51 protein-coding genes and 1 pseudogene (1 of these 52 only partly in view) are annotated in these 56831 nt (G+C 73.4%); 29 read left to right on the top strand and 23 right to left on the bottom strand.

Annotated elements, in window-relative coordinates; genetic code table 11:
- Positions 1-34: 34 nt before the first annotated feature.
- Entirely contained in the window at positions 35-1294 is a 1260-nt protein-coding gene (locus IG64_RS22110) for a histidine kinase (protein WP_037858828.1), read from the bottom strand.
- 170 nt (positions 1295-1464) lie between these two features.
- On the opposite strand from IG64_RS22110, the gene IG64_RS22105 reads away from it, so the two are divergent.
- Positions 1465-1662: a hypothetical protein gene (locus tag IG64_RS22105; protein ID WP_037858826.1), complete on the top strand. Its 198-nt coding sequence runs from the start codon at positions 1465-1467 to the stop codon at positions 1660-1662.
- A 71-nt stretch (positions 1663-1733) separates the two neighbouring features.
- Here IG64_RS22105 and IG64_RS22100 read toward each other — a convergent pair whose 3' ends face one another.
- Entirely contained in the window at positions 1734-2129 is a 396-nt protein-coding gene (locus tag IG64_RS22100) for a ribonuclease domain-containing protein (RefSeq protein WP_037858824.1), read from the bottom strand.
- Positions 2130-2551: 422 nt separating this feature from the next.
- Between IG64_RS22100 and IG64_RS22095 the strand changes: the two genes are divergently transcribed.
- Entirely contained in the window at positions 2552-2908 is a 357-nt protein-coding gene (locus IG64_RS22095; RefSeq protein ID WP_037858821.1) for a hypothetical protein, read from the top strand.
- A gap of 127 nt (positions 2909-3035) precedes the next feature.
- Positions 3036-3785 carry an SDR family NAD(P)-dependent oxidoreductase gene (locus tag IG64_RS22090; protein ID WP_037858818.1) on the top strand — a complete coding sequence of 250 codons (750 nt, stop codon included), beginning with the start codon at positions 3036-3038 and terminating at the stop codon, positions 3783-3785.
- 245 nt (positions 3786-4030) lie between these two features.
- On the opposite strand, the gene alc is transcribed toward IG64_RS22090, so the two are convergent.
- Positions 4031-5146, bottom strand: coding sequence for an allantoicase (gene alc, locus IG64_RS22085; protein WP_037858816.1), 1116 nt, complete (start codon positions 5144-5146; stop codon positions 4031-4033).
- A 115-nt stretch (positions 5147-5261) separates the two neighbouring features.
- On the bottom strand, positions 5262-6599 hold the full coding sequence (gene allB, locus IG64_RS22080; RefSeq protein WP_037858813.1) for an allantoinase AllB: 1338 nt from the start codon (positions 6597-6599) through the stop codon (positions 5262-5264).
- 293 nt (positions 6600-6892) lie between these two features.
- On the opposite strand from allB, the gene IG64_RS22075 reads away from it, so the two are divergent.
- Positions 6893-7693 carry an IclR family transcriptional regulator gene (locus IG64_RS22075; protein WP_037858810.1) on the top strand — a complete coding sequence of 267 codons (801 nt, stop codon included), beginning with the start codon at positions 6893-6895 and terminating at the stop codon, positions 7691-7693.
- A 40-nt stretch (positions 7694-7733) separates the two neighbouring features.
- Here the strand turns inward: IG64_RS22075 and IG64_RS22070 are convergent, their stop codons facing one another.
- Both IG64_RS22070 and IG64_RS22065 read right to left on the bottom strand, forming a co-directional pair.
- Positions 7734-8459, bottom strand: a complete 726-nt coding sequence (locus tag IG64_RS22070) for an ABC transporter ATP-binding protein (RefSeq protein WP_051813174.1) — start codon at positions 8457-8459, stop codon at positions 7734-7736.
- Positions 8456-9493, bottom strand: coding sequence for an ABC transporter permease (locus tag IG64_RS22065; protein WP_037858908.1), 1038 nt, complete (start codon positions 9491-9493; stop codon positions 8456-8458). Before IG64_RS22065 ends, IG64_RS22070 begins: the two co-directional genes overlap by 4 nt.
- Before the next feature lie 134 nt (positions 9494-9627).
- Between IG64_RS22065 and IG64_RS22060 the strand changes: the two genes are divergently transcribed.
- Together IG64_RS22060 and IG64_RS22055 are read left to right on the top strand one after the other, a co-directional pair.
- Positions 9628-11085 (top strand): histidine kinase, encoded by a 1458-nt coding sequence (locus IG64_RS22060; protein WP_037858807.1) that lies wholly within the window; start codon positions 9628-9630, stop codon positions 11083-11085.
- Positions 11082-11720 (top strand): response regulator, encoded by a 639-nt coding sequence (locus IG64_RS22055; protein WP_037858806.1) that lies wholly within the window; start codon positions 11082-11084, stop codon positions 11718-11720. Before IG64_RS22060 ends, IG64_RS22055 begins: the two co-directional genes overlap by 4 nt.
- Positions 11721-11865: 145 nt before the next feature.
- Here the strand turns inward: IG64_RS22055 and IG64_RS22050 are convergent, their stop codons facing one another.
- Positions 11866-12195, bottom strand: coding sequence for a DUF5955 family protein (locus IG64_RS22050; RefSeq protein ID WP_037858803.1), 330 nt, complete (start codon positions 12193-12195; stop codon positions 11866-11868).
- A gap of 144 nt (positions 12196-12339) precedes the next feature.
- On the opposite strand from IG64_RS22050, the gene IG64_RS22045 reads away from it, so the two are divergent.
- Together IG64_RS22045 and aceB are read left to right on the top strand one after the other, a co-directional pair.
- Positions 12340-12948: a nucleotidyltransferase family protein gene (locus IG64_RS22045; RefSeq protein WP_037858802.1), complete on the top strand. Its 609-nt coding sequence runs from the start codon at positions 12340-12342 to the stop codon at positions 12946-12948.
- A gap of 184 nt (positions 12949-13132) precedes the next feature.
- The gene (gene aceB, locus IG64_RS22040; protein ID WP_037858801.1) at positions 13133-14758 is read left to right on the top strand and encodes a malate synthase A; all 1626 of its coding nucleotides are present in this window, start codon (positions 13133-13135) and stop codon (positions 14756-14758) included.
- Positions 14759-14956: 198 nt separating this feature from the next.
- Here aceB and IG64_RS22035 read toward each other — a convergent pair whose 3' ends face one another.
- From IG64_RS22035 to IG64_RS22025, 3 genes are all read right to left on the bottom strand, one after another.
- Positions 14957-15880 carry a HipA family kinase gene (locus tag IG64_RS22035; RefSeq protein WP_037858799.1) on the bottom strand — a complete coding sequence of 308 codons (924 nt, stop codon included), beginning with the start codon at positions 15878-15880 and terminating at the stop codon, positions 14957-14959.
- A 233-nt stretch (positions 15881-16113) separates the two neighbouring features.
- Positions 16114-17274 (bottom strand): pentapeptide repeat-containing protein, encoded by a 1161-nt coding sequence (locus IG64_RS22030; protein ID WP_234438585.1) that lies wholly within the window; start codon positions 17272-17274, stop codon positions 16114-16116.
- Positions 17275-17396: 122 nt separating this feature from the next.
- Complete coding sequence (locus IG64_RS22025; RefSeq protein ID WP_078884132.1) at positions 17397-18989, bottom strand: IucA/IucC family protein; 1593 nt, start codon at positions 18987-18989, stop codon at positions 17397-17399.
- A 100-nt stretch (positions 18990-19089) separates the two neighbouring features.
- Here IG64_RS22025 and IG64_RS22020 point away from each other — a divergent pair, with 100 nt between their 5' ends.
- Genes IG64_RS22020 through IG64_RS22010 form a run of 3 tightly spaced genes read left to right on the top strand, consistent with a single transcriptional unit; the run spans position 19090 to position 22745 of the window.
- Positions 19090-20643 (top strand): IucA/IucC family protein, encoded by a 1554-nt coding sequence (locus IG64_RS22020; protein ID WP_037858798.1) that lies wholly within the window; start codon positions 19090-19092, stop codon positions 20641-20643.
- Positions 20644-20652: 9 nt separating this feature from the next.
- Positions 20653-21918 carry a VWA domain-containing protein gene (locus IG64_RS22015; RefSeq protein WP_037858796.1) on the top strand — a complete coding sequence of 422 codons (1266 nt, stop codon included), beginning with the start codon at positions 20653-20655 and terminating at the stop codon, positions 21916-21918.
- On the top strand, positions 21918-22745 hold the full coding sequence (locus IG64_RS22010) for a hypothetical protein (protein WP_037858795.1): 828 nt from the start codon (positions 21918-21920) through the stop codon (positions 22743-22745). The genes IG64_RS22015 and IG64_RS22010 overlap by 1 nt, the downstream gene beginning before the upstream one ends.
- Before the next feature lie 238 nt (positions 22746-22983).
- Here the strand turns inward: IG64_RS22010 and IG64_RS22005 are convergent, their stop codons facing one another.
- The gene (locus IG64_RS22005) at positions 22984-23610 is read right to left on the bottom strand and encodes a winged helix-turn-helix transcriptional regulator (protein ID WP_037858794.1); all 627 of its coding nucleotides are present in this window, start codon (positions 23608-23610) and stop codon (positions 22984-22986) included.
- 81 nt (positions 23611-23691) lie between these two features.
- Between IG64_RS22005 and IG64_RS22000 the strand changes: the two genes are divergently transcribed.
- The gene (locus IG64_RS22000) at positions 23692-24900 is read left to right on the top strand and encodes a pyridoxal phosphate-dependent aminotransferase (protein WP_037858792.1); all 1209 of its coding nucleotides are present in this window, start codon (positions 23692-23694) and stop codon (positions 24898-24900) included.
- Between the two features lie 11 nt (positions 24901-24911).
- Here IG64_RS22000 and IG64_RS21995 read toward each other — a convergent pair whose 3' ends face one another.
- Positions 24912-25364: an ATP-binding protein gene (locus IG64_RS21995; protein ID WP_037858790.1), complete on the bottom strand. Its 453-nt coding sequence runs from the start codon at positions 25362-25364 to the stop codon at positions 24912-24914.
- A 157-nt stretch (positions 25365-25521) separates the two neighbouring features.
- Here IG64_RS21995 and IG64_RS21990 point away from each other — a divergent pair, with 157 nt between their 5' ends.
- The 6 genes from IG64_RS21990 (at position 25522) to IG64_RS21965 (ending at position 29842) form a co-directional block, all read left to right on the top strand.
- Complete coding sequence (locus IG64_RS21990; RefSeq protein ID WP_037858787.1) at positions 25522-26385, top strand: helix-turn-helix domain-containing protein; 864 nt, start codon at positions 25522-25524, stop codon at positions 26383-26385.
- Positions 26382-26588, top strand: a complete 207-nt coding sequence (locus IG64_RS21985) for a DUF397 domain-containing protein (protein ID WP_037858785.1) — start codon at positions 26382-26384, stop codon at positions 26586-26588. Before IG64_RS21990 ends, IG64_RS21985 begins: the two co-directional genes overlap by 4 nt.
- Before the next feature lie 30 nt (positions 26589-26618).
- Entirely contained in the window at positions 26619-28070 is a 1452-nt protein-coding gene (locus tag IG64_RS37675; RefSeq protein WP_051813172.1) for an endonuclease/exonuclease/phosphatase family protein, read from the top strand.
- A gap of 142 nt (positions 28071-28212) precedes the next feature.
- Positions 28213-28440, top strand: coding sequence for a hypothetical protein (locus IG64_RS21975; RefSeq protein WP_158771615.1), 228 nt, complete (start codon positions 28213-28215; stop codon positions 28438-28440).
- Positions 28441-28483: 43 nt separating this feature from the next.
- Positions 28484-29089, top strand: a complete 606-nt coding sequence (locus IG64_RS21970; protein ID WP_037858781.1) for a histidine phosphatase family protein — start codon at positions 28484-28486, stop codon at positions 29087-29089.
- A gap of 114 nt (positions 29090-29203) precedes the next feature.
- Positions 29204-29842, top strand: a complete 639-nt coding sequence (locus tag IG64_RS21965; protein WP_037858779.1) for a hypothetical protein — start codon at positions 29204-29206, stop codon at positions 29840-29842.
- Positions 29843-29993: 151 nt separating this feature from the next.
- Here IG64_RS21965 and IG64_RS21960 read toward each other — a convergent pair whose 3' ends face one another.
- The 8 genes from IG64_RS21960 to IG64_RS21925 all read right to left on the bottom strand — a co-directional run bounded on the left by IG64_RS21960 (position 29994) and on the right by IG64_RS21925 (position 37326).
- A complete protein-coding gene (locus tag IG64_RS21960) occupies positions 29994-31403 on the bottom strand; it encodes a nucleobase:cation symporter-2 family protein (protein WP_267883412.1) in 1410 nt (469 codons plus the stop codon).
- Between the two features lie 353 nt (positions 31404-31756).
- Positions 31757-33142, bottom strand: coding sequence for an 8-oxoguanine deaminase (locus IG64_RS21955; protein ID WP_037858778.1), 1386 nt, complete (start codon positions 33140-33142; stop codon positions 31757-31759).
- 66 nt (positions 33143-33208) lie between these two features.
- Positions 33209-34618: a nucleobase:cation symporter-2 family protein gene (locus IG64_RS21950; protein WP_037858776.1), complete on the bottom strand. Its 1410-nt coding sequence runs from the start codon at positions 34616-34618 to the stop codon at positions 33209-33211.
- 64 nt (positions 34619-34682) lie between these two features.
- Positions 34683-35618, bottom strand: coding sequence for a factor-independent urate hydroxylase (gene pucL, locus IG64_RS21945; protein ID WP_037858775.1), 936 nt, complete (start codon positions 35616-35618; stop codon positions 34683-34685).
- 8 nt (positions 35619-35626) lie between these two features.
- Entirely contained in the window at positions 35627-36028 is a 402-nt protein-coding gene (gene uraH / locus IG64_RS21940; protein ID WP_037858774.1) for a hydroxyisourate hydrolase, read from the bottom strand.
- 32 nt (positions 36029-36060) lie between these two features.
- Positions 36061-36570: a 2-oxo-4-hydroxy-4-carboxy-5-ureidoimidazoline decarboxylase gene (gene uraD, locus IG64_RS21935; RefSeq protein WP_037858773.1), complete on the bottom strand. Its 510-nt coding sequence runs from the start codon at positions 36568-36570 to the stop codon at positions 36061-36063.
- A 145-nt stretch (positions 36571-36715) separates the two neighbouring features.
- Positions 36716-37078, bottom strand: a complete 363-nt coding sequence (locus tag IG64_RS21930) for a helix-turn-helix domain-containing protein (RefSeq protein WP_037858772.1) — start codon at positions 37076-37078, stop codon at positions 36716-36718.
- Positions 37075-37326: a hypothetical protein gene (locus IG64_RS21925; protein ID WP_037858769.1), complete on the bottom strand. Its 252-nt coding sequence runs from the start codon at positions 37324-37326 to the stop codon at positions 37075-37077. The genes IG64_RS21930 and IG64_RS21925 overlap by 4 nt, the downstream gene beginning before the upstream one ends.
- Positions 37327-37495: 169 nt before the next feature.
- Between IG64_RS21925 and IG64_RS21920 the strand changes: the two genes are divergently transcribed.
- From IG64_RS21920 to IG64_RS21900, 5 genes are all read left to right on the top strand, one after another.
- The gene (locus tag IG64_RS21920) at positions 37496-38335 is read left to right on the top strand and encodes a TIM barrel protein (RefSeq protein ID WP_037858768.1); all 840 of its coding nucleotides are present in this window, start codon (positions 37496-37498) and stop codon (positions 38333-38335) included.
- Positions 38336-38378: 43 nt separating this feature from the next.
- Positions 38379-39269, top strand: coding sequence for a 2-hydroxy-3-oxopropionate reductase (locus IG64_RS21915; protein ID WP_037858766.1), 891 nt, complete (start codon positions 38379-38381; stop codon positions 39267-39269).
- Between the two features lie 206 nt (positions 39270-39475).
- Complete coding sequence (locus IG64_RS21910; RefSeq protein ID WP_037858765.1) at positions 39476-40939, top strand: catalase; 1464 nt, start codon at positions 39476-39478, stop codon at positions 40937-40939.
- Between the two features lie 606 nt (positions 40940-41545).
- Complete coding sequence (locus IG64_RS21905; RefSeq protein ID WP_037858762.1) at positions 41546-41782, top strand: hypothetical protein; 237 nt, start codon at positions 41546-41548, stop codon at positions 41780-41782.
- A 215-nt stretch (positions 41783-41997) separates the two neighbouring features.
- Positions 41998-42591, top strand: coding sequence for a hypothetical protein (locus tag IG64_RS21900; protein WP_037858760.1), 594 nt, complete (start codon positions 41998-42000; stop codon positions 42589-42591).
- 148 nt (positions 42592-42739) lie between these two features.
- Here IG64_RS21900 and gcl read toward each other — a convergent pair whose 3' ends face one another.
- Entirely contained in the window at positions 42740-44524 is a 1785-nt protein-coding gene (gene gcl, locus IG64_RS21895; protein ID WP_037858758.1) for a glyoxylate carboligase, read from the bottom strand.
- Positions 44525-45545: 1021 nt separating this feature from the next.
- On the opposite strand from gcl, the pseudogene IG64_RS42330 reads away from it, so the two are divergent.
- The 4 genes and pseudogenes from IG64_RS42330 to IG64_RS21880 form a co-directional block, all read left to right on the top strand.
- Positions 45546-46433, top strand: a pseudogene (locus IG64_RS42330) (alkaline phosphatase family protein); the annotation flags it as partial.
- Positions 46431-47654 (top strand): chitosanase, encoded by a 1224-nt coding sequence (locus IG64_RS43295; protein WP_078884136.1) that lies wholly within the window; start codon positions 46431-46433, stop codon positions 47652-47654. The pseudogene IG64_RS42330 and the gene IG64_RS43295, both read left to right, overlap by 3 nt.
- A 98-nt stretch (positions 47655-47752) precedes the next feature.
- Positions 47753-49126: an MFS transporter gene (locus IG64_RS21885; RefSeq protein WP_051813170.1), complete on the top strand. Its 1374-nt coding sequence runs from the start codon at positions 47753-47755 to the stop codon at positions 49124-49126.
- Positions 49123-50112 carry a TolB family protein gene (locus IG64_RS21880; protein ID WP_037858755.1) on the top strand — a complete coding sequence of 330 codons (990 nt, stop codon included), beginning with the start codon at positions 49123-49125 and terminating at the stop codon, positions 50110-50112. Before IG64_RS21885 ends, IG64_RS21880 begins: the two co-directional genes overlap by 4 nt.
- On the opposite strand, the gene IG64_RS21875 is transcribed toward IG64_RS21880, so the two are convergent.
- Together IG64_RS21875 and IG64_RS21870 are read right to left on the bottom strand one after the other, a co-directional pair.
- Positions 50072-51778 carry an AMP-binding protein gene (locus IG64_RS21875; protein ID WP_037858752.1) on the bottom strand — a complete coding sequence of 569 codons (1707 nt, stop codon included), beginning with the start codon at positions 51776-51778 and terminating at the stop codon, positions 50072-50074. The genes IG64_RS21880 and IG64_RS21875 overlap by 41 nt on opposite strands.
- Positions 51775-53448 carry an AMP-binding protein gene (locus IG64_RS21870; RefSeq protein WP_037858749.1) on the bottom strand — a complete coding sequence of 558 codons (1674 nt, stop codon included), beginning with the start codon at positions 53446-53448 and terminating at the stop codon, positions 51775-51777. Before IG64_RS21870 ends, IG64_RS21875 begins: the two co-directional genes overlap by 4 nt.
- 134 nt (positions 53449-53582) lie before the next feature.
- On the opposite strand from IG64_RS21870, the gene IG64_RS21865 reads away from it, so the two are divergent.
- Positions 53583-54428: a LuxR C-terminal-related transcriptional regulator gene (locus tag IG64_RS21865; protein WP_037858745.1), complete on the top strand. Its 846-nt coding sequence runs from the start codon at positions 53583-53585 to the stop codon at positions 54426-54428.
- A gap of 322 nt (positions 54429-54750) precedes the next feature.
- Positions 54751-56831: the 5' portion of a helix-turn-helix transcriptional regulator gene (locus IG64_RS21860; RefSeq protein WP_037858744.1), read on the top strand. Its footprint extends 760 nt past the window's final position; 2081 of the gene's 2841 nt are visible here — the first part of the coding sequence; it begins with the start codon at positions 54751-54753; its stop codon lies off the right edge, out of view.

The following is a 56831-nucleotide window of genomic DNA, read 5'->3' as shown; positions in this document are numbered from 1 at the left end:
CCGTCAGGCCGGCCACGGCAGGTGGGCCCGCCCGTCAGGCCGGCCACGGCAGGCGGGCCCGCACCTCGAAGCCGCCGTCCGGGGTCGGCCCGTGGCGCAGGGTGCCGCCCGCCAGGACGGCGCGTTCGGTGAGGCCGATGAGGCCCTGGCCGGAGCCGGGGACGTGCGGCACCTCCCCCTCCGGCGGCGGGTTGTGTACGTGGACGGCGAGGTCGCGCCCGGCGCCGCCGGTGACGGTCACGGTCACCTCCGCGCCGGGGGCGTGCTTGCGGGCGTTGGTCAGGGCCTCCTGGGCGATGCGGTACGCGGTGCGGCCGACCGAGGCGGGCACCGCGGCCGGGTCGACGACCTGACCGGTCAGCGTCACCTTCATGCCGGCCTCGCGGGACTCGGCGACCAGGGCGTCCAGCGCGGCCAGGGTGGGCTGCGGGCGCCCGGCGTCGTCGGAGTCCCCGGCGCGCAGGACGCCGATGATCTCCCGCAGGTCCTGCAGGGCCTCGTGCGCGCTCTCCCGGATGACCCCGGCGGCCCGCACGATCTCCTCGCGGGGCGCGTCGGGCCGGAACTCCAGCGCGCCGGCGTGCACGCTGAGCAGGGTCAGCCGGTGCGCGAGGACGTCGTGCATCTCCCGGGCGATGGCCTCCCGGGCGAGCCGCTGCGCCTGCTCGGCGCGCAGCCGCGCCTCCGTCTCGGCCCGCCGCGCCCGGTCCCGCAGGCTCAGCATGAGCTGCCGCTTGGACCGTACGAACATGCCCCAGCCGATGACCGAGAGGGTGAGGAGCACGGCGAAGACGACGATGCCCGGATACGGCAGGTCGGGGTCCGGGCGCAGCCAGTAGAAGAGCGGGATCAGCGCGAGCTGGGCGCCGCCCACCCAGACCACGTACCGCAAGGGGCGGTGCACGGTGAGGGTGAAGAGGGCGACGACGACGGCACCGCCCGCGGTGTTCGAGACCACGCCGACGGGGATCATGGCGACGGCCAGCCCGAGGGGCCAGCGGCGGCGCAGCCAGACCGCGGCGCAGGCCAGCGCCCCGACGACCTGGTCGGTGACGGCCAGGACCCGCGGCAGGTCCTGCTCGTGGGACAGGGAGCTGACGGCGCTGGCGCCGAGGAGCACGGCGAGGAAGAAACAGGAGAAGTCGACGAACCAGTCACGCGCGGTGCGCCGGGTCCGCCCGGCGCGTCCCGCCTCGGGGCCGAGTCCGTCGGCCACGGCGGAGGGCAGCCACCACCGCCGTCCGGCGCGCTCCGTCGGTTCCCGCGTCGTCCCGTCTGCTGTCACAGTCGACAAATCTACGCAACGGAGAGAGGCCTCCACCGCGCCCGGAGCGCATCCGCGACCAAAGTCGCGGCGCGGGCGACCTTCGGCTCTCCGTCCCGGACGGACCGTGGACCTCGGTCGGCCGCCTCCCGCCCCGTGGCCGATGCGCGCGGGGGGACCGCGGGGCGAGCCTCGGACGCATGAAGAAGGTTCTGGAGGCCGTCGGCTTCATCGCCCTGGTGCAGGGCGTACTGGGGCTGGTGCAGGAGTTCACCGACTGGCACGTGGGGATGGTGCGGCGGGTGCCGTTCCTGCACGGCTACGAGGTGTTCGTGAGCTTCGTCCTGATCGTGCTGGCGTGCGCCCTGTTCGCCGCCGCCGACAGCCGCAAGCGGTGAGCGGTGAGCGGCAGGCGGCAGGCGGCAGGTGTGCGCCGGGCGGCCGGTGGGGAGGCCGCCCGGCAGCCGCCTCAGCAGCCGAAGTCGACGAGGTCGAACGTGGCGTAGTGGTCCGAGGTGTAGTAGTCCTCCTGGGTCCGCTCGCCGGTGACGATCCGGCGGGCGCCCCGGGTGGGGGAACCGGGGGTGATCACCGTGTACTCGTGGTAGTAGCCGCCGGCCCGGCTGGGCAGGACGCCCTCGCGGTTCTGGAAGACGCTGCCGTCCTGCGAGTACGGGAAGGGGCCGCCCTGGTCGATCAGGTCCAGCGTGTCGTGGGCCTGGGAGGGCAGGGCGCCGTAGCAGATGCTGCCGACCGAGGCCGTGGCGGCACCGGCCTGGCCGGCGGAGACGGTGCCGCCCACGAGGAGGGCGGACAGGAGGGCGCCCGCGGCGCCGATGCGGGTCATGCGTGGGGGGAATCTCATGGAACTCATGATGACGCGCGTAGACAGTGGCATGTCAATGACAATGCCGTGGAGTTTCCCGGCAAGTCCGGTGAATTCACCGGCGGTTGACCTCGGCCGTTCATCTGTTCCCCGGACGTTCATACGAACCCGGTCGGCGACGGACGCCCGCCCTCCCTCCCGCCGATGCCGCGGTCTGCCGCAAGAGGGTCAACGCGGTGTCGTACACCGTGAGTTGTAGATACGACGGTCCTACCGCACCGGTGGTGCGGCAAGTTCCACCCCGTGCGGGACGACCGGGCACCGCGACCGCCCGTAGGTTCTTGGCCCAGCAGGACCGCGGCGCCGCAAGACCGCCGGCGCCGCGTCCCGCACGCACCACGGGCCAACTCGGGGGACCCGACGGGGGGACCCGGCCCGTCACCGGGAAGGAAACCGACCCGATGAACATCCGCAGGCACCTCGCCCTCTCCGTGGCCGCCGTGGCCGTGAGCTCCGGCCTGGCCTTCGCGCCGTCGGCCTCGGCGGCCCCGCAGTCCGCCACCGCCGGCTGTTCCTACCCGTACGTCTGCTTCTACAAGGGCTCCAAGAAGACGGGCTCGTACAAGGACGTCACCAGCGGCTGGCAGAAGCTCGGGGCCAGCAAGGGCGCCACCAAGATGGTGAACACCCGCCACGACGACGTCGTGTACACGCACTTCACCAACGGCAGGACGCACTGCACCCCGCCCGGCTACGTCACCACGTTCAACTCGTGGGTGGTCGACAAGGTCCGCATCAGCTCCGCCTCCCACTGCTGACCCGCGCCGCGCCGGCGACGGCCCGCACTCCTGCGTCAGAGTGCGGGCCGTCCGCCGTGCCACCAGCCGGGACCTCGGCGTCCGATGGCCGCCAGCGCCGGTACGGGCCGGCCGCTGGGATGGAGGCATGACATCTCAGCAGAACCTCGAAGGAAAGACGGCTCTCGTGACCGGCGGCAGCCGTGGCATCGGCGCGGCGACGGCCCTGCGGCTCGCCCGCGAGGGGGCCGACGTGGCCCTCACCTACGTGAACGGGAAGGAGGCGGCCGAGGACGTGGCGCGGGAGATCCGGCGGCTGGGCCGGCGGGCGGTGACGCTGCGCGCGGACGCGGCGGACCCGCAGGAGGCGTCGGACGTCGTCGGACGGGCGGCCGGCGAACTGGACGCGCTCGATGTACTGGTGAACAACGCGGGTGTGGGCCTGCTGGGCCCGGTGGAGAGTCTGACCCTCGCCGATGCCGACCGGGTGCTCGCCGTGAACGTGCGCGCCGTCTTCCTCGCCTGCCGTGCAGCCGCCGTGCGGATGCGGGAGGGGGGCCGGATCATCACCATCGGCACCTGCATGACCCAGCGCGTGCCGGGGCCCGGCGGGACCCTCTACGCGACCGGCAAGTCCGCCCTGATCGGTCTGACCAAGGCACTCGCCAGGGAACTGGGACCGCGCGGGATCACCGCGAACATCGTGCACCCAGGCCCGATCGACACCGACATGAACCCCGCCGACGGACCGTACGCGCCCGGGCAGGCGGCGCTGACGGCGCTCGGCCGCTTCGGTACCCCCGACGAGGTGGCGTCGATGGTGGCCTATCTGGCGGGGGGTGACGCGGCCTACGTCACCGGCGCGGAGTTCGCCGTGGACGGCGGGCACGCGGCGTAGGGTCCGCGCGGTCTGCCCGCGGCGGAAGCGGGCAGGCCACCGCACGCTGCGGTCCGGAAGGTCCGGCGGCCACGGGACGCGGGAGCGCGGGAGGCCGAACCGCGGGCATCGCTGCAGGCACGCCGGATCACGGCACCATGGGACGCCGGATCGGGGGACCGCGGACGCCGGATCATCGGGGACGCGGGATCGCGGGGCGCGCCGGTGCTGTCGGGCCGGGCGCGCCCCGCGGGCCGTGGGACGGGTCAGCCGCCCAGTTCCTGGTGGCGGGCGGCCAGGCGCCGCGCGCCGTCCTCCGTCAGGGAGCCGAACAGGCGCAGCCGGGAGATGCCGCCGTCCGGGAAGATGTCCACGCGCGCGTGGGTGCCGACGGCGGGCACGGGCAGCACGAAGCGGTGGTTGGTGTCGGGCTGGCAGCGGGTGCGCGGCAGGACCTCGCGCCACTCGCCGTCCTCACCGTCCTTGACCGACACGGACGCCCATCCGGCGCTGTTGCCCTTGAGGTAGGCGGTGTCGATCTCGACGGCGCGGATCTCGGAGCGCGCGACCAGCTCGTAGCGGATCCAGTCGTTGCCCTGGTCGCGCCGGCGGCGGGTCTCCCAGCCGTCGTCCATCTTGCGGGAGCGGCCCGGCTGGATGGTGTTGGTGGCCGGCGAGTAGAAGAGGTCGGACGCGTCCTCGACCCGGCCGCCGTTCTCCAGGGCGACCACGTCGAAGGTGCCGAGCGTCCGCAGCCACTCCGGGTCGGGCACGACCTCGCCGTACACGCGCAGCCGCGCGATGCCGCCGTCGGGGTGCTGGTTGACGCGCAGGTGCGTGAAGCGCTGCTCGACGCCGACCTCGAACCCGTTGGCCGCGTGGCCGCCGATCGGGGTGCGCGGCAGGAGGGTCGTCCACTTGACGTCGCCGGCGAGCAGTTCCTCGGGGGAGGGCGAGCCCGGTACGCAGGCGCCTTCCACCGACACCGCCTGCGGGTAGTTGCCGCGGAAGTGCGCCGTGTCGATGACGAGGCCGCGTACGACGCCGGGCGCGCCGAGCCGTATCAGCGCCCAGTCGTGGTCGTCCTCGGTGGGCCAGGGGTGCTCGGCGCCGACGCCGCGGCGGCGGCGGGTCTCCCAGCCGTCCATGACCTTGCCCTTGTGGCCGAAGTGCTCGGGGTCGAACTCGGCGCGCTCGGGGACCAGCAGGTTCTCGCGCTGGGCGAAGAACTCGTCGTTGGCGGCGATGACCCCGGCGCCCAGTCGGCGGTCGGCGAGGTTGGCGTGCTGGGTGAAGGGGAAGTCGGCGGTGCGGTAGTCCGCGTACGGGTCACCGCCTCCGTAGGGGTTCGCGTCGCCGGTGAAACGGGGAGTCGCCGTCACGGTGATCAGTTCTTCCTTTCGGGAGTCGGCCGGTGCGGGTGGGGCGCGCGTGCGCACGCGCCGCGGTACGGGTCCCGTACCTGACGCGGTCCCACGCGCGCGTGGGAGTGGTGGCTCAGTGGGACCGGTTCAGCAGCCGGCCCCGGGGGGCGGTGAACTCGCCGCCGGACACGATGCGCTCGCCGCGCAGCCAGGTGGACTTCACCACGCCCCGCAGCGTCCGGCCCGCGTACGCGGTGACGCGGTTGCGGTGCTGGAGGCGGGCCGGGTCGACGGTGAAGGTCTCGTCGGGGGCCAGGACGGCGAAGTCGGCGTCGCGGCCGGCCTCGATGGCGCCCTTGCGGTCCAGGCCGGCGAGGGCGGCGGTGCGCGCGGACATCCAGCGTACGACGTCCTCCAGGCCGTGCCCGCGCTTGCGCGCCTCGGTCCAGACGGCGGCGAGGCTCAGCTGGAGGGAGGAGATGCCGCCCCAGGCGGTGGCGAAGTCGTCCGTCTTCAGGTCTGCGGTGGAGGGCGAGTGGTCGGTGACCACGCAGTCGATGGTGCCGTCGGCCAGCGCCTGCCACAGCAGGTCCTGGTTGGCGGCCTCACGGATGGGCGGGCAGCACTTGAACTCGCTGGCGCCGTCCGGGACCTCCTCGGCGGTCAGGGTCAGGTAGTGCGGGCAGGTCTCGACGGTGATCCGCACGCCCTCGGCCCGCGCCTCGGCGATCAGGGGCAGCGCGTCGCTGGAGGACAGGTGCAGCACGTGCACGCGCGCGTTCAGCCGCTTGGCCTGGGCGATGAGTGCGGCGATGGCCGTGTCCTCGGCGTCGCGCGGCCGGGAGGCGAGGAAGTCGGTGTACCTGGGGCCGCCGTGCTGCGGGGCGGCGTCGAGGTGGTGCGGGTCCTCGGCGTGCACGATCAGCAGGCCGTCGAAGCCGGATATCTCCGCCAGCGAGGTGGCCAGCTGGTCCTGGTCGAGGTGCGGGAACTCCTCCACGCCCGACGGCGACAGGAACGCCTTGAAGCCGAAGACACCGGCGTCGTGCAGCGGGCGCAGGTCCTTGACGTTGCCGGGCAGGGCGCCGCCCCAGAAGCCGACGTCGATGTGCGCCTTGTCGCGGGCAACGTCCTGCTTGACGCGCAGGTTGTCCACGGTGGTGGTGGGCGGCAGGGAGTTGAGCGGCATGTCGATCAGGGTGGTGATGCCGCCGGCCGCCGCGGCGCGCGTGGCGGTCCAGAAGCCCTCCCACTCGGTGCGGCCCGGGTCGTTCACGTGGACGTGGGTGTCGACCAGGCCGGGCAGCAGGACGTCGTCGCCGAGGTCCTCCAGGCGGGCACCGGCCGGCACCGGCGCGTCGTGGGGCAGTACGGCCGTGATCGTGCCGTCGGCGACCGCGACGGACGCGGCGCGCGTCCCCTCGGGCGTGATGACTCGTGTCGAGCGCAGCACCAGTTCAGCCTCGGACACCGGGACCCCTCTCTTCGTCGCCGTCGTGCTTCCAGGACACGAGATGTGCAGGGACTTAGACCCATTTACACCCATGTAACGGACTTCAACGTTCTGTTGAAGGAGTCTTCACTCCCACCCTCACCCCGTCAAGGGGCACACTGCTGGACAGCTGGTCGGCGTACACACTCTGGACGTTTCCACAAAGCGGAATTAGAATTCCGACAGACAGAACGTAGTTCCGTACAGGCAGGGAGTCAACCGTCCCCCCGGTAGGCTTTGGCCCTTCCCGCCCGCCCCGAAAGGAACGCGCCGTGCCGACGTCCAGCGCCAGCACCACCGACTCCGCCAAGTCCTCCGCCAGCGGTGGCGTCCAGTCCCTCGAGCGCGCCTTCGACCTGCTCGAACGGATGGCGGACGCGGGCGGCGAGGTGGGCCTGAGCGAGCTGTCCGCCGCCAGCGGACTGCCCCTGCCGACCATCCACCGCCTGATGCGCACGCTCGTGGCCTGCGGTTACGTCCGCCAGCAGCCCAACCGGCGGTACGCGCTCGGCCCCCGGCTGATCCGTCTGGGCGAGTCCGCCTCCCGCCTGCTGGGCACCTGGGCCCGCCCCTACCTGGCCCGGCTGGTCGACGAGACCGGCGAGACGGCGAACATGGCGCTGCTCGACGGCGACGAGATCGTGTACGTGGCGCAGGTGCCCTCCCGGCACTCGATGCGGATGTTCACCGAGGTCGGCCGGCGGGTGCTGCCGCACTCCACGGGTGTGGGCAAGGCGCTGCTGGCCCACACCCCGGACCACGAGGTGCGCGCCCTGCTCGCCCGGACCGGCATGCCCGCGGCCACCGAGAAGACGATCACGACCCCGGAGGGATTCCTCGCGGCCCTGGAGGACGTGCGCAAGCTCGGGTACGCCATGGACGACAACGAGCAGGAGATAGGGGTCCGCTGCCTCGCGGTCACCGTGCCCGACTCCCCCACCGCCGCCGCGATCTCCATCTCCGGGCCGGCCGGGCGGGTCACCGAGTCCGCGACCGAGCGCATCGTCCCGGTCCTGCAGCAGGTGGCGGCGGAGCTGTCCCAGGCGCTGAGCAGCGCGGGGGCGCCGGCCTGAGCGGACGGGGACCGGCCGGGCGGCGCCGGCCCCCGTGTCGTCAGTCCCCCGGCGCGGTGAGCCGTGCGTCCGCCGGGGCGCCGGGCGGTGGGCCTGACGGTCCCGGGGGTGCACCGAGCCGTCCGTCCCGCATCTCCGCCACCGAGTCCACCGTCGCGAGATGGGTCCGGTCGTGGGTGACCAGGACCGTTGCGGTGCCCCGGTCGCGGGTGAGGCGGGTCAGGAGGGTGAGGACGGCCGCGCCGCGCTCGTGGTCCAGGGCGCTGGTGGGCTCGTCCACCAGCAGCACCGACGGCTCGTTCATCAGCGCCCGGGCGATGTTCACCCGCTGCCGCTGGCCGCCGGAGAGCTGGTGCGGACGGCGGTGCGCCTGGCCGGCGAGACCGACGGCGGCCAGCAGCTCCCGCGCGCGGCCCGCCGCGCGGCGGCCGTCGAGGCGGGCCATCACCTCCAGCTGCTCCCCCGCCGTCAGCGAGGGCAGCAGGTTCGGCTGCTGGAAGACGATCCCGATGTCCCGCCGGCGCAGCGCGGCCCGCTCCGCGGCGGTCAGCCGCCCGGTCGGCGTCCCGGCCACCCGCACCCGCCCGCTGTCCGGGGTGATCAGTGTGGCCGCGACCGCCAGCAGGCTCGACTTGCCCGAGCCGGAGGGCCCCACCACCGCCGTGACGGTGCCCGCGGGGACCTCCAGGGACACCCGGTCCAGCGCGGTCAGCCTGCCGTCCCCGTCGGGGTAGGTCAGGGTGACGTCGTCCAGCAGCAGGCTCATCGCACGCCTCCCAGCGCGGTCAGCGGGTCGACGGCGGTGATCCGCCGCACGGACAGGGCGGCGCCCAGCACGCCGAGGACGGTCATCACCGCGGCGGGCACCAGGACGGTGGCCGGGTCGAGCACGAAGGGCACCGTGCCGCCGCCCCGCACGAGGGCACCGGCCAGGCCCGCCAGGGCGGTGCCCCCGAGCGTGCCGGCGGCCAGCAAGACCACGGCCTGCCCGAGCGCGTCGCGCAGCAGGTACCCGGTGGCGGCCCCCAGGGCCTTGAGCACGGCGATGTCGGGCGCCCGCTGGATCGTCCAGACCGTGAAGAAGGCCCCGACGACCAGCGCGGAGATGACGAACAGGAACCCGCGCATCAGTTGCAGCGAGCCGTTCTCGGCCCGGTAGGAGCCGATCGCCGTCACCGCCTCCCCCTTGGTGAGGGTCCTGGTGCCGGCGGCCTCGTCCCCGGCGGTGACGTCGGCGCCGTGCGTGCGCAGCGCGATCACCGTCGCCCGGCCCCCGTCCCACGCCGTCCACACCACGGGCGTGTGGCTGTAGGACGCGCCGCCCGTCACGGCCGCCACCGTCCACGAGGACGCCCCGAGCCGCACCCGGTCCCCGCCCGCGACGCCCAGGTCCGAGGCCGCCTTCTCGGAGAGCACCGCCTGTCCGGGGGCGACCTCGTGCGGCGCGAGGCCGGAGCCGGGCCGCACGGCGAACACCGACAGGGCCGCCCTGCGGCCGCCGGCGGTGGCGTCCACCGTGCGGATCGCCACCGGTTCGGCGTACGGCACCCGCTGCGCCCACCGGGCGGCGGCGGCCGGCGGCAGCGACGAGCCGGTGAACGACACCGCCTGCCCGTCCGGCGGCGCGGCGAAGGCGAGGTGGTCGGCGGGCAGGCCCCTCACCGCCGAGGTGTTCTCCTCGGCGAGCCCGGCGGTCAGCCCGGACAACAGCCCCACGAGCAGGGTGATCAGTACGACCACGGCTCCCATCAGGGCGAACCGCCCCTTGGCGAACCGGAGGTCTCTCCATGCGACGAACATGTCCCCCAGCCTCGGCGGCGCACCCCCGCCGCGCATCGCACCGGGGCACGCTCCTGCCGGACCGAAAGGTGCGGCCGCCTTTCAACCTTTCGGTTGACCGGTCCCGCGCACCGCCCGCTTACGCTGGGTCCGTCATGGACGTCCGCCCGCACTCCCCCGTCGTCGTCACCCTGCGCCTGTGCCTGTACGCGCTGTTCGCCGGACTCCTCGCGCTCGCCGCCCTCCGCGCCGACGGTCCCGCGACGGTGGCGGCGGCGCTCGGCACGGGCGCGGTGTTCGCCCTCGGCGCGCTGAGCCCGGCGGTGCGCCGCTCCCGGCGCCGTTCGGCGGTGTGGCTGGCGGTCCTGAGCGCGGCCTGGCTGGTGCTCCTCGCCTTCTCCCCGCAGGCCGTCTGGGCGGCGTTCCCGCTGTACTTCCTGCATCTGCACCTGCTCCCGGCCCGCTGGGGACTGCCCGCCGTAGCGGCGACCGCGGCGGCGGCGATCGCCGGATTCACCGGGCACGGGGAACACCTCAGCCCGGGCGTGTTCATCGGGCCGCTGCTCGGCGCGGCGGTCGCCGTGGCCACGGTCCTCGGCTACGAGGCCCTGTACCGGGAGAGCGAACGGCGCCGTGAGCTGATCGAGGAGCTGGTGGCCACCCGGGCCGAGCTGGCCGGCGCGGAGCGCGCGGCCGGCACGCTCGCGGAGCGGGAGCGGCTGGCCCGGGAGATCCACGACACGCTCGCCCAGGGCCTGTCCAGCATCCAGCTGCTGCTGCGCGCGGCCCAGCGCGGGATCCCCGGCGACTCGCCGGCCGCGGCCCACATCGAGCAGGCCCGCGCCACCGCGCAGGACAACCTCGCCGAGGCCCGCCGTTTCGTGCGCGCCCTGACACCGCCGGACCTGGAGCACGGCTCGCTGACCGGCGCGCTGGAGCGGCTCTGCTCGCGCGCGGCGGGCCCGCCGGCGGTCCGCTTCTCGGTCAGCGGTACCCCGACCGGGCTGCCGACGCCGTACGAGGTGGCGCTGCTGCGGATCGCGCAGTCGGCGCTCGGCAACACCCTGCGGCACGCCCGCGCCGCCCGCGCGGAGGTCACCCTCAGCTTCATGGACACGGCGGTGGCCCTGGACGTGGTCGACGACGGGGTGGGCTTCACCCCGGACGCGGTCGCGGCGGCCGGCGCGGAGGCGGGGGCGGTGCGGACGGCCGGCGGAGTGAGGACGACCGGCGCGGCGGGGGCGAGGGGGACCGCGGGAGCGGCGGGCGGGGCGAGCCCCGCGAGGGACGGCGGTGCGGCGGCGGGCGGCGGGGCGTACCCCGCGACGGGCGGCAGGTCGGCGGCCCACGATACGCAGGCGGACGGCGGTGCGGCTGAAGGCGACGGTGCGGCAGCGGGCGACGCCGCACCGTCGCAGCGGACGGCGGCGGACTGCGGCACCGCTGAGAGCGACGGTGCGGCGGCGGGCGGCGGTTTCGGGCTGCCCGCGATGCGCTCGCGCGCCGAGGCGCTGGGCGGCACCTTCGCGGTGGAGTCCGCGCCCGGGCAGGGCACGGCGGTGGCGGTCACCCTGCCCTACCCGGCCGCCCGTGGCGCGGGAGGCGGCGCATGACGATCCGGCTGCTGCTGGCCGACGACCATCCCGTGGTGCGCGCGGGTCTGAAGGCCGTCCTGTCCGCCGAACCCGACTTCGAGATCGCCGGGGAGGCGTCCACGGCCGAGCGCGCCGTGGAGCTGGCCGCCGGGGGCGGGTTCGACGTGGTGCTGATGGACCTCCAGTTCGGTCCGCGGGGCGCGCACGGCGCGGAGGCGACGGCGGCGATCACCGCACGGTCCGGCGCGCCGCGCGTCCTGGTCCTGACCACGTACGACACCGACGCGGACATCCTCGCGGCCGTGGAGGCCGGAGCGGCGGGCTACCTGCTGAAGGACGCGCCGCCGCACGAGCTGGCCGCGGCGGTGCGGACCGCGGCCTCCGGCCGTTCGGCGCTGGCCCCGGCGGTCGCCCACCGGCTGATGGACCGGATGCGGGCGCCGGCCGCCGCGCTCAGCCGCCGCGAGCTGGAGGTGCTCGAACTGGTGGGCGACGGCCTGTCGAACCTGGAGATCAGCAAGCGTCTGTTCCTGAGCCAGGCCACGGTGAAGTCCCATCTGGTGCACGTGTACGCGAAGCTGGGCGTGGAGTCGCGTACGGCTGCGGTCGCGGCCGCCACCGAGCAGGGGCTCATCCGGCGCCGCAGGCCCTGACGCCCGGCACCGGGCGGCGAGCCGCCACCGGAACCCGCCGGGGCCGGCGGCCCGGAACCCGCCGGGCCGGCGAGCGGAGGCCGGCGGGCACGCCAGAACCGGGCCGGGCTCGGGACCGCCCCGGCTCAGCGCACCGCGCACCGGCTCAGCGCACGGGCGGCGGGGCAGGCGGTGGCGGCCCGAACATGTCCACCGCGGCGCGCACCTCGCCGAGGCCGACCCGCAGGGCGCTGACCGAACCTATGGAACCGGCGATCAGCAGCAGGGAGCGGCGCAGCCGGGGAATCTCGGGGGTGCCGTGGGCGGCCATCGCGGCGAGCGAGGCGAGTTCGTCCTCGGCTATGGCACGGTCCGGGAAGTCCCGGGGGTGGGCGGCGAGTTCGCGGCGTAACCGGGACACGGCGGTGCGCAGTTCCGCCACCCTCGGATCCTCTCCGCTGCCGGTCACCGCTCTTTGTCCCAAGCTCCGCAACACAGCCCTCCCCCTCGCACGTCGTCGTGCGCAGTCCCCGGACGCGGGTCAGTAAACGCCACCCGGGGCGGGGCGCGCCACCGTGCGGACCGAAATTCAGCCCCGCGCGCCGGGCACGGGCGACGGGCCGTCAGGTATGCAGGACACATGACACCTGTGGACGACATGGACGACGAGGTCGCCGGCCTGGTCCTGGCCGCCGGCGGCGGACGGCGGCTCGGCGGCCGGCCCAAGGCACTGCTCACCCACCGGGGCCGGCCGCTGGTCGAACACGCGGTCGGGGTGCTCCGGGCGGCGGGGTGCACGCGCGTGCACGTCGTCCTGGGCGCGCGGGCGCGGGACGTACGGGAGCGGGCACGGCTGGAGGGCTGCGTGCTCGTGGAGAACCCCGGGTGGGAGCAGGGGATGGGCTCGTCGCTGCGGGCCGGGCTGGACTCGCTCGCGGGTTCGGGGGCGCGGGCGGTGCTGGTCTCGCTGGTCGACCAGCCCGGCATCGGCGCGGAGGCGGCCGGCCGGGTGCGGGCGGCGTTCCGGGACGAGACGTCGCTGGTCTCGGCGGCCTACGACGGGGTGCGCGGGCACCCGGTCCTGTTCGGTGCGGCGCACTGGGCGGGCGTCGCGGCGAGTGCGGGCGGGGACCGGGGGGCACGCGGCTACCTGAAGGAGCACGCCGGGGTGATCACCCTGGTCGAGTGCGCGGACGTCGCACAGGCGTACGACATCGACACGGAGGCGGACCTGTGCCACCTGGAGTGAACGGGGTGGCACCGAGCGACACCTTTCCTCGACTCAGAGAATCTCGACATCAACAAACCATTGAAGTTCCACGATGAGGAAACTACTATCCACTGATCAGAAGCACCCGACCGCACAGCGGGTGCGAATCACCCCATTCGTACGCCTTGGCACCCGGTGCCACCGCTGAAGGAAGTGACAGCTCATGTCCGCACCAGCGCCGTCCCCGCTGGCCATCGTCGACGCCGAGCCCCTGCCCCGGCAGGAGGAGGTCCTCTCCGACGCGGCGCTCGCCTTCGTGGCGGAGCTGCACCGGCGGTTCACGCCGCGCCGCGACGAACTCCTCGCCCGCCGTGCGGAGCGCCGCGCCGAGATCGCCCGCACCTCCACCCTCGACTTCCTCCCCGAGACGGCCGCGATCCGCGCGGACGACTCCTGGAAGGTCGCCCCGGCCCCCGCGGCCCTGAACGACCGCCGGGTCGAGATCACCGGTCCCACCGACCGCAAGATGACCATCAACGCCCTGAACTCGGGCGCGAAGGTCTGGCTCGCCGACTTCGAGGACGCCTCCGCTCCCACCTGGGAGAACGTCGTCCTCGGCCAGCTCAACCTGATCGACGCCTACACCCGCAACATCGACTTCACCGACCCGCGGTCGGGCAAGTCCTACGCCCTGCGCCCGGCCGGGGAACTGGCCACGGTCGTCATGCGCCCGCGCGGCTGGCACCTCGACGAGCGCCACCTCACCGACGCCGACGGCAAGCAGGTCCCCGGCGCCCTCGTCGACTTCGGCCTGTACTTCTTCCACAACGCCCAGCGCCTGCTGGACCTCGGCAAGGGCCCGTACTTCTACCTGCCCAAGACGGAGTCGCACCTGGAGGCCCGCCTCTGGAACGAGATCTTCGTCTTCGCCCAGGACTACGTCGGCGTCCCGCAGGGCAGCGTCCGCGCCACCGTCCTGATCGAGACGATCACGGCCGCGTACGAGATGGAGGAGATCCTCTACGAGCTGCGCGACCACGCCTCCGGTCTGAACGCGGGCCGCTGGGACTACCTGTTCTCCATCGTCAAGAACTTCCGTGACGGCGGCGAGAAGTTCGTCCTGCCGGACCGCAACGCGGTCACGATGACCGCCCCGTTCATGCGGGCGTACACCGAACTCCTCGTGCGCACCTGCCACAAGCGCGGCGCGCACGCGATCGGCGGCATGGCGGCGTTCATTCCCTCCCGCCGGGACGCCGAGGTCAACAAGGTGGCCTTCGAGAAGGTCCGCGCGGACAAGGACCGCGAGGCCGGCGACGGTTTCGACGGCTCCTGGGTCGCCCACCCCGACCTGGTGCCGATCGCGATGGAGTCCTTCGACAAGGTGCTGGGCGACAAGCCGAACCAGAAGGACCGGCTGCGCGAGGACGTCGACGTCAAGGCTGCCGACCTGATCGCGATCGACTCGCTGGACGCCAAGCCCACCTACGCGGGCCTGGTCAACGCCGTCCAGGTCGGCATCCGCTACATCGAGGCCTGGCTGCGCGGCCTCGGCGCGGTCGCCATCTTCAACCTCATGGAGGACGCGGCCACCGCGGAGATCTCCCGCTCGCAGATCTGGCAGTGGATCAACGCGGGCGTCGAGTTCGAGAACGGCGAGAAGGCCACACCGGAGCTGGCCCGCAAGGTCGCCGCCGAGGAACTGGACCGCATCCGCGAGGAGACCGGCGACGAGGCCTTCGCCGCCGGTCACTGGAAGCAGGCCCACGACCTGCTGCTCCAGGTCTCCCTCGACGCGGACTACGCCGACTTCCTGACGCTGCCGGCGTACCAGCAGCTCAAGGGCTGACCGACCGCCGGGCGGACGGCCCCGGGAAAGGTGTTCCCGGGGCCGCTTCGTGCTCCGTCCCGTCCGCCCCCCCGCCCGGAACAGCCCGTCATCCCGCCCGGAACAGCCCGTCAGCCCTCCCGGAGCGGCCCGTCATCCCGCCCGGAGCGGCCCGTCAGCCCTCCCGGAGCGGCCCGTCAACCCTCCCGGAGCGGCCCGTCAGCCCTCCCGGTCCAGGTGGACGGACCAGTCCTGCTCCGCCGACGGCTTGCCGTGCAGGTCCGGGACCCGCTTGAGCCAGTCCGGCCGCCCCTGCCGCGTCCGCGCCGCGCGCCGGGCCTCCTCGGCGGCCAGTTCGTCCCCGCCGGGGAAGTCGGTGGGCAGCCAGGCCGCCGAGGCCCGCGCGCGGGCGTGCAGATGGCCGACGTAGGCCTCGCGCACCTCCTCGGCCGTGGCGAACCCCGGCTCCTCGCTCAGCCAGGCGTCCGGCACCCGGCCCACGATCTCGCGCAGCAGCGTCTCGGTCACCCGCGGCGCCAGCTCGGCGTCGGCCGCGCGCACGTCGGGCGCGTACCGGCCGAGCGCGTGGTGGCGGAAGTCGTACGCCTTCTCGGGCGCGGTCAGGTCCCAGCGGTGGTGGAAGACGAGCGCCGCGCCGTGGTCGATGAGCCACAGGCGCGGGGGCACGACGCCGAGCGTCGGCCAGATCATCAGGTTGGAACTGTGCACGGTCCGGTCGACGTTCACCGTCAGCGCGTCCAGCCAGACGATCCGGCCGGCCTCCAGCGGATCCACCCGGAACGACTTCGCGACCTCGGGGGTGAAGTCCCGCGCCCCCGGCAGATGATCCATCCCGAGGTTGACCCCGGCACTGGCGCCGTGCAGTTCCCGCACCTCCTGGTGGACCTCGTGCGCGGCGATCGCCGGGTCGAAGTGCACCAGGACCAGTTCCGGGAACCGCAGCCCGAGGGCCCGTGCCAGCTCCCCGACGATCACCTCGGCGACCAGCGCCTTGCGCCCCTGCGCGCTGCCGGTGAACTTGACGACGTACGTGCCGAGGTCGTCGGCCTCGACGACTCCGGGGACGGAGCCGCCGGAGCGCAGAGGCTCGATGTAACGGGTCGCGGTGACCTCTCTCAACATGGTCGAAGGTCCCGTCGCTCGCCGGCCTCGACGTTCACGGCGACCTCCAAGACGCTGCACTCCGGGAAAACGGGCTGATCAGCCCTGGGGAGAGTCCGCGGGGTTCCGACCGACACGCTCGCTCCCCGTCTCCCCAGCAGTCCCTCGGCGGCACTGCGGCCCTTGCTTGTGGCCTCCGGCATGAAGTGAGCATAGTAACCAGGCGTGACAGCCGGCGGGGGAAGGCCCCGCCCTCAGGGAGCGGACCGCAGCGGCGGTGCCTGCCACGTCATCCCGGGCGGCTGGAGCAGGGGCGAGGGCTCGGGGCCCGGGTCCTCGGTGTCGACGACTCCGGCGGCCGTGCGGTCGAAGCCGGCGGGCCAGCGGGTGTGCTCACTGGCGAGGGCGCCGGTCAGGCGTGCTTCGGCGAGGTCGGCGGTGCGCAGGTCGGTGCCGCGCAAGTCGGCCATGCGGAGGTCGGCCCGCCGGAAGACCGCGCCGTGGGCGGCGGCCTTGCGCAGGTTCGCCTCGCGCAGGTCGGTCTCGGTGAAGTCGGCGTCCCGCAAGTCGGCCTCGACCAGCTTCGCGGCCCGCAGGTCGGCCAGCACGCAGCGCGCCCGGCGGAGGATCGCCGTCGTGAGGTCAGCGTGCCGCAGGTTGACCGAGACCAGGGACGCCTGGGTCAGGTTGGCGTGGTACAGGCCCGCCGCCTCCAGGCAGGCACGGTCGAAGTTGACCTCGGGGAACCACATTCCGTCGCAGTCGGCCCGGCGCAGGTCGGTGATGCTGAGATTGACCCAGGACTGCTCCCGGTGCCGGCACAGCACGCCGAGCGCGGTCAGCGCCACCTGGGCGTCGGCGGCGCGGGTTTCCAGGGGTGCGATGTCGTTGATGGGCACGTCCGCCGCCGGTGACGGACGCCCGGCGGGTGGCCAGGGCAGGTGTGTCCGCAGGTACGCGGCCTGGATGGAGATGACGGCCTCCCGGTCGCGCGCGGACTGCTCCGCGATCCGCCACAGCGCGTGCAGCCCGCCGATGCGCACATCCAGCTTGTCGCTGCCGAGCTGGTCGACGGCCCGGCTGAACCGGTCGGTGACGTAGCCCTCCTGGGTGGCGCGCAATCCGTCCTGGCTCACCCGCAGTTGGCGCCAGGTGGCGTACGCGCCGAACAGCACGACCAGGCCGCCGACCATCTGCAGAAGCGTCGTACGGACATCGTTCACCGCCTTCAGCCGATCCTGCGCGGCGACGCTCGCCCCGGCGAGGTCGTGGTCGACCACCACCCCCGGCAGCACGACGAACACGGTGCCCAGAACGGCCAGCCCCGCACCGGCCAGCAGCGCCGCGGCCGCACGACGTCTGACCGGCCCGTCGTGCCATGCGCGCCGTCCGCGGTCTGTCTCCCCCGTCTCCATGGGCACGAGAGCCTAGTGCGGTGCTCCGCCGGCCCGCGACACGGCAACGGCCTGACCTGCTTCCCGGCCCGCCCCCCGCCATCCGGCCGGGCCGGGCATCGGTCCGCCTCCTGCCGAACCCGCTAGCCGCCCGCCAGCGGGTTCGGCAGGGGGCGGTAGCGGGCGTCCGCGCCGTCCGCGCCCGTCCAGCGCAGCAGCAGGTTGGTCTTGCCGGGCAGTGTCGGGGCGCTGAGCAGACCGGGGATCTCCGGCAGGTCGTGGCTTGCCAGTTCGCGGCGCACGGCGGGCCACGGGTCGAAGCCGGGCCGGCGTTCGGCCAGGGCCGCGGCGATCTCGCTGAGGTGGTTGACGACCAGGCAGTACACCAGCCGTTCCCAGCCGGCCGCCCGGCCCACGTCGGACAGCAGTTTCACGCCCTCCGCGTCCCGGAACAGCGCCTGCACGGGCAGGCCGCGGGCGTCGACGGCGACCAAGGAGTTCTGCAGGTGCGCCTCCAGGACCACACCGTGCCGGGCGAAGGCGGCGAGGGCCGGTGGCACGACCTGGCGCAGGTACGCCCCCCACCACGCCGCCGGATCCAGCGGTCCGTCCAGCGGGTTGCCGGGGAAGCCCTCGGCCAGGGCGGCGGCGAGCAGCGGGGTCGCGCCCGGCAGCAGGTGCCGGCCCGTCCCGTCGCGGACGACGACGGCCAGTTCCTCGAAGGCGAAGGCGGCGGTGCGGTAGCCGCGGTCGCTCAGCCAGGCCGCCGGGCCCCCGGCCGCCGCGAGGGCGGCCGTCGCCGCCGCGTCGGTACGGCGCAGTTTCAGCAGGTCGTGCCGCCACAGCCGGCGTACGTCGTTGGTGATGCGCACGTCCAGGCTGAACTTCAGGAACAGGTCGGCGTCCGGGGCGTGGACGGTGCGGACCGCCGCGGTGGGCCGCACGTCCCGGGCGGTCGTGCCGAGCCGGAGCAGCCGGCCGTCCGCGAACGCTCCGGCGAGGCCGCCGCCGACCAGGTCGAGCTGCCACGGGTGGGCGGGCAGCAGCCGGTAGCCGGGCGGGGCCTGGCCGAGGGCGTCCAGCGCCGAGGTGTCACCTTCCTCGACGGCCTGGTCTGCGCGCACCGCGAGCAGCACCAGCGGGAAGCGGGCGTGCGCCTCCGGCGCGTACGGCAGCCAGGAGGCGACCGGACCGCCCCCGCGCGCCTTGGGCGCCGGGTGGTACGGATGACCGGTGACGAGGGACTGCTCGGACCGGGTGTACAGGTCCCCGGGCGGCGTCGCGCGGTCACGGGCGGCGAGCAGCGCCGCGACCGCCTCCCGGCTGTCGATCATCTCGGCGGGCAGTTCGTCGTTGGTCACACCGGTGTGGCGGCGCAGTTCGTCGGCGACGAGTTTGACCAGTTCGGCGTGGCCGACGCGCTGCCAGCGGCCGGCGGCGAACACCTCGGGCTCGGCGGGCCGCCGCCCGCCGCGCACGCGCAGCAGCCGCCCGCCGCCCGGCAGCCGGTACACCTGCCGCCCCCCGGTGTCCGGGCACCGCCGGGCCACCTCGCGGACGAGGCAGTTCAGCAGGGGCGCGGCGGCATAGGCGTCGGCGCGCGCGGCGACGTCGTCGGCGGGGGGCGCCACGGCACGGCCGGGCACCGCCGGCGCCCGGGTGAGCGGCGCCGCGACGCGGTCGGTGGGGGGCGCCGCCGTGTCGTCGGCGGGGGGCGTCGGCTCCATGCGTTCCATTCGTTCCGTACGTCCACACGGTGCGAGGGTGATCAGTATGTCTGTCCGGCGCGCTACCGTGACGCCCGCGCCCCCCGATCCGTACCCGAGGAGCCCGACCGTGCACCGTTTCCCGACCGCCGAGGCCGAGATCGGCGAGGAACTGGCCGTGGTGCGGCCCGGCCTGGTCCCACGGTACGCGCGCGAGCTGAGCGGCGCCCGGGCGTCCGTGCTGACCCGGCTGTGGCGGGCGCTCGCCCACGAGCCGCTGCCGTGGATCACCGGCCGGCTCCGGGAACGGGACGCGCTGGTGCTGCGGCTGTCCGACGGCCGGGTGCTGCAGGGTCCGCCGGCGGACCCGTACGCCACGTCCGCGTACGTCGCCTCGGTGCGCCTCGACGGCACGGCGTACGACGACCCGGCGCGGCTGACGGCCGCGCTGGCGGTGCCGCACGGTGACGCGTTCGCCGCCGAACTGGCGCACGGCGTCGCCTCGCTGGCCCTGTCGCGGGCCGGTCAGCCGGCCGGTGCGGAAGCACTCGCCTTGCCGGACCCCGCTGACCGGTGGCCTGCCCCGGACCGGGAGTGGGAATGGGAGCAGCGGGTGGTCGACGGGCACCCGTTCCACCCAAACTGCCGCTCCCGGCCCGGCTTCTCGGTGGCCGAGCAGTTCGCGTACGGGCCCGAGCACCGGCCCGTGGTGGAGCTGGGACTGCTGCCGGTCCCGGTGCGGGAGTGCCTGGTGAGCGGGGTGTGGCCCGAGCAACTGCGGGACGGCGGGCGGCTGCTGATCCCGGTGCACCCGTGGCAGGCGCAGCACGTGCTCAAGCGGCCCGCCGAGGGCGCTGCTCTCGCCGCTCACCCGCTGATGTCGCTGCGCACCCTGGCCCTGCCGGACGGGCCGCACGTCAAGACCGCGCTGTCGGCCCGGCTGACGTCCTCGGTGCGGGACATCTCGGTCGGTTCGGTGGCGGCGTCGGCCGCTCTGTCGGCCTTCGCCGAGGACCTGGCGGGCCGCACCGGCGGCCTGCTGCACATCACCCGCACGCTCGGCGCCGCGACCGCCCACTCCCCGGACCTGGCGGCCCTGTGGCGCGAGCCGCCGCAGACGTACACGGTCCCCGGCGAGCACGTCGTGCCGGTGGCGGCCCTGCCCGTCACCGGCCTGGCCGGCTCGCCCACGTGGCTGGCCGCCTTCGCCCGCCTCGCGCTCACCGTCGGGCTGCGCCTGCTGGAGCTGGGCGTGGCCCTGGAGGCACACGGCCAGAACCTGCTGGTCGTCCTGTCCGGCGACGGGACCCCGCTGCGCCTGGTCTACCGCGACCTCGCCGACATCAGGGTGAGTCCCGCCCGCCTGGCCCGGCACGGCATCGCCGTCCCCGGCCTGCCCGCCCGCATCCTCACCGACGACCCGGCGGCGCTGCGCCGCAAGCTGTTCGGCTCACTGGTGGCGGGCGCGCTGGCCGGGACGGCGGGATCGGGGCCGGCACTGCGCGCCGCGCTGGAGAGCGCCGTACGCGACCTGCCGCGCACCCCGGACTTCCGGGCCCTGACCGAGGAGCCGCTGCCCGCCAAGGCGCTGACGCTGATGCGGCTGTCCCCCGGGCACGCCGGGGACCTGTGGACGGGACTGCCCAACCCGCTCGTTTTGGTCCCACCCCGTTCTGATCAATAGGATCCGCCGATGATCACAAGACAACGGCTGGCGGCAGGAGTCTGTGCTCTGCTCGCCGCCCTGACGGCCGGGATGGCCTTTCCCGCCGGTGCGGTCGCCGACGAGCCGGACGGCACGGCCGCGCCGAAGGTCGAACTCGTCCTGGACGTCAGCGGTTCCATGCGCACACGGGACATAGACGGCGGGTCGCGGATGGCCGCGGCCAAGCAGGCGTTCAACGAGGTGCTCGACGCCACCCCCGAGGAGGTCCAGCTCGGCATCCGGACCCTGGGCGCCAACTACCGTGGCGAGGACCGCAAGACGGGCTGCAAGGACACCGCGCAGCTCTACCCGGTCGGCCCGCTGAACCGCACCGAGGCCAAGACGGCGGTGGCCACCCTCGCGCCGACCGGCTGGACCCCGATCGGCCCCGCGCTGCAGAAGGCGGCGGCCGACCTCAAGGGCGGCGACGGCACCCGCCGCATCGTCCTGATCAGCGACGGCGAGGACACCTGCCGGCCGCTGGACCCGTGCGAGGTGGCCCGCGAGATCGCGGCCCAGGGCATCGGCCTGACCATCGACACGCTCGGCCTGGTCCCGGACGCCAAGACCCGCGACCAGCTCAGCTGCATCGCGGACGCCACCGGCGGCACGTACACCTCCGTCCGGCACAAGGAGGAACTCTCCGACCGGGTGGGCCAGTTGGTCGACCGGGCGGCCGATCCCGTGGTGACCCCGGTCGCCACCGAGGGCGCGGCCGACTGCGCCAAGGCGCCGGCGCTCAAGTCCGGCCTGTACACCGACCGCGAGGAGTTCGGGCAGCAGCGCTGGTACCGGGTGGACGTGAACCCGGGCCAGGAGCTACGCGCCGCGGTCAGCGTCGCCGACGACCGCACCGTGCGTCCCGACTACGGGGTGCTGCTGCGGGCGGTGACCGTGCACGGCCGGGAGATCGTGCGCGGTGAGGCGGCCGGCACCGGCCGCACCGACGTCGTCTCCACCGGCCTGCGCTACCCGAAGGCGAAGAGCGACGACGACAACGCCCCGGCGGAGACGGTGTGCCTGCAGGTCACCAACTCCTTCGCCGCGGCGGACGGCGTCAAGACCACGCCGGGCCTGCCGCTGGAGCTGACCGTCGACGTCGTGGACGCCCCGGACAAGGCGCGTGACGTGGCGGCGTTCGGACTGGGCCGCGGCTGGTGGCTGCTCGGCGTCCTCGTGCTGGTCGGCTTCCTCGCCGGACTGGTCTGGGGCTGGCTGTCGCGCTGGCGCGTGGCGATCTGGAGGACCAACTGATGCGTCTCACACGTGCGTTCGGTGCCGCGCTGCTGGCACTGGGACTGGCGGCGGCGCCCGCGGCGGCCGACTCCTCCCCGTCCGCGAGCCCGTCCGGCGACAGCAAGGCCCCCACCCAGGCGGGCACCTCCTTCCGTACGGCGACCGAGATCGAGCAGGGGCAGCAGGCCACCGCGACCGGTTCCACGGGCGACTACCTGTACTGGTCGTTCCCGGCGGACGCCGGGCAGCGGCCCACCGTCCACGCCACGGTGAAGCTGCCGGACAAGCACACCACGCAGACCTGGCAGCTCGACGTCTACGACGGTCTGCGGCGCCGTCAGTCGTGCCAGTACGGCGCCCAGACGCGGACCGCCGGGGCCGGCACGCCCTCCGTCGAACTGGCCTGCGTCCTGCGCACGGTCCGCGCCTGGGCGGAGCCGTGGGCCAACGACCCGCTGCCCGGCACGTACTACGTCCGGCTCACGGTGGTCGGCCTGCAGTCCTCGGACCTGGGCCTGCCGGTGAGCGCGGAGGTGAAGGCCGACTCCAAGCACATCGGCGGCGCGGCGGCGGTGGACGGCTCGCTGGCGAAGCCGCTGGTGCCGGGCATCGCGGTCAAGTCCCAACAGGAGAAGGGCGCTTCGGACAGCGGGGACGGTTCGGCGACGAAGAAGCCGGCCGTGCTGTCCAGCATCGAGCCCGACGACGGGTGGTCCTCGGGCTGGTGGTCCGACCGGTGGGTGTGGACCGGGATCGGCGCGGTCCTGGCGGCGCTCGCGGGCATCGGCGGGTACGCGCTGACCCGGGGCTCCGGGCGGCCGTCGCGGGTGCCGCCGGGCGCCTGACCCCTTTGGCTGACGGGTGATCAGCTCGCGGTGCGGCGAAGGCCCGCCTCCTCGGGGGCGGGCCTTCGCCGCACCTGCCGCGGGTGCCGCAGACGCCACAGGTGCCCCCGCGCCCCGCCGGTACCGGCTGCCACCCCACAGTCGCGCCCGCGGCCGGTACCGGCCGCCACCCCGCTGCCGCGGACGTCACCGGCACGTCTTCCGGCGCCACAGACATCGCCGGTGCCGCCGCCCCGCCTCACGCCTGCCGCAGGGCCTTGGCCAGCGGACTGTCGCCGGTCACCGTCACCCGGCCGTCGCGCACCGCTTCCATGAGGCCCGCCTCCCCGCGCGCCACGGCCGTGCAGGCCGGGGAGTCGAGGGTCAGCCGGGCGTCGGGTTCGCGGGGAGCGGGCCCGTCGCCGTACGGGACCTGCTCCGTGCCGCCGGCGTACAGGTGGAACACGCCCTCCTCCAGCACCACCTCGACCAGCCCCTCGCCGTCCAGCGCCCGCAGCAGGGGCAGCGCGAACCAGTGCGCCCGGACGGCGTCCGTGGGACGCGGCTCGCCCAGCTCGGCCTCCCCCCACTCCCCCAGCGCCTGGAGCACGGGCAGCAAGTCCCGGCCGCGCGGGGTGAGTTCGTAGACGAAGGCGGCGCCGGGCGGCGGCAGCCTGCGCCGGCTCGCCAGCCCGTCCCGCTCCATGTCCTTGAGCCGCGAGGCGAGGACGTCGGTGCTCACCCCCGGCAGATCGGCGTGCAGATCCGTGTAGCGGCGGGGACCGGCCAGCAGTTCCCGCACGATCAGCAGGGTCCAGCGGTCGCCGACGGCGTCGAGCGCACGGGCGGCGGAACAGTACTGGTCGTAGCTTCGGCGAGGTGACATGCGACGCAGTCTAGACATGTTGTTGGACTTTCCAAGCTCGTACTTGGTAAAACCAAGCGTCACCAAGAACCGGAGGGACGCATGGAGTTCCGGCAGTCGAGCAAGCTCAACGAGGTCTGTTACGAGATCCGCGGTCCGGTGATCGAGCACGCCAACGCGCTGGAGGAAGCGGGCCACAGCGTCCTGCGCCTGAACACGGGCAACCCGGCGCTCTTCGGTTTCGAGGCGCCGGAGGAGATCGTCCAGGACATGATCCGGATGCTCCCGCGGGCGCACGGCTACACGGACTCGCGCGGTGTCCTCTCCGCCCGCCGGGCGGTCGCCCAGCGCTACCAGGAGCGGGGCCTGGAGGTCGGCGTCGACGACGTCTTCCTCGGCAACGGCGTCTCGGAACTGGTGTCCATGGCCGTCCAGGCCCTGCTGGAGGACGGCGACGAGGTCCTGATCCCCGCGCCCGACTACCCGCTGTGGACCGCCGTGACGACGCTGGCCGGCGGCAAGGCGGTCCACTACCTGTGCGACGAGAAGGCCGACTGGTACCCGGACCTGGACGACATGGCGTCGAAGATCACCGACCGCACCAAGGCGGTGGTGATCATCAACCCGAACAACCCGACGGGCGCCGTCTACCCGAAGGAGATCCTGGAGGGCATCCTCGACCTCGCCCGCCGGCACGGCCTGATGGTCTTCGCCGACGAGATCTACGACCAGATCCTCTACGACGACGCCGTGCACCACTCGACGGCCGCGCTCGCGCCCGACCTGGTGGTCCTGACCTTCTGCGGCCTGTCGAAGACGTACCGCGTGGCGGGCTTCCGCTCCGGCTGGCTGGTCGTGACCGGCCCCCGCCAGCACGCGAAGGACTACCTGGAGGGCCTGACCATGCTGGCCTCCATGCGCCTGTGCCCCAACGCCCCGGCGCAGTACGCCATCCAGGCCGCGCTGGGCGGCCGCCAGTCCATCCGCGACCTGACCGTGCCCGGCGGCAGGCTGCACGAGCAGCGCGACGTGGCCTGGCGCAGGCTGAACGAGATCCCGGGCGTCTCCTGCGTGAAGCCCAAGGGCGCCCTGTACGCCTTCGCCCGCCTCGACCCCGCCGTCCACAGGATCCACGACGACGAGAAGTTCGTCCTGGACCTCCTCCTGCGCGAAAAGATCCAGATCGTCCAGGGCACAGGCTTCAACTGGCCCGCCCCCGACCACTTCCGCATCCTCACCCTCCCGCACGCGGACGTCCTGGACACGGCGATCAGCAGGATCGGGCGGTTCCTGGGCGGGTACCACCAGTAACCGGCCGGCACTCACCCGAGCAGGGTCTCGCACCAGACGGTCTTCGTGTACGGGTCCGCGCACACCGTCCCCCAGTGGCTCGCCAGAGCCTCGACGAGGAGGAGGCCGCGGCCGGACTCCGCTTCGGGGGACGGCGGCGGGAGCGTGCCGGGGCCGGGCGGGCGCCGCTCCGGGCGCGGATCGGTCACCTCGATGCGCAGCGCGGGCACGGGTGCGGCGGGGTGGAGCGTGAGACGCAGGCGGAAGTCGCGGCCCCTCACCCCGCCGTGCCGCACCGCGTTCGCGGCGAGTTCGGCGACGAGCAGAGCCGCGGTCCGGTTCGCCCCGGTGTCGTACGGCCAGCCCCAGTCGTCGAGTTGCTGCGCCGTCAGACGGCGGGCGAGGCGGGCGCCCCTGGGAGTGGCCGAGAGGCGGACGGCGAAGTGGGCGGGGGCAGCGGTCGAGCGGGTGGTATCGGCGTTCATGTCACCCAGCGTGGCCGCTCGTCACTACGCTGTGCAGTCATGGAGGTCGTACTCAGCGTCGCTGTCCGGCCGTTGACCGGGCCTGTCCGGGCGGCGACGCGTGACGCGGAGGCCCCTGGCGGCGTTGGGACCGGGCAGCACACCAAGGAGGCGGAGCGTGGGCGCGACGGGGCAGGGACCGCAGAACGGTGACGGGCCGGAGACGGGCTGGGAGGACGAGGAGTCGGCGGCCGTCCTGCGCACCGTCGGCAAGGTGGTCAAGAAGTTCCGCGAACGGAAGGGCCTCACCCAGGCGGAGTTGGGCGCGGCCATCGGCTACAGCGAGGAGCAGGCCTCCGCCGTGGAACGGGGGCGGCGGACGCCGAAGCCGCAGTTCCTGGAAGCGGCGGACCGGGTGCTGGACGCCGGGGGCGTGATCGCGGCGCTCAGCAAGGACGTGGAGGAGGCCCGCTACCCGAAGAAGGTCCGCGACCTGGCCAAGCTGGAGGCCGAGGCCGTCGAGATCTGCGCGTACGACAACTCTGTGGTCAACGGGCTGTTGCAGACGGAGGAGTACCTGCGGGCCGTCTTCGGTTCGCGGCGTCCGGCCTTCCCGGAGGAGGACGTGGAACGGCTCGTCGCAGCGCGCCTGGCACGCCAGAGGGTGCTGGACGGGAAGCAGACGATCCCGGCTTTCAGCTTCGTGCATGATGAGGCTGCCCTGCGCCGCCCGGTCGGAGGCAGAATGGTCCTGCGCCGACAGCTCGAACGCCTGTTGGAGGCCGGGCAGATGCGCAACGTGGAGATTCAAGTGCTGCCCCTGGGCTGCGAGGACAACGCCGGCCTCGACGGACCGTTCCACCTGCTGAGGCTGAAGGAGGGCGCCACCGTGGGGCACAGCGACATCCAACTCGTCAGTCGGTTGATCTCGGACCGCAGGGAGATCCAGATCCTCGAACTGCGCTATGGGATCATCCGGGCTCAGGCCCTCACACCACGAGAGTCACTGGCGTACATCGAGAAACTGCTGGGAGAGACATGAGCTTGAAGCCCCTGGCCGGTGACGGCACCGAGTTGCGGTGGTTCAAGAGCAGCCACAGCAATCCCGACGGTGCGGCCTGCGTCGAGGTCGCCCACGCCCCCCGGACCATCCGCGTACGCGACTCCAAGACCGAGCAGGGCCCCCAGCTCGCCTTCGGGCCGCACGAGTGGTCCGCCTTCGTCTCGTACGCGGCCGGTCGCTGACGCAGGGCCGGGCGCGAGAGCGGAGCCACCTTGGGAAGAACAACGCGCACGGGAGCCCTCCTCGGGCTCCTGCTCGCGCTCGTCACGCTGTGCGCGGCACCCTCGGCGCAGGCGGACGGCGTACCCACCGCGAAATCGGCGGGCCGCGCGTTCGCCCTCCAGTCGAAGGCCGCGGGCGACAAGGCCGGAGCACCCGTGTGCGTCTCGGTCGAGACGGAGGCTCCCGATGACCGGTACGCGCAGCTCCGTGCCGGGACGGACTGCACCGACGTGAGCGGACTGGGGGCGTCGGAGACCTTCACGCTGCACACCGACGACAAGGGTGCCCACGTCGCCCTGCGGTCCGAGGCCGACGGGCGGTACGTGTCCGCCGAGTTCCACTACACCGGTTCGCGCTTCGGCACGCTCCGCGCCCGTCAGGACGGATCCATCGGCGGCTGGGAACGATTCCGTCCGGTGGACCTGGGCGACGGCTGGTACGCGCTGAAGGCCACCCTCACCGAGAGCGGCGTCTCCACGGACTACTACGTCTCCGCCGAGGTCGGCAGCACCGGGGAGGACGAGGGCCTGCTGCGGGCCCGCACCCCGGCGGCGGGCACGCCCGGCTCCTGGGAGCGGTTCAGGCTCGTCGAGCTTCCGGCCGCCCCGCGGCAGCCGCCCGCGGCCTCGTCCACCCCGGCGAGGAGCATCCACGCCCTCACGTGGAACACGTGCAGCAACAACGCCGGCGACTGCCCCACGATGTACGGCTCCCCGGTGGACGACTTCACGTCGGCGGTGGCGCGGCGGGCGGTCGCCGCGCAGGCCGATGTCGTCTTCCTCGAGGAGTTCTGCGAAAAGCTCGCCAAACCCCTGGAGCGGAAGCTCGAAGCGGCCCTGGACGGGGGTGCCGACACGTGGGACGTGCGGTTCGCTCCGATCCAGTACCAGGTCGCGGGTACCGGCCAGTGGGCGCGGAAGGAGTGCGGCGGCAACCGTGGCTCCTACGGGGTCGCCGTCGCCGTTCCCGCGGAGAACACCTGGTACCGGGCCGTGGAGCTGGACTCCCCCACGGGCAGGGAACGGCGTACGGCCCTGTGCGCCGCTGTTCCGTCCTGGGCGGTCATGGCCTGTGCGGCCCACTTCAGCACCGGCGGCGCGGGGTACGACGACCCGGGCCGGACCGTGCAGCGACAGCAGGCCCGGGACCTGGCGGCGCAGCTCGCCGGGTACAGCGGTTACCGGCCGGTCTTCGGCGGCGACCTGAACGCCACCCCCACCGCGGTCCCCGAGGACGGCGGCTCCCCCGTCGTGCAGCCCCTCTACGACGCGTACGGGGAGTGCGACCGGCCGGCCGACCGGCCCACCAAGGGCCCGGCCAAGCTGGACTACCTCTTCGCACCGACGGCCGCGACCTGGTCCGGCTGCACCGTCGGGTCGGACCCGGCCGGTCTCTCGGACCACCAGCCCCTGTGGGGCACGGTGAACCTTCCGGCTCGCTGACGCGGAAGACCCGGCCGCGGCCCCCGGCCGGCGATCCCCGTACACGATCGGCGACCGGGCGCTGTGCGCGTGGCGCAGGACGTACGGGGAACGGTGGCGGGCGGATTCGAGGGCGGGCGGGAGGAGTTCGCCGCGTTTCCCGGTGGGGAACGGGACTCACCCGTCCGCGGTGTTCCCCTTCCTGTTCCTGGACCCCGGCGCCTTCGGGCACAGCGGCGCCACCGGCTCACTGTGCTTCGCCGGCCCGGCGACCGGGATCGGCCGCGCCCGCACCCGGCGGCGCCTCGCCTTCCCCGCGCCCGGGCAGGGCGCCTCGCCCGGGAACGGCCGTCTGGCCCAGTCCGTCCTGCGGGCCGCCGTCCGCCTGTGACACGGTGCTGAGGAGGCACGCGGCGCGGGAAGGGACGGCGGGCGTGGGTGATCTCTTTCTCGTCCGGCACGGGGAGACCGAGTGGTCGCGGTCCGGGCGGCACACCGGCCGCACGGACGTGCCCCTCACCGAGCGGGGGCGCCAGGAGGCGCGGCGGCTGGTGCCGCTGATCCGCTCGCACCGGATCGGCGCCGCGTTCGTCAGCCCGCTCCAGCGGGCCCGGGAGACGGCCGAACTGATCGGGATCACGGACGCCCGTGTCGACCCGGACCTGCGGGAGTGGGACTACGGCGGCTACGAGGGCGTCACGACCCCCGAGATCCAGCGCACCCGGCCCGGCTGGTTCCTGTTCACCGACGGGGTGGCGCCGGGGCCGCCGGAGCGGCCCGGGGAGAGCGTGGAGCAGGTCGGGGAGCGCGCCGACCGGATGCTGGCCAAGGTGGACGCCGCGTTCGCCAACACCGAGGGGGTCGTGCTGCTGGTGGCCCACGGGCACTTCCTGCGGGTGCTCACCGCCCGGCGCCTCGGTCTGCCCCCGTCCTCGGGCGCGCTGTTCCAGCTGGCCACGGGCACGGTGTGCCGGCTGGGCACGGAACACGACCGGCCGGTGGTCGCGGGCTGGAACATCCGCCCGCCCGCGCCGTCCTGAGCACGGCCGGGGGCGTTGTCAGACCCGGGTCGTAGTCTTCGAGTGGGCCTGGAGCGCGGTCCTCACGGTCCGCTCGGCCAGGCAGTCCGCAACGACTCGGGGAGGGAGGGCGCCGTGGCACGACCGCCGACCGCCGCGCAGCGCCGCGTCATCGACGACGCCGATCCGGTGACCGGGCGGCTGCGGGGCACGGACGCGCAGCTCGCGGCGCTGGTGAAGCGTGGGCTGGCCTTCCGGCATCCGCGTCCGCCGCACGACCACTTCCTGACCCCGGCCGGGCACCGGACACGGCAGGCGCGGCCCGCGCCCGGGGACTTTGCCGGGGCGGTCGCGCAGCCCTCCCCCGCCGGTGTGTTCTCCGCCAGGACCGGCGGCGAGGACGAGGCGGCGGCGGACGACCCGGCGGTGCGGGACCGTGAGGTGCACAGCGCCTGGCAGGGGCTGCTGGAGCTGCGCCGGATGACCAATGCGGACGGTGCGGCCGAGCGGCCGTGCGGCTGGGAGCGCGCGCACCTGGTGCGGGCCGCCGCGCTGGCTCTGGAGGCGGCCGGGCACCGCCCGGCGGGGCCCGCGGCCGACGGCTACCGGGTGCGGGAGACGCCGCAGCCGGAGGCGGTCGCCGTGTACGCGCCGGACGCGGAGTTCCTGCGCGGCTGCGCGCTCACGCTGGAGCGTGCGGGGTGGCAGGCCGGGGAGTGCACCGAACCGCGGACCCGGGTGCGGTACCTGCTGGCGTCCCCGCGCCGTGCGTGAGGGGCGTGAGCGACATGGCGGGGCTGAGGCGTCGCGCGGGGGCGCGCCCGGCGCACGCGCGGTGCACGCCGCGGGGGCGAGCGCGGCGGGCGCCTGGAGGGGCAGGGCACGGGCAGGCCCGCCGGTGCCGTACCCCTCCGGGGCGTCGCCGTCAGTGTGCGGCGGCCGGGTGGGCCGCCTCCGCGAGGTCCGTGCCCGCCTCCATCGGGTGGGTGACGTCCTCCGCGTCGCGGCCCCTGCCGATGTGGTTGAAGAGCAGGTTCAGCAGGACGGCCACCACGCAGCCGGTGGAGATGCCCGAGTCCAGGACGATGCGGGCCGTCTCGGGGAAGGCGTGGTAGAACTCCGGGGCGGTGATCGGGATGATGCCGGCGGCCAGCGACACGGCGACGATCAGGACGTTGTTGTCCTTGTCGAGACCGGCCCGGACCAGGGTCTGGATGCCGCTCGCGGCGACCGAGCCGAACAGCACCACGCCCGCGCCGCCGAGCACCGGGCGCGGCACGACGGCGATGAGGGAGGCGGCCGTCGGGCACAGGCCCATCAGGACCAGGAAGCCGCCGCCGGCCGCGACCACGTAGCGGCTGCGGATACGGGTCATGGCGACCAGGCCGATGTTCTGTGCGAAGGCGCTGCACATGAAGCCGTTGAACAGGGGGCTGAGGGCGGAGCCGAGGGTGTCGGCGCGCAGGCCGGCGGCGATGGTCTTCTCGTCGGCCGGGCGTTCGACGATCTCGCCGAGGGCGAGCATGTCCGCGGTGGACTCGGTCATGCAGACCACCATCACCACGCACATGGACAGGATCGCGGCGAGCTGGAACTGCGGGCCGCCGAAGTGGAACGGGGTGGGGAAGCCGACGACCTGGGCGTCGGCGACCGGGCTGAAGTCCGTGGCGCCGAACGGTATCGCCACGACGGTGCCCGCCACCAGGCCGATCAGCACGGCGATCTGTTTGACGAAGCCGCGGGTGAAGCGGCGCAGCAGCAGGACCAGGGCCAGGGTGATGCCGGCCAGGGTCAGGTTGGTCGCGGACCCGTAGTCGTGGGCGGCCGGATTCGGGCCCTGGGCCCAGCCGAAGGCGACGGGGAGCAGGGAGACGCCGATGAGGGTGATCACGCTGCCGGTGACGACCGGCGGGAAGAAGCGGATGGCCTTGCAGAACAGGGGGGCGAAGAGGAAGCCGAGGAGTCCGGCGACGATCACGGCGCCGAAGATGACCGGCAGCGCGTCGGACTTGTCCTTGGTGGAGGCGACGATCGCGGTCATCGGGGCGACACCGGCGAAGGTCACGCCGTTGACGAAGGGCAGCCGGGCGCCGATCTTCCAGATGCCGAGGGTCTGCAGGAAGGTGGCGAGGCCCGCGGTGAACAGGCAGGCGCCGGTGAGGAAGGTGAGGTCGGAGGCGGACAGGCCGATGGCCGCGCCGACGATCAGGGGTGGGGCGACGACACCCGCGTACATGGCGGCCACGTGCTGCAGGCCGCTGGTCGCCATCTTCAGGGCGGGAAGTTTCTCGTCGACTGGGTGGACCAGTTTCTCGTCGACGGGCTGTGCGGTCACGGCGGCTCCTCCGGTCGGTTTTCACGTCGGCTCTGACGTGGGTGTCAAGGAGGTGGTGCGTGGTGCGGTGGTCGTGCGGGACCGTGGCGGGCCCCCGGAGGGGCCCTGGGCGGGCCTTTGACGCGGGCAGCCCTGGCCGGGCCCTCGGCGGGGCCCGGGAAGTGAACGGATACCGTTCCGGGGCGTGCGCGTCCACGCACGCCCCGGAGCCGGCCACCGCGGACCCCGCTCGGGTCCACGGCTACCGGCCGGGAGCCGTCCCTCCCGGCCGGAGTTCTACCTGCGGGCCGCCGCCGCGCCCCGCCGCGGTCGGCGCGGTGCGGCGAGCGCGGCGGCGCTCGGCCGCGACCCGGTCAGCCCTGGGCGGCGATGCGCGCCAGGCGCCGGGCCTCCTCGCGGGTGGCGTGGGCGATGGCGTCCTCGTCGGCGTGCAGCAGACGGCCGTCCTCGACGATCTGCCGGCCGTTGACGAAGGACGCCGTGACCGGTGCCGCCGCGCCGAAGACCAGCGCGGTCACCGGGTCGGCGATGGAGGCGTGGGCGAGGGTGTCCAGCTTCCACAGCACGAGGTCGGCGAGCTTGCCGGCCTCCAGCGAGCCGGTCTGCCCGGCCCGGCCCAGCACCTGGGCGCCGCCGTACGTGCCCAGGCGCAGCACCTGGCGGGCGTTGAGGGCCGCCTCGCGGTGCGCGCCGAGGCGGTTGATCAGCAGGGCGTTGCGCAGTTCGGTGTGGAGTTCGCCGGACTCGTTGGAGGCGGTGCCGTCGACGCCGAGGCCGACCGGGACGCCCGCCTTGAGCATGTCGGGGACCCGGGCGATGCCGGCGGCGAGGCGGGCGTTGGAGGACGGGCAGTGCGCGACGCCGGTCCTGGTCCGGCCGAAGGCCTCGATGTCGGAGTCGTTCATGTGGACGCAGTGCGCCATCCACACGTCCTCGCCGAGCCAGCCCGTCGACTCGAAGTAGTCGGTGGGGCCCATGCCGAACAGCTCGTGGCAGAACTTCTCCTCCTCCACGGTCTCCGAACCGTGGGTGTGCATCCGCACGCCGAGCCGGCGGGCCAGTTCGGCACCCTGGCGCAGCAGTTCGGTGGAGACGGAGAAGGGCGAGCAGGGGGCGACGGCCACCTGCGTCATGGCGTCGAAGGAGGCGTCGTGGTGCTTCTTGACGGTCTCCTCGGTGGCGGCGAGTGCGCCCTCCAGGGTCTCGACGGCGAAGTCCGGCGGCAGTCCGCCGTCCTTCTCGCTGCGGTCCATCGAGCCGCGGGCCAGCGTGAAGCGGACGCCCATCTCGGAGGCGGCCCGGATGATCGCGCCGGACAGGTCGCCGGAGCCCCGCGGATGGACGTAGTGGTGGTCCATGGCGGTGGTGACACCGCCGCGGGCCATCATCGCGAGCGACCCCTGGGCCGCCGCGTACACCATCTCCTCGTCGATGCGCGCCCAGGTGGGGTAGAGCGCGACGAGCCAGTTGAACAGGTTGTGGTCGGTGGCCAGGCCCCGGGTGATCCACTGGTAGAAGTGGTGGTGGGTGTTGACCAGACCGGGCGTGACCAGGTGGCCGCGGGCGTCGATGCGGCGCGCCACGTTCTCCAGGCCCGCGGGGGCCCGGCCGGCGCCGATGGACTCGATCCTGTTCCCGGCGATGACGAGGTGACCGGACGCGTACTCGGTGTCGTCCGCGTCGACGGTCGCGATCGCACAGTTCTCGATGACGATGCGCTGGGCTGCCGATGGTGCCATTGCGCTTCCTTGTCTTTCAGTGGCGGCCCGTGGACGGGGAGCCCACGGGGAGGGCACGGCAGGACCCTAGGAGGATTTGAGTGCCGGAGCCGTGCGGCCCCGGGTGCCGAGATGGTGGAAGAACAGGTTGAGCAGGACCGCGACGATCGCTCCGGCGCTGATGCCGGAGCCGAGGACGGTCTGGGCCCAGGCCGGGAACTCCTCGTAGAAGGTGGGGGCGGCGAGCGGGATGATGCCCGCGCCGAGGGCGACGGCCACCAGGATGATGTTGGAGCTGTCGTCGAGTCCGGCCTCGGAGAGCGTGCGGATGCCGCTGACCGCGATCGAGCCGAACAGGACGATGCCCGCGCCGCCGAGGACCGGCATGGGGACCAGGGAGACGACCGCGCCGAGCACCGGGAAGGCGCCGAGGACGAGCAGGGCGCCGCCGGCCACCGCGACGACGTAGCGGCTGCGGACCCGGGTCAGCGAGACGACGCCGACGTTCTGTGCGAAGGCGGAGGTGGGGAAGCCGCCGAAGACGGGGCCGAGCAGGGTGGCGATGCCGTCGGTGCGCAGGCCGCGGGTGATGGTGCGGGCGTCGGCGCGGCGGTCGCAGATCTCGCCGAGGGCGAGCATGCCGGCGCTGGACTCGGTCATCAGCACCAGCATCACGATGCACAGCGACAGGATGGCCGCGGGCTGGAAGACGGGGGCGCCGAAGGCGAACGGGGTGGGCAGTGCCGCGACGGGCGCCGAGGTGATGCCGCTGAAGTCGGCCATGCCGAACGGGATGGCGACCAGGGTGCCGACCAACAGGCCGAAGAGCAAGGCGACTTGTTTGACGAAGCCCTTGCCGAAGCGCTGGATCAGCAGGATGACAACGAGGGTGAACGCGGCGAGACCGAGGTTCTTCATGGCGCCGAAGTCGGCGGCGCTCTTGTCGCCGCCCTGGGCCCAGCCGACCGGCACGGGCATCAGCGTGACGCCGATGAGTGTGATCACCACGCCGGTGACCAGCGGCGGGAAGAACCTGAGCAGCCGCCCGAAGAACGGCCCGACGGCCAGGCAGAAGACTCCGGCGACCATCACCGCGCCGTAGATGGCGGGGAGTTGGTGCCCCTCGGAGTTGGTCTCGGCGATCGCGAGGATGGGCGCGATGCCTGCGGAGGAGGCGGCGTTCACGAACGGCAGGCGGTTGCCGACGAGACCCTTGACGCCGATGGTCTGCAGGATGGTCGCCACGCCGGCGATGAGCAGCGAGGCGGCGATCAGCCGGGTGCGGGCCGCGATGTCGAGGCCGCAGGCCTGGCCGATGATGAGCGGAGGAGTGACAACGCCCGCGTACATGGCGGCGATGTGCTGGAGAGCGGCGGGGACGAGCCGCGAGGGGTGGAGCTTCTCGTCCACCGGGTGCACGGACGTGATGGCGTCCTCGGTGTGCACCGGCGGGGTGGAACAGGAGCCCTTCGCCGGCTCCGTTGCAGGCTGTGCCATGGTGTTCCCTCCGGTGTGGCGCACCACCGGCCCGGGTGGCAGGGCCGGTGGTGCGCGTCCCGCGTCAGAGGTTGGTCATGTCGACCGGGATGAGTTGCTCGGCGCCGTCGCGCAGGATGGTGGCCTCGATCAGGCCGTAGGGCCGGTCGGCGGCGTAGTAGACGGCGCCGTCCTTGGCCTCGTTGTCGATCCCGAAGGGCGACAGGTCCGAGCGGAAGTGGTGCTTGTTGGGCATCGAGAAGCGGATCTCGTCGACCTCGTCGCGGGAGTTCAGCACCCGCACACCCATCTCGAAGAGGGTCTGCTGGAGCGAGTACGAGTAGGTCTCGGCGAACGCCTGGAGCGCGTGCTTGCGCACTCCGCTGTACGAACGGTCCCAGTCCGGGGCGTGCGAGTCGATGCCGTCCCAGTTGTGCCGCCACCAGGTGGAGACGGTGGTGGCGAGGATGCGGTCGTGGTCCTCCTGGAGGGTGGTGTACTTGTCCTTGAGGAACCCGAAGAACTCGGAGTTGGTGGAGTTCAGGACGGTCAGGTCCTTGAATCCGGAGAGCACCTGGATGCCGTGGCCGTCGTAGGTGATCTGCGCGACGCGGGTCTCCTGGCCCTTGCGGACGAAGGAGTGGGCGATCTCGTCCGAGCCGACGAAGCGGGCGCCGCCCTTCGAGGTCTCGATCCGCTCCCAGGAGTACTCCTCGATGCGGATGCGGGCCCGGTGGATGGGCTCGTTGTTGTCCACGAAGTGACGGGCGAGCTTGACGCCGAGGTCCTCGGCGCTGTGGATGCCGTGCTCCTTGGCGAAGGCGAACACCGTGTTCTTGGTGGTGTCGGTGGGCAGGACGTTCGCGTTCGAGCCGCTGCGGTGGACCTCCTCCATGTCGCCGGAGAGGGCGACGGAGACGTTCAGGTCCTTGATGTGGTGCGTGTCGCCGTCACGCGTGATCTTGACGACTCGGTTCTCGGCCTTGCCGTACTGGTTCTGTCCCAGGACGAAACGGGTCATGGTGTCGGTCAGCTCCCTCGGTAAACGGAGTAGCCGAACGGGTTGAGCAGCAGCGGAACGTGGTAGTGCTCGCCGGGCACCACCGCGAAGGCGATGGTGACCTCGGGGAAGAACACGGGCCGGCCGTTCTCGCTGTCCCGGAGCGCGGGGGCGTCCTGCTGGGCCGCGGCTTGTTTCTTGGCGAAGTACGTCTCGGTCTCGAACACGAGCCGTACGTGGGTGGTCCCCTCCGGCAGTGCCGGGAGGTCCTTGCACCGCCCGTCCGCGTCGGTCGCGGAGCCGCCGAGCTTCTGCCAGTCCGCTTCCCCGCCCGAGCGGGCGGAGAGCTGGACGGCGACGCCCTCGGCGGGGCGGCCGGCACTGGTGTCCAGGATGTGCGTGGACACTGAGGCGGTGGTCTCGGTGCTCATGGTTTCCTCTTCGGGCGTCTTCGAGCAGGTGCTCAGGCGTCTTCGAGCAGGCGCGCGAGCCGGATGCGGTTGATCTTCCCCAGCTCGGTGCGGACGATCTCCCGTTCCTGCTCCGGCGTGTTGCCGATCCGCTCCTTGACCGCGTCCCGCATCTGCTCGCCGGTCCGGCCGGTGGCGCAGATGAGGAACACATGGCCGAACTTCTCCTGGTAGGCCAGGTTCAGTTCGAGCATGTCCGCCTTGAGGTCCTCGGAGGCGCCGGCCATGCCGCTCTGTTCGCGGGCGGAGGTCGGGTCACCGGGCCTGGGCCGGCCGATCGGCGGGTGGCCGGCCATGGCCTGTGCGAGGTCCTCCGCCGTCAGTTCGGCCATGGCGGCGTCACTGGCGGTGTAGAGGTCCTCGGCACCGGCGTAGGGACGGGCGGCGAGCAGCCGCTCGGCCCAGGCGGTGGAGGCGCATGTCTCCAGGAGCGCGGAGCGGGCCGCGGCAGCCGGGAGGGTGTTGAAGCGGGCGAGGCCCGACGGCGTGGAAGTCGTGGTCACGGGAGCCTCCGTGGCCGTTGAACGGCCTGTGTGCTGAACGGGCTGCGGATAGCTAACGCCCTCCGAAACATCACGTCAACAGTTTGTTGAAAATTCTGGGGAAACCCTGGAACACCCCGTCCGCACCGCTCCCGCTGCGGGTGTTTCAGCCTTCCTTCTCCCGGTTGAGGTAGTTGTAGACGGTGAAGCGGCTGACACCCAGCGCGCTCGCCACGGTCTCCACACCGTGCCGCACGGAGAAGGCGCCGCGCGCCTCCAGGATCCGTACGACCTCCTGCTTGGCCCTGCGGTCCAGGTCCGCGAGCGGCATGCCCTTGCGGCGCTCCATGGCGGCCAGGATGTGGTCGAGGGAGTCGGCGAGCTGGGGCAGGCGCACCCCGACGGCGTCCACCCCGTCCCAGGCGAGCACGACGTCGTCGGGTCCGGCCTCGTCCGGCGGGAGCAGTTCGCCGCCGATCGCGTCGACCAGCGGTTTCACTGCCGCGATGAACGGCTCCTGACCGGTCACCTATCACCCTCCCCGATCACGTTGACCTGGAGCGAGATCCGGGTGGCGCCGGCCTGGAGGCTCCTGCGCAGCAGGGTGTCCACGGCGGTCAGGACCGCGTCGGCGGCACCTTCGGCGGTGTTGCCGAACGGGCCGACGTCCACCGCGTCCAGTTCGGCGGCCTCGACGACCTCGCGGGCGACCAGCGCGTGCGCGGGTGCCTCGTCGAGGTCGAAGGGTTCGGTCGTGAACTCCACTCTCAATCGCACGCGCTCAACCTAACGCGCAAGGCCGGTTTTCGGGCAGGTCCCGGCGGCCCGTACGCCGTCGGCGGTCGGTCCCCCCTTGACAAGCCGCGACACCCGACGGCACTCTTCCATTACGCAGAAACAAACTTCCGTCATACGGAATAGCGACACGGAAGGGAGCGCGACCCTGATGGGATTCGCAGACCAGCGCTTCAACGTCAACCTGTCGATCCTCTTCACGGAACTCCCGCTCCTGGAGCGTCCCGCGGCCGCCGCCGCGGCCGGCTTCACCGCGGTCGAGCTGTGGTGGCCCTGGATCGACACCCCCACCCCCGAGCAGTCCGAACTCGACGCGCTGAAGAAGGCGATCGAGGACGCGGGCGTCCGGCTCACCGGGCTGAACTTCTACGCCGGCAAACTGCCGGGCCCCGACCGCGGCGCCCTGTCGGTCCCCGGTGAGGAGTCCGAGCGCTTCCGCGCCAACATCGACGTGGCCGTCGCCTTCGCCGACTCGCTCGGCTGCAAGGCGCTCAACGCCCTGTACGGCAACCGCGTCGAGGGCGTGGAGGCGGCCGAGCAGGACGCCCTCGCCCTGGAGAACCTGGTCCTCGCGGCCCGCGCGGCCGACCGGATCGGCGCCGTCGTCCTGATCGAGGCGCTGAACAAGCCCGAGTCGCCGCTGTGCCCGCTGGTGAGCGCGCCCGCCGCGATCGAGGTCGTGGACAAGGTGAACGCGGCCACCGGCCTCGGCAACGCCAAGTTCCTGATGGACCTGTACCACCTGTCCATGAACGGCGAGGACCTGCCGCAGGTGATCGAGCAGTACGCCGCGAAGACCGGCCACGTGCAGATCGCCGACAACCCCGGCCGCGGCGCCCCCGGCACCGGCTCCCTCCCGCTGGAGGAACTGCTCGACCAGCTGAAGAAGGCCGGTTACGACGGCTGGGTGGGCCTGGAGTACAAGCCGGGCGAGCGGACCGGCGCCGAGGCCTTCGACTGGCTGCCGGCCGAGGCCCGCGCGGCCCGTTGACCCTCACCCGTACCGAAGAGTTTTTCAGAGAGGCATCCCTGTCATGAGCAACCTCCCCAAGATCGCGTGGGTCGGCCTCGGCATCATGGGTTCCCCCATGTCCGAGAACCTGATCAAGGCGGGCTACCAGGTCACCGGCTTCACCCTGGAGCAGGAGAAGCTGGAGCGCCTCGCCGCGGCCGGCGGCACCGCGGCCGGCTCGATCGCCGAGGCCGTCGAGGACGCCGACGTCGTCATCACGATGGTGCCCGCCTCCCCCCAGGTCGAGGCCATCGCCTACGGCCCGGACGGCATCCTGGAGAACGCGAAGCCGGGCGCGCTGCTGATCGACATGTCCTCGATCACCCCGCAGACCTCGGTCGACCTGGCGAAGGCCGCGAAGGACAAGGGCATCCGCGTCCTGGACGCCCCGGTCTCCGGCGGCGAGGCCGGCGCCGTCGAGGCCGTACTGTCGATCATGGTCGGCGGCGAGCAGGCCGACTTCGACCAGGCCAAGCCGATCTTCGACGCGCTCGGCAAGACCATCGTGCTGTGCGGTCCGCACGGCTCGGGCCAGACCGTGAAGGCCGCCAACCAGCTCATCGTCGCCGTGAACATCCAGGCGTGCGCCGAGGCGGTCGTCTTCCTGGAGAAGTCCGGTGTGAACCTCCAGGCCGCCCTGGACGTCCTCAACGGCGGCCTGGCCGGCTCCACCGTGCTGACCCGCAAGAAGGACAACTTCCTGAACCGGGACTTCAAGCCGGGCTTCCGCATCGACCTGCACCACAAGGACATGGGCATCGTCACCGACGCCGCCCGCAACGTCGGCGCGGCCCTGCCGGTCGGCGCCGTGGTGGCCCAGCTGGTCGCCTCGCTGCGCGCCCAGGGTGACGGCGGCCTGGACCACTCGGCCCTGCTGCGGGCCGTGGAGCGCCTGTCCGGCGCCCAGGTCTGACCGCCTGACCGGCCGGTCCCACAGCTCCGGGGGACGCCGCCGCCGACACCTGTCCTGTCGCGCCCAGGCGGCGGCGTCCACCCGGTCCGCGTCCCGGCAGCAGCCCCGATCAGGAATTCAACAAACTGTTGACGTCCCGATCGCCCAAACCTAGGCTCCACAAAGCGGAAACAAGTTTCCGCTGCCCCCCGCACGGAAGGTCCACGATGTCGCAGCGCGTGCTCACGACAGAGTCCGGCGCCCCGGTCGCCGACAACCAGAACTCCGCCTCCGCCGGCGTCGGCGGCCCGCTCCTCCTCCAGGACCAGCACCTCCTGGAGAAGCTGGCGCGCTTCAACCGCGAGCGCATCCCGGAGCGCGTGGTGCACGCCCGCGGTTCGGGCGCCTACGGCCACTTCGAGGTGACCGACGACGTCACCGGCTTCACCCACGCCGACTTCCTGAACACGGTCGGCAAGCGCACCGAGGTGTTCGTGCGCTTCTCCACCGTGGCCGGCAACCTCGGCGCCGCGGACGCGGTGCGCGACCCGCGCGGTTTCGCGGTGAAGTTCTACACCGAGGAGGGCAACTACGACCTCGTCGGCAACAACACCCCGGTGTTCTTCATCAAGGACCCGATCAAGTTCCCCGACTTCATCCACTCGCAGAAGCGCGACCCGTTCACCGGCAGGACCGAGCAGGACAACGTCTGGGACTTCTGGGCCAACTCCCCCGAGGCCACGCACCAGGTGACCTGGGTGATGGGTGACCGCGGCATCCCGGCGTCCTACCGCCACATGGACGGCTTCGGCTCGCACACCTACCAGTGGACGAACGCCAAGGGCGAGGGCTTCTTCGTCAAGTACCACTTCAAGACGGACCAGGGCATCCGCTGCCTGACCAACGAAGAGGCCGCCGAGCTGGCGGGCAGCGACGCGGACTCGCACCAGACCGACCTGCTCCAGGCGATCGAGCGCGGGGTGCACCCCTCCTGGACGCTGTACGTGCAGATCATGCCGGCGGCCGAGGCGGACAACTACCGCTTCAACCCGTTCGACGTGACCAAGGTGTGGCCGCACCGGGACTACCCGCTCCAGCGCGTGGGCCGCATGGTGCTGGACCGCAACCCGGACAACGTGTTCGCCGAGGTCGAGCAGGCCGCGTTCTCCCCGAACAACTTCGTGCCGGGCATCGGTCCGTCGCCGGACAAGATGCTCCAGGGCCGCATGTTCGCCTACGCGGACGCCCACCGCTACCGCCTGGGCGTCAACCACACCCAGCTCGCGGTGAACGCCCCGAAGGCGGTGCCGGGCGGCGCGAACAACTACGGCCGTGACGGCTTCATGGCGTCCAACGCCCAGGGCCGTGACGCCAAGAACTACGAGCCGAACTCCTACGACGGCCCGGTCGAGACCGGCCGCCCGCTGTCGGCCCCGCTGCCGGTCTCCGGCCACACCGGCACCCACGAGGCGCCGCTGCACACCAAGGACGACGACTTCTTCCAGGCGGGCGAGCTGTACCGCGTCATGTCGGAGGAGGAGAAGGAGCGTCTGGTCGCGACCATCGCCGGCGGCCTCTCGCAGGTCTCCCGCAACGACGTGGTCGAGAAGAACCTGGCCCACTTCCACGCCGCCGACCCGGACTACGGCAAGCGGGTGGAAGCGGCGGTCCGCGCCCTGCGCGAGGACTGACACGAGCCGCGTCCGGTTCCTGACGGGGAGGTCGGGACCCGGACGCGTACGCCCCGCGCGGGCGTCGGACGACCCGGATGAGGGGTGGTCGGCCGACGGCCGTGCGGTCAGGGCGAGGACCGCGGTGGGGGTCCCCCGTGTCCGGGCGAAGCCCGGAACCCGGGGGAGTGCGAGCCAGTGCGGTGGTGAAGGTCCCGGGACCCGTCTTCTCGACCAGAGGGAAGACCTTCCGGACCGTCGCACCCACCGCGGTCCCAGCCAAGAACACGCCTCGCCGACGGCGAGGCCCCCGAACTCCGTCCGGCGGCGCGAATGTCCTGTCGCGCCCAGTCTCGCGCCGTCGGACGGGATCCACCACCAACACCCTCACCGGCCGGCCGGCGCCGGATGCGGACGGTCCCGCATCCGGCGCCGGCCGGCTCCACGCGTTGCGGGAGGGGCACGGAACGGGCCGCCCCCGCGGGCCCCGCGCGTCCGGTGCCGTCCGCCTCCGCGGCCCTCCGCCCGCCCGGCGACCGCCGCCTGCGCCGGGTTCCGGACGTCCGGCGCGCGCAGGCAGCGTGGTCCCGGGGTGCGGTGCGGGCCCGCCCGCAGGAGTCTGGGGGCATGGAGCACAGCACCCGGCACCCGCACATCGTCGTGCACTCCCCCGCGCTGGACGGTTCCCGGCGGGTCACCGAGGACGACGTGACCCTCGGGCTCGCCTCCCACCTGGACGACGTCGTCGAGATCCTCCGGCTGGCCGACCTGGACCGCATCGAGGTCGAGGAGAGCGACCTGATCGAGTGGCAGGGCGGCGGCCCGGACGACTGGCCCGGCATGTCGGAACACGGGGAGACCTGAGCACCCGCGGCCCCGGGGCGCCCGCGTGAGGCTCCCGCCCGCGTGATCGGCCCGCGCCCGCGTACGGCACGAGGCGCAGGGCCGCTACGGCATGCTCAGATCGAGCTCTGAACCCGGCCCCCGCCGGCATGGGGCACCCCCGCGAGCGGGCACAGTGCCTGACACGGGGCCCGCCGGCACGGGGGCGGCGGCCCCGCGCGGGACAGGGGGCATCGATGGACAGCACGGGAGCGCACCGGCCGGAGCCGCACGAGGTCGCCTGTCTTCGGGGCGGGCCCCGGGCCGCCGTCACGGTCGCCGTCCTCGCCCTGCGCCTGCGCGGCGCGGTCGGACCGGCCTGGGGCGGCGCGCTGCTGCGCGCGACGGGACCGGTCGGCGGTACGGGAGCGGACCGCGGCGCCGATGCCGTCCCTCCCCTGTCGGCGGCCGTGCACGAGGCGCTCCGCACTCCGGCGGATCTGCGGGACCTGATGGTGCGCGAGGGCGTCGCCCTCGCTCTGATCGACCTGCGGTACGAGCTCACGCTGGCCGGGCTGACCCGGATCCGCCTGCCCGGCCGGACCCGGGCCGGGCGGCGCGCCCTGAGATCCCTGCGGCAGCGGCACCCGCTGCCGGAAGGCCCCGGAGGGCTCACGCCCGGGGACCGGCTGCTCGCGGTGGCCCTGTACGGCGACCGGGCGCTGACCCGGCTCATGCCCCGCTTCGCGCACGAGGGCGGTCTCACCGGCCGTCGCGGCCGGCCCGCCCGGCGGGAGCGCGGATCCTCCTGGGACGGCGGCGCGGGCGGCTTCGGCTGCGGCACCGGGTGAGGACGCGCGGGCGCGCGGGCACGGCGAAGGCGGGCACGGCGAAGGCGGCCACGGCGAAGGCGGCCACGGCGAAGGCGGGCACGGCGAAGGCGGGCACGGCGAAGGGGCGGCCCTCCCTCCCGGGCGGGCCGCCCCTGCACGGCGACCGTCAGGCCTTCAGGGCCTTGACGGCCGTCGGTGCGTGGCCGGGCTCGGTGGCGAGTTCCTCGAACTCGACGACGTTGCCGATGTCGTTCGTGCCGGACATCGAGATGTTGGTGACGCGCTCCAGGATCGCCTCGACGACGACCGGGACCTGGAACTCGGCGGCCAGCTTCTTGGCCTCCTCGAAGGCGGCGCCCAGCTCGTTGGGGTCGGTGACCCGGATCGCCTTGCAGCCCAGGCCCTCGGCGACCTTGACGTGGTCGACGCCGTAGACGCCCAGCTCGGGCGAGTTGATGTTCTCGAACTCCAGCTTGACCTGGAAGTCCATGTCGAACCCGCGCTGCGCCTGACGGATCAGGCCCAGGTAGGAGTTGTTCACCAGGACGTGCACGTAGGGGATCCTGTGCTGCGCGCCGACGGCCAGCTCCTCCAGCATGAACTGGAAGTCGTAGTCGCCGGACAGGGCGACGACCGGGGACTCCGGGTCGGCCTTGGCGACGCCGAGGGCGGCCGGGATGGTCCAGCCGAGCGGGCCGGCCTGGCCGCAGTTGATCCAGTGCCGCGGCCGGTAGACGTGCAGCATCTGCGCGCCGGCGATCTGGGAGAGGCCGATGGTGGAGACGTAGCGGGTCTCCGGGCCGAAGGCCTTGTTCATCTCCTCGTAGACGCGCTGTGGCTTGATCGGGATGTCGTCGAAGTGCGTACGGCGCTGGAGCGTGGCCTTCTTCTCCTGCGCGGCGGCGGCCCAAGCGGAGCGGTCGGGGAGCCTGCCGGCCGCCTTCAGCTCCTTGGCGACCTCGACGAACAGCTCCAGCGCGGCCTTGGCGTCGGAGGCGATGCCGTAGTCGGGGGCGAAGATCTTGCCGATCTGGGTGGGCTCGACGTCGACGTGGACGAACGTGCGGCCGGCCGTGTAGACGTCCAGCTTGCCGGTGTGGCGGTTGGCCCACCGGTTGCCGATGCCGAGGACGAAGTCGGACTCCAGGAAGGTCGCGTTGCCGTAGCGGTGCGAGGTCTGCAGGCCGACCATGCCGGCGTTCAGCTCGTGGTCGTCGGGCAGGATGCCCCAGCCCATCAGGGTGGGCACGACCGGGGTTCCGGTCAGCTCGGCGAACTCCACCAGGAGGTCGGCGGCGTCGGCGTTGATGACACCGCCGCCCGCCACGATCAGCGGCCGCTCGGAGGCGTTCAGCAGCGTGATCGCCTTCTCGGCCTGGGCGCGGGTGGCGGCCGGCTTATAGACCGGCAGCGGCGCGTAGGTCTCCGGGTCGAACTCGATCTCCGTCATCTGGACGTCGATCGGCAGGTCGATCAGGACCGGGCCGGGGCGGCCGGAGCGCATCAGGTGGAAGGCCTGCTGGAAGACGCCGGGGACCTGCGCGGCCTCCAGGACCGTGACCGCCATCTTGGTCACCGGCTTGGCGATGGAGGCGATGTCGACGGCCTGGAAGTCCTCCTTGTGGATCACGGCGGTCGGGGCCTGGCCCGTGATGCACAGGATCGGGATGGAGTCGCCGATGGCCGAGTACAGGCCGGTGATCATGTCGGTGCCGGCCGGGCCCGAAGTGCCGATGCAGACGCCGATGTTGCCCGGGTGCGTGCGCGTGTAGCCCTCGGCCATGTGCGAGGCGCCCTCGACGTGGCGGGCGAGCGTGTGGCCGATGCCTCCGGAGGCCTTGAGCGCCGCGTAGAAGGGGTTGATCGCCGCGCCCGGCACACCGAACGCGTCGGTGACGCCCTCGCGCTTGAGGATCTCAACTGCCGCGCGGGCAGCGGTCATACGAGCCATCGAGTACTCCTGCTTCGGCTGTCTTCTGCTGTCTCGGCTGCCGGATTCGCACTCCGTCGCGCCCCGCGGTGAGCTTCTTCCGTACTTCCGTATAGCGGAAAGTAGTTTCTACGATCTGGAAGCAATGTAAGGGGGTGCCGGGGGGCCGTCAAGGGAGCCGGACGGGGAAGGCCGCCGGAGGGCATGCCTGAGCGCCCGCCGGACGCGGTGCGCGGCGGGTCGTCGAGGGAGCGGCTCCGGGAGAGGAGCCGGGAGGCGGGCCAGGAACCAGGAAGAGGAGCCGAGAGGCGGGTCGGGGGTCGCCGGAAGCTTCGGAGGGGGCGGGAGGCCGGCCGGCCCAGGGGGTCGCCGGAAGCGGTCGAGCGGCAGGAGGCCGGCGCCGGGGCATGCCGCGGGGCGGGCGGGAGGCCAGGCAGCGGCCCGCAGGCCGGACGGAAGGGCGGCCTGGAGGCGGGACGCAGGTCCGGCGCGAGGCCGCCGGGAGGCGGGTCGGAGCGGAGGTCGAGGGTCGAGGGTCGATGGGGCGGAGGCTGACGTCAGGAGGGTCGGGAGGCGTGCCGCACAGGGGCGGGCCGGGCGACGGTCGCCACGCGCCCGGCCCGCCCCTTCCGGTCCCGCCCCACACGGCGGGAAACACGTCGGGCCCGGTCGGAACCGGGTGTCAGGAAACTTTCCTAACAGAAAAGGAATACTGAAGCTGACCATGTTCCGTCAAGGGAAGCGACGGGATGCCGACCGGATCGGGCGGGACCGTTGACAGGCGTGCGCGGCGGGGCGTACGTATTCCGTCGGCGGCCTGGCGCGGACGTTCCCAACCCGACGCGCTCACCCGTCCGTCACCGACGGACCCGGGTGCCCCGGCCGTCCGCGGTCCCATGCCGCTTCCCGCCTGTTGCCGCACACGCACGTCCCGCGACGCGCCCCACACCGCGCCGCGCCGGACGGGCCTGCCGCAAGTCGCCCAGGCGCTGCTCACCTCTGTGTTCGAGGGCACCTCGCGCCCTTCCTCAAGGAGATCAGCATGACGCCTACCCCGCCTCCGAGGCCTCCTGCGCGCCCCGGCCGCCGCACCCGGCGGACCGCCGTCGCCGCCGGCACGAGCATCGCGCTCGCCCTGCTCGGCCTGACCGCCGCGGCCGGCACCGCCCCCACCACCGCCCAGGCGGAACCGTCCGCCGCCGTGCCCGCGACCTTCACCGCGAGCGGTGTCCCGAAATTCGACCACGTCGTGGTGGTCATGGAGGAGAACAAGTTCTACGAGGACGTGATCGGCAGCTCCCAGGCGCCGTACATCAACTCCCTCGCCAAGCAGGGCGCTTCCTTCTCCGACTTCCACGGTGTCGTCCACCCCAGCCAGGGCAACTACGTGGCGCTGTTCTCCGGTTCCACGCACGGGATCAAGGACGACGACTGCCCGCACGACTACTCCTCCGACAACCTCGGCAACCAGCTCCTCACTCACGGACGCACGTTCACCGGCTACTCCGAGGACCTGCCCGCCGACGGCTCGAAGGACTGCGGGGACGACGGCGACAGCGGGTACGCCCGCAAGCACAACGGCTGGGTCGACTTCAAGAACGTCCCGGCCTCGTCCAACCTGCGCATGAGCCGCTTCCCGACGGACTACTCCAAGCTGCCGGACGTGGCGTTCGTGACGCCCAACCTGACGAACGACATGCACGACGGCACCGTGCGCGAGGGCGACGACTGGCTGCGCAAGCACCTGGACGGCTACGTCCAGTGGGCCAGGACCCACAACAGCGCGCTGGTGCTGACCTGGGACGAGGACGACAGCGACGACGACGTCAACCACATCCCCACCCTGGTCGTCGGCGCCCACGTCAAACAGGGGTACAAGTCCAAGGACCGCGGCGACCTCTACTCGCTGCTGCGCACCCTGGAGGACATGCACGGGCTGCCGGCCCTGGGCGAGGCGGCCTCGCGCCGGCCGCTCACCGGCATCTGGGACGACGGCGGCTCCACACCGCCCGGCTCCACCGACGACCTCGCGCTGAACCGGCCCGTCAAGACCTCCTCCGCCGAGAGCAGTTCCCTGACCGGCGCGAAGGCCGTGGACGGCGACCCGGCAACCCGCTGGGCCAGCAAGGAGGGGACCGACCCGCAGTGGATCCAGGTCGACCTGGGCGCCGACACCGACATCAACCGGGTGCGACTCACCTGGGAGGACGCCTACGCCAAGGCGTACACGGTGCAGACCTCCCAGGACGGCTCCTCCTGGTCGACCGTGTACTCCACGTCGGCCGGTGACGGCGGCACCGACGACCTCACGGTGAGCGGGCACGGCCGGTACGTGCGCGTGAACGGCACCAAGCGCGGGACGTCGTACGGGTATTCGCTGTACGGCTTCGAGGTGTACGGCAAGGCGGGCGCCTCCACCCCGCCGCCGGTGAAGTCCGGCGCCGACCTGACCGACCCGGCCAAGAAGGAGATCGCGATGGAGCTGGTCTCCAGCGCGGAGAACTCCTCCCTGGACTGGAAGGCCCAGTACACCTACATCGAGGACATCGGCGACGGCCGCGGCTACACGGGCGGCATCGTCGGCTTCTGCTCGGGCACCGGCGACATGCTCGACCTCGTCGAGCACTACACGGACCTGAAACCGGACAACGTCCTCGCCAAGTACCTGCCCGCGCTGCGCAAGGTGAACGGCAGCGACTCGCACTCCGGGCTCGGCTCGGCGTTCGTCTCCGCATGGCACACCGCGGCCAAGGACTCCGTCTTCCGGCAGGCGCAGGACGACGAACGCGACCGGGTCTACTTCGACCCGGCCGTCGCCCGCGCCAAGGCCGACGGGCTCCAGGCGCTGGGGCAGTTCGCGTACTACGACGCGATCGTGATGCACGGCCCCGGTGACGACGCCACCAGCTTCGGCGGCATCCGCGCGACCGCGCTGCGGCACGCGAAGCCGCCGTCCCAGGGCGGCGACGAGACGGCGTACCTCAACGCCTTCCTGGACGCCCGGGTGGCGGCCATGAAGACCGAGGAGGCGCACAGCGACACCAGCAGGGTCGACACCGAGCAGCGCGTCTTCCTGAAGGACGGCAACCTGCGCCTCGACCCGCCGCTGCGCTGGAAGGTCTACGGCGACCCGTACGAGATCGACGGCTGACCCGGCCGCCCGCAGGGCCCGCCGGCCACCGCGCCGGCGGGCCCCTCCCCGCGCGAGACCCCCACCACGGGACAGGCCCCGAGAGGACACGTCCAGCCATGTACATCTCATCCAGCCGGGCGGCGACGCCGCGCTCCCCCGCCCCCGGCACCGGCTCCGGCCCCGATCCCCGCGCCGCCGCCCCGCCGGCCCCCGCCGCCCCGCAGGCACCCCCGGGTGCCGGGCGCCGGGCGCGCGCGACGGCCCGGGTCTCCCCCACCGTGCTCGCCCTCGGCTCGGTCAGCCTGGTCACCGACGTCTCCTCCGAGATGATCACCGCCGTGCTGCCGATGTACGTCATCTTCACGCTGGGCCTGAGCCCCTTGCAGTTCGGCGCGCTCAACGGCATGTACGTCGGCGTGACCGCCCTGGTCCGGCTGGCCGGCGGGCACGCGGCCGACCGCTGGCAGCGCCGCAAACTGGTGGCGGGCAGCGGCTACGCCCTCTCCGCGGTGTGCAAGCTGGGCCTGCTGGCGGCGGGCTCCTCGGTGCCGCTGCTCGGCGCGGTGATCGCCGCCGACCGCACCGGCAAGGGGCTGCGCACCGGCCCGCGCGACGCGCTGATCTCCCTGAGCAGCACACCGGCGACGCTGGGCCGCTCCTTCGGGGTGCACCGCGCGCTCGACACGGCGGGCGCCTTCCTCGGCCCGCTGGTGGCGTTCGCCCTGCTGCTGGCCACGCCGGGCCGCTACGACACCGTGTTCGTGGTGAGCTTCGGTGTCGCCGTCCTCGGGGTGCTGATGCTCGCCCTGCTGGTCCAGGAGCGGCGGGCGCCGGCGGCGGCCGGCGAGCCGGAGCGCCGGGCGGGCCTGCGCGACGTGCTCGCGCTGCTGCGCCACCGCGCCTATCTGCGGGTGGGGCTGGCCGCGGTGCTGCTGTCCGCGGTGGTGATCGGCGACTCGTTCGTCTACCTGCTCCTCCAGGAGCGCCTGGGCGTGCCCGAGCAGTACTTCCCGCTGCTGCCGCTGGGCACGGCGGGCGGCTATCTGCTGCTCGCGGTGCCGATGGGGCGGCTGGCCGACCGGGCCGGGCGGCTGCGGGTCTTCGCCGCCGGCCACCTCGCCCTGCTGACGGGCTGTCTGCTGCTGTTCCTGCCGTGGTCGGGACCGGCGCCGGTCGTCGTGGTGCTGGCGCTGCACGGGGTGTTCTACGCGGCGACGGACGGCGTACTGATGGCCGCCGTCGGACCGCTGGTGCCCGAGCGGCTGCGGGCCGGCGGCCTGTCCCTGATCCAGACGGCCCAGTCGGTGGCCGCGCTGGCCTCCTCGGTGCTGTTCGGGGCGTGCTGGTCGCTGTGGGGGCTGCGGACCGCGCTGGCCGCCGCGCTGGCCGCGCTGGCGGTGGCGAGCGTGCTCGCGGTGTGGATCCTGCCCTGGCGCGCCGAGCGGCGGGGCCCGGTGACGGCGGACGAGCGTGCGGAGGCCACCGGATGAGCACCAGGGCGAGACTGCTGACCGTCGTCGCCGCCGTGCTGCTGGTGGCGGGCGCGAGCACCGGGTACGTGTGGCACGTGCGCGGCGGCGCGGACCCGGGCACCGCGGGCGGCGCGGTCCGGCTCGACGCGGCCGGGCGGATCCTGTTCCGGAACACCGCGCCGGGCGCCGGGTTCGGCAAGGTGGCGACGGTGCCGCTGGACCGGCCGGGCGCCGGCCGCACGGTCGGCGCCACGCGCTGCGACCGCGTCTACGCGGCGCACGGCACGGGTGTGTGCCTCCAGCGCACCGGCCCCGTCCCGGGCACCTACGTCACGGTGCTCGACCGCGAGCTGCGCCGGGTCCGCCGGGTGCGTACCGAGGGCTTCCCCAACCGGGCCCGGGTGTCGGCGGACGGACGGATGCTGTCGTGGACGATGTTCGTGCGGGGCGACTCCTATCTGCGCGACGACTTCTCGACCCGTACCGGCGTGCTGGACACCCGTACCGGCCGGCTGACCGGCGACATCGAGCGGATCCCGCTGACCCTGGACGGCCGCCCGTACCAGGCCGCCGACGTCAACTACTGGGGGGTGACGTTCGCGCGGGACGACAGCACCTTCTACGCCACGGTGCGCACCGCCGGCCGCACCTACCTGGTGCGGGGCGACTACCGGAAGTGGACGGCGCGCACCCTGCGGGAGAACGCCGAGTGCCCGTCGCTGTCGCCGGACGGGACGCGGCTGGTGTTCAAGAAGCGGGTCAACGCGGGCAGCGGACGCCCGTGGCGGCTGTTCGCGCTCGACCTGGCCCGCATGCGCGAGACTCCGCTCGCCGAGTCCCGCAGCGTCGACGACCAGGCGGCCTGGCTCGACGCGCGGACCGTGATGTACGCGCTGCCCCGGCACGGCGGCGGCTGGGACGTGTGGTCCGTCCCGGCCGACGGGAGCGGGGCGCCGCGCCTGCTCATCCGTGACGCGAGTTCTCCGGCGGTGCTTCCGCGCTGACGGCGGCGGGGGCGGTGTCCGGCGCCGGGCCGGTCTCCTTGGCCCGGCCGGGGCCGTCCCCGCCGTGGCCGCGGCGCAGTTCGACCTTGCGCACCTTGCCGGACACCGTCATCGGGAAGGAGTCCAGGACGCTCAGCCGGCTGGGGATCTTGTAGTGCGCCAGCCGGTCCCGGCAGAAGGACCGCACCTCGTCGAGGGTCGGCGGGTCGGCCTCGTCGAGCGGGATGACGCAGGCCAGGACCTCCTCGCCGTACCGCTCGTGCGGCACGCCGACGACCTGGACGTCACGGATCTTGGGGTGGCCGTACAGGAACTCCTCGACCTCGCGCGGGTAGATGTTCTCCCCGCCGCGGATGATCATGTCCTTGATGCGGCCGACGATCTCCACGTACCCGTCCTCGCGCATCACGGCGAGGTCGCCGGTGTGCATCCAGCGGCCGGGATCGACGGCCTCGGCGGTCCGCTCGGGCTCCTCCCAGTAGCCGAGCATGACGCTGTAGCCGCGGGTGCACAGTTCGCCCGCGCTGCCGCGCGGGAGGGTGACGCCGGTGGCCGGGTCGACGACCTTCACCTCCAGGTGCGGCAGCACCCGGCCGACCGTGGCGGTGCGGTGTTCGAGGTCGTCGTCCACGCGGGTCTGCAGGGACACCGGGGAGGTCTCGGTCATGCCGTAGCAGATGGAGACCTCGGCCATGTGCATCTCGGCGACCACCCGTCTCATCACCTCCACCGGGCAGGGGGAACCCGCCATGATGCCGGTGCGCAGGGTGGAGAGGTCGTACCCGGCGAAGCCGGGGAGGCTGAGTTCGGCGATGAACATGGTCGGGACGCCGTACAGCGACGTGCAGCGTTCCCGCTGGACGGCGGCGAGGGTGGCCTCCGGGTCGAAGGACGCCGCGGGGACGACGATGCACGCGCCGTGCGAGGTGGCCGCGAGGTTGCCCATCACCATGCCGAAGCAGTGGTAGAAGGGCACGGGCACGCAGATGCGGTCCTGCTCGGTGTAGGCGACCAGCTCCCCCACGAAATAGCCGTTGTTGAGGATGTTGTGGTGGGAGAGGGTGGCGCCCTTGGGGAAGCCTGTGGTGCCCGAGGTGTACTGGATGTTGATGGGGTCGTCGCAGGACAGCTCCGCCTCCCGCGCCCGCAGTTCGTCGGCGCGGTCGGGCGTGCCATGAGCGGCGAACGCGTCCCATGTCGGGTCACCGATGTAGACGATCTCCGTCAACTGCGGGCAGTTGCCCCGCACTTGGTCGATCATCGCCCGGTAGTCGCTGCTCCTGTGCCGCAGCGAGGCGAAGAGCAGGGAGATGCCCGCCTGTTTCAGGACGTACTCGGCCTCGTGGGTGCGGTAGGCCGGGTTGATGTTGACCATGACGGCGCCGACGCGGGCGGTGGCGTACTGGACCAGGACCCACTCGGCGCAGTTCACGGCCCAGATGCCGACCCGGTCGCCCTTGGCCACGCCGGCCGCGAGCAGCGCGTACGCCAGCCGTTCCACGTCGGCGGCGAACTCGGCGTACGTCCAGCGGCGGCCCGAGGGGACGTCGACGAGCGCCTCGCGCTCGGGCCAGGTGGCGACCGCGCGGGCCAGGTTCGCGCCGATGGTGTCGCCCAGCAGGGCCGTGCCGCCGGTCCCGTGGGTGTACGAGGGTGCGGGGCTCACCGGAAGTCCTCCTCGCGGTACTCGTGGCGGGAGCCCTGGGCCGTGGCCTCGCGCAGTTCGATGCGGCGGATCTTGCCGGAGACCGTCTTGGGCAGGTCGCCGAACTCCAGGCGGCGCAGCCGCTTGTAGGGGGCGAGGACCCGGCGGGAGTGCTCGAAGAGGACCTCGGCGGTGCCGGGGCCGGGCTCCCAGCCCTCGGCCAGGACGACGTACGCCTTCGGTACGGCCAGGCGCAGTTCGTCGGGGGCGGGCACGACGGCCGCCTCGGCCACCGCCTCGTGCTCCAGCAGGGCGCTCTCCAGCTCGAACGGGCTGATCTTGTAGTCGGAGGCCTTGAAGACGTCGTCGGAACGCCCGATGTACGTGAGATATCCGTCTTCGTCACGGGAGGCGACGTCGCCCGTGCGGTAGTAGCCGCCCGCCATCGCCTCGGCGGTGCGGTCGGCGTCGCCGTGGTAGCCGGCCATCAGGCCGACGGGCCGGGCGGAGAGGTCGAGCGCGACCTCGCCCTCGTCGGCGCCCGGCGCGCCGGAGACGGGATCGAGCAGTTCGACGCGGAAGCCGGGGCTGGGCCGCCCCATGGAGCCGGTCTTGAGCGGCTGGCCGGGGCTGTTGGAGACCTGCACGGCCGTCTCGGTCTGCCCGAAACCGTCGCGGACGGTGACGCCCCAGGCCCGCCGGACCTGCTCGATGACCTCGGGGTTGAGCGGCTCGCCGGCGGCCACGGCCTCGCGGGGCGGGGTGCCCAGCAGGCTCAGGTCGGCCTGGATGAGCATGCGCCACACGGTCGGCGGGGCGCAGAAGGTGGTGACGCCGGCCCGGTTCATCTCGGACATCAGACGGGCGGCGTCGAAGCGGGTGTAGTTGTGGATGAAGACGGTCGCCTCCGCGTTCCACGGGGCGAACAGGTTGGACCAGGCGTGCTTGGCCCAGCCCGGCGAGGAGATGTTCAGGTGCACGTCGCCGGGCTTCAGGCCGATCCAGTACATGGTCGCCAGGTGCCCGATCGGGTACGAGGTGTGGGTGTGCTCGACCAGCTTGGGACGGGCGGTGGTGCCGGAGGTGAAGTAGAGCATCAGCGGGTCGTCGGCGAGGGTGGGTCCGTCGGGGAGGAATTCCGCCGGGGCCGCGTGCACGTCCTCGTAGGGCTCCCAGCCCTCCTCGGGCACCCCGCCGACCGAGATGCGGGTGTAGGCGCCGGGCACGTCGGCGAACTTGGCGGTGTCCTGCGCGCGCACGACGACGTGCTTGACCCGGCCGCGCTCGACGCGGTCGCGCAGGTCGGCGGGGCCGAGCAGCGGGGTGGCGGGGATGACGACCGCCCGCAGCTTCATCGCGGCGAGCGCGGTCTCCCACAGTTCGGCCTGGTTGCCGAGCATCACCAGGACCCGGTCCTCGGCCGCGACGCCGCGCGACCGCAGCCAGTTCGCGGCGCGGTCGGAGCGCTCGGACATCTCGGCGAAGGAGAGGCGGACCTCGCTGCCGTCCTCCTCCACGATGTGCAGGGCGGTGCGGTCGTTGTTCTCGGCGATGACGTCGAACCAGTCCAGCGCCCAGTTGAAGTGCCCGGGGCGGGGCCACCGGAAGCCGGCGTAGGCCGTGGCGTAGTCCTCACGGTGTTCCAGCAGGAAGTCCCGTGCCCCGCGGAAGGTCTCCGTCGCCGTCGTCATCTGTCCTCCATGTGCGGTCCGGCATCCGGACCATTGCCGTGCGGCTCCGCTCCATCGTGTAATCCGTGATGCAGGTCTCACTACCCCCGAACGGGGGTGTGGTGAGCGCGGGACCGTGACGAAGGGGCGAGCGGGTGACGGCACAGGCGTCCGGGGCGGCGGAGATCCGGGGAGCGCTGGCGGCGCTGCGGCGGGCGACGGGTCTGCCGGTCGCCTTCGGCGGCCTGGTCGAGCCGGGACGGCCGCGGGTGCGGATCAGTGAGCTGACCGGCACGGCGACGCCCGCGCTCAGCGCGCTCGCGGTGACCGCCGGCAACGGGCTCGGCGGCCGGGCGGTGGCGCTGGCCCGCCCCTGCGCGGTGACGGACTACTCGCTGTCCCGGCAGATCAGTCACGAGTACGACGCGGCGGTGGCCGCAGAGGGACTGCGCTCGGTCCTCGCGGTACCGGTGGTGGTGCGGCGCCGGGTGCGGGGCGTGCTGTACGGCGCCCTGCGGACCGCCCAGCCGCTCGGCGACCGCACGCTGAACGCGGCGGTGGCGGCGGCCCGCGACGTGGAGCAGGCGCTGGTCGTACAGGAGGAGGCGCGCGGACTGCTGGCGGCGGCCGCCGCGCCGGAGGCCGAGGCCGAGGGCGCGCAGGTCGCCGGGCCCGCCTGGGCGCAGGTGCGCGAGGCCCACGCGGCGCTGCGTGCCCTGGCCCCGCGGATCACGGACCCCGGCCTGCGCGCCGAACTGCTCCGGGCGTGCGGCCTGCTGACCGCGGCGCCCGCCCCTTCGCCGGGCGTGCGCCTGGCCCCCCGGGAGGTCGACGTCCTCGCCTGCGTGGCCGCGGGCGCGACGAACGCGGCCACCGCCGCCCGTCTCGGCCTCGGCGCGGAGACGGTCAAGGCCTACCTCCGCTCGGCCATGCGCAGGCTCGGCGCCCACACCCGGGGCGAGGCGGTGGCGGCGGCCCGCCGGGCGGGGGTGCTGCCGTAGGAGCGGGCCCGTGCCCTGCCGCGGAACGGTGGGGTGCGCTGCCGCGGGACGGTGGGTGCGCTGCCGCCGCGGCAGCGTGCGGGTGCCGGCCGTGGCGGGGCGGGGGAGCCTCCCCGGGCCGGACGGTCCGTGGTGGGAGTACCGTCGGCCGGGTGGCCGGGGTACCGTCGGAGGGCTGTGCGTGCGGGGTGCGTATTCGATCGGCGCGGCTTTGAATTCCGTCATGCTTCGGCTGCTGTTATTTCCCTCACGACGCCGACGGACCGGAATTCATCGGCCGGTTGCCTAGAATTTGGCCCGGACACGACACACGAGGGGAGCGGTGACCGTGCTACGGGACTTCAAGGGCCCTGCGGGCTGCCGCTCCGAGCTGGTCATCGGCCGGGAGGAGCCGTCCGCGGCGGCGCGCGAGCAGCTCGGCCGCGGCGGCAGTGTGCTGCTGCACGGACCGGCCGGAATAGGAAAGTCGACCGTGCTGCGGGCATTGGCGGCGGAATACGCCCCCGCGGCCCGCACGGTCTTGCGCTGCTCCGCCACCGAGTCCGAATCCCATCTGCCGTTCCTGGCCCTCGCCGACCTCTTCGGGCTGGTCCTTGCGGAGGTGGCCGGCGAACTGCCCGCCGCCCAGCGCACCGCCCTGGAGTCGGCGCTCACCGGCCGCGGCGAGTCCACCCTCCAGCGCGACGGTCTGGCCCTGCGCCTCGCCGTGCTCTCCACGCTGCGCGCGCTCGCCGCCCGCGGCCCGGTGCTGATCGTCGCCGACGACCTGCAGTGGCTGGACCCGGCCAGCGCGGAACTGCTCGGCTTCGCCGCCCGCCGCCTGGGCGGCACCCCGGTGCGGATGCTGTGCGCCGTGCGCACCGAGGACGAGGACTACGGCCGTCATCTGCGCTCCCCCGCTCTCGGCGTCGCCCGAGCGGGGGGACCCCCCTGCCCGCCCGACACCCTCTCGGTGCGCCTCGGTCCGCTCTCGCGCGCCCAGGTCTCGGCCCTGCTCGACCACCGCGGCCACACCGGCCTGCCGCGCTCCACGGTCCGCGAGATCCACCGCACCAGCGGCGGCAACCCGCTGTTCGCGCTGGAACTGGGCCGGGCGCTGGCCGAGAGCCCGGCCCGGCCCCGTCCGGGTGAGCCGCTGCCGGTGCCGACGTCGCTGCGCGCCCTGGTGCTCAGCCGGCTGGAGATGCTGTCCGAGGAGGCCCGCCGGACCCTGCTCGTCGCCAGTGCGGGCGCCCGCCCCACCCCGGCGCTGCTGCACGCCGCCGGCCGGGAGAACGCGGAGGCCGAGTGCGCGCAGGCCGCCCGGCTCGGGCTGCTGGCGACCGAACCCGAGGGACCCGCCGTACGGTTCGCGCACCCCCTCATCTCGGCCGCGCTGTACGCCGAGGCGCCCGTCGGGGAGCGGCGTGCCGCGCACGCGGCACTGTCCACCGCAGCCTCCGACCCCATCGAACGCGCCCGTCACCTGGCCCTGTCCACGACCGGCACCGATCCGGGCGTGGCCGCCCGGCTCGCCGGGGCCGCCGCCCTGGCCCGCGACCGCGGAGCGCCGTCGGTGGCCGCCTCGCTCGGGCTGCTCGCCGCCCGGCACACCCCGGCGGACGGCGAACCGGGGCCCGACGAGCGGCGGTTGCTCGCCGCCGAGGACGCCATCACGGCCGGCGAGGTGGACCTCGCCCGGGACATCGCCCGGGACGTGCTGACCCGGGCCACCGTGCCCGCCCAGCGGGTGCGGGCGTGGATGGTGGTGATCGAGGCCGCCGGGCAGGCCCTCGGCGAGGTGGACGCGGTCTTCCCGCAGGCGCTGGCCGACGCCGGGGACGACCCCGGGCTGCTCGCCCTGGTCCACTACCAGCTGGCCTGGCGCGGGCTGGTCGTCGAGGGGGATTTCGGCGTGGCCCGCGAGGAGGCCGCGCACGCCGCGGAGCTGGCCGCGCGCGGCGGGGACCGGCGTACCGAGCTGATGGCGCTGGCGTTCCGGGCCTCCACCGAGACGCTGATGGGGCACCCCGACGCGCCCTCGACCATCCGGCGCGCGACGAAGGAGCCCCAGGACCCCTACGTCGCCTGCCACCACAACGGCGTCGGTGCGGCCCGCTACCGCTGGCTGCTGATGAGCGACCGGCTCACCGAGGCGCGCGCGACCATCACGGCGCTGCTGCGCGAGGTGCGGCGGCGCGGCATGGTCGAGAGCGAGGTGCACTTCCTGCGGCTGCTCGCCGAGACAGAACTGCGCGCCGGGCACTGCGGGCGGGCCCTGGACCTGGCCCGGGAGAGTCTGCGGCTGGCCCGGGACACGGGGATCGGCGAGGGCGCCTCGGCCATGCTGGCCTGCTTCGCGGAAGCCTCCGGCGGGGACACCGGCCGGGCGCTGGCGCTGGCCGGTGAGGCGGTCCGGCTCGC

Origin of the sequence: Streptomyces sp. NRRL S-340 (assembly GCF_000720185.1) — a bacterium.
Lineage (GTDB): Bacteria > Actinomycetota > Actinomycetes > Streptomycetales > Streptomycetaceae > Streptomyces.
This window is presented reverse-complemented; position numbering and strand designations above follow the sequence as displayed.

What these genes read in the sequence shown, in the direction of transcription:
- IG64_RS22045 (WP_037858802.1), top strand. Translation starts at nt 12,340, where the DNA reads ATGACACCTGTGGACGACATGGACGACGAGGTCGCCGGCCTGGTCCTG.
- IG64_RS21900 (WP_037858760.1), top strand. Translation starts at nt 41,998, where the DNA reads ATGGACAGCACGGGAGCGCACCGGCCGGAGCCGCACGAGGTCGCCTGT.
- IG64_RS21920 (WP_037858768.1), top strand. Translation starts at nt 37,496, where the DNA reads ATGGGATTCGCAGACCAGCGCTTCAACGTCAACCTGTCGATCCTCTTC.
- IG64_RS21905 (WP_037858762.1), top strand. Translation starts at nt 41,546, where the DNA reads ATGGAGCACAGCACCCGGCACCCGCACATCGTCGTGCACTCCCCCGCG.
- IG64_RS21985 (WP_037858785.1), top strand. Translation starts at nt 26,382, where the DNA reads ATGAGCTTGAAGCCCCTGGCCGGTGACGGCACCGAGTTGCGGTGGTTC.
- IG64_RS22005 (WP_037858794.1), bottom strand. Translation starts at nt 23,610, where the DNA reads ATGTCACCTCGCCGAAGCTACGACCAGTACTGTTCCGCCGCCCGTGCG.
- IG64_RS21885 (WP_051813170.1), top strand. Translation starts at nt 47,753, where the DNA reads ATGTACATCTCATCCAGCCGGGCGGCGACGCCGCGCTCCCCCGCCCCC.
- IG64_RS22035 (WP_037858799.1), bottom strand. Translation starts at nt 15,880, where the DNA reads ATGTTGAGAGAGGTCACCGCGACCCGTTACATCGAGCCTCTGCGCTCC.
- IG64_RS21880 (WP_037858755.1), top strand. Translation starts at nt 49,123, where the DNA reads ATGAGCACCAGGGCGAGACTGCTGACCGTCGTCGCCGCCGTGCTGCTG.
- IG64_RS22095 (WP_037858821.1), top strand. Translation starts at nt 2,552, where the DNA reads ATGAACATCCGCAGGCACCTCGCCCTCTCCGTGGCCGCCGTGGCCGTG.
- IG64_RS22030 (WP_234438585.1), bottom strand. Translation starts at nt 17,274, where the DNA reads ATGGAGACGGGGGAGACAGACCGCGGACGGCGCGCATGGCACGACGGG.
- IG64_RS22055 (WP_037858806.1), top strand. Translation starts at nt 11,082, where the DNA reads ATGACGATCCGGCTGCTGCTGGCCGACGACCATCCCGTGGTGCGCGCG.
- gcl (WP_037858758.1), bottom strand. Translation starts at nt 44,524, where the DNA reads ATGGCTCGTATGACCGCTGCCCGCGCGGCAGTTGAGATCCTCAAGCGC.
- IG64_RS22090 (WP_037858818.1), top strand. Translation starts at nt 3,036, where the DNA reads ATGACATCTCAGCAGAACCTCGAAGGAAAGACGGCTCTCGTGACCGGC.
- IG64_RS21950 (WP_037858776.1), bottom strand. Translation starts at nt 34,618, where the DNA reads ATGGCACAGCCTGCAACGGAGCCGGCGAAGGGCTCCTGTTCCACCCCG.
- IG64_RS43295 (WP_078884136.1), top strand. Translation starts at nt 46,431, where the DNA reads ATGCACGGGCTGCCGGCCCTGGGCGAGGCGGCCTCGCGCCGGCCGCTC.
- IG64_RS22105 (WP_037858826.1), top strand. Translation starts at nt 1,465, where the DNA reads ATGAAGAAGGTTCTGGAGGCCGTCGGCTTCATCGCCCTGGTGCAGGGC.
- IG64_RS22015 (WP_037858796.1), top strand. Translation starts at nt 20,653, where the DNA reads ATGATCACAAGACAACGGCTGGCGGCAGGAGTCTGTGCTCTGCTCGCC.
- IG64_RS22010 (WP_037858795.1), top strand. Translation starts at nt 21,918, where the DNA reads ATGCGTCTCACACGTGCGTTCGGTGCCGCGCTGCTGGCACTGGGACTG.
- uraH (WP_037858774.1), bottom strand. Translation starts at nt 36,028, where the DNA reads ATGAGCACCGAGACCACCGCCTCAGTGTCCACGCACATCCTGGACACC.
- IG64_RS21915 (WP_037858766.1), top strand. Translation starts at nt 38,379, where the DNA reads ATGAGCAACCTCCCCAAGATCGCGTGGGTCGGCCTCGGCATCATGGGT.
- IG64_RS21910 (WP_037858765.1), top strand. Translation starts at nt 39,476, where the DNA reads ATGTCGCAGCGCGTGCTCACGACAGAGTCCGGCGCCCCGGTCGCCGAC.
- pucL (WP_037858775.1), bottom strand. Translation starts at nt 35,618, where the DNA reads ATGACCCGTTTCGTCCTGGGACAGAACCAGTACGGCAAGGCCGAGAAC.
- IG64_RS22000 (WP_037858792.1), top strand. Translation starts at nt 23,692, where the DNA reads ATGGAGTTCCGGCAGTCGAGCAAGCTCAACGAGGTCTGTTACGAGATC.
- IG64_RS21955 (WP_037858778.1), bottom strand. Translation starts at nt 33,142, where the DNA reads ATGGCACCATCGGCAGCCCAGCGCATCGTCATCGAGAACTGTGCGATC.
- IG64_RS21995 (WP_037858790.1), bottom strand. Translation starts at nt 25,364, where the DNA reads ATGAACGCCGATACCACCCGCTCGACCGCTGCCCCCGCCCACTTCGCC.
- IG64_RS22100 (WP_037858824.1), bottom strand. Translation starts at nt 2,129, where the DNA reads ATGAGATTCCCCCCACGCATGACCCGCATCGGCGCCGCGGGCGCCCTC.
- IG64_RS22065 (WP_037858908.1), bottom strand. Translation starts at nt 9,493, where the DNA reads ATGTTCGTCGCATGGAGAGACCTCCGGTTCGCCAAGGGGCGGTTCGCC.
- IG64_RS21870 (WP_037858749.1), bottom strand. Translation starts at nt 53,448, where the DNA reads ATGACGACGGCGACGGAGACCTTCCGCGGGGCACGGGACTTCCTGCTG.
- IG64_RS22060 (WP_037858807.1), top strand. Translation starts at nt 9,628, where the DNA reads ATGGACGTCCGCCCGCACTCCCCCGTCGTCGTCACCCTGCGCCTGTGC.
- IG64_RS22025 (WP_078884132.1), bottom strand. Translation starts at nt 18,989, where the DNA reads ATGGAACGCATGGAGCCGACGCCCCCCGCCGACGACACGGCGGCGCCC.
- aceB (WP_037858801.1), top strand. Translation starts at nt 13,133, where the DNA reads ATGTCCGCACCAGCGCCGTCCCCGCTGGCCATCGTCGACGCCGAGCCC.
- IG64_RS22070 (WP_051813174.1), bottom strand. Translation starts at nt 8,459, where the DNA reads ATGAGCCTGCTGCTGGACGACGTCACCCTGACCTACCCCGACGGGGAC.